Raw genomic sequence first — 57,671 nt, 5'->3', positions numbered from 1 at the left:
TGCGGCATTACGGCGGAGGGGCTGTCCAATCCCTATGAGGAGGAGGGGCTCCTGATCCGGGACATGATCCGTTCGGCGGACCAAGTGATCGTCCTGGCCGATTCGTCCAAGTTCGGGAAGCGGCTGTTCTGCCGGGTGGCGGGCTTTGATTCGGTGGATGTGCTGGTGACGAACGAGAAGCCCCCTGCTGAGATTATGGAGCAGCTGGAGAAGTATGGGGTGGACGTGATCGTCACCGGAACAGACGCAGGACATGGAGGTGTCTAAGGCATGAACAAGCTGCTTCGGCTGGGTGCCTGGTCGTATCTGGCCACAGGCTTCTCCCATGTGCTCATCGGCTCCATATTGACGGCGCTGCTCCAACATTACGGCGGAGAGTATAGCGAGGGCGGCGGGCTGGTGTTCGCCCAATTCTTCGGCTTTATGATCGGCGTCTCCACTGTCGGTCCGTCCGTGCAGCGGTTGGGGAGACGCAATGTGCTGTGTGCGGCCATGCTGGTGCTCTTCGCCGCCCAGCTCTATGCGGTGCTGCTCCCCTCCTGGGAAGTTCTCATCGCCCTCCTGTTCATCATGGGCATCGCCTTCGGCTCCATCGAATCGTCCGTCGGGGCGCTGATCCTGCTGGCCTTCAAGGAGAAGCAGGCGGCCGCCATGGGCAAGCTGGAGCTGTACTTCGGGCTGGGCGCCCTGCTCATGCCCTTCTTCTCAGGCATCTTCCTTCTCTTCGGCATCTGGCGGTATGCCTTTGTGCCGTTGGGGCTGCTGGCTCTGCTGCTGGCGGCTGCCTGGCGATTCACGGACTTCGGCTTAGGCAGCAGCGAATATCTAAGCCGCGTGCCGAAGAGCGGCCCGGCCGGGGAGGACGGCTCCGCCCCGCAGGCCTCCTCTGCATCCAGAGGCTCCCGGCGGCTGGTGCTTGCGCTCTTCGCCGCGTTCTTCTTCCTCTATGTCGGTGTGGAGGTGTGTCTGATCGAATTCGCCCCGTCCTGGATGATGGACGGATACGGCCTCTCTCCGTCGGCCTCCGCCTGGGTGGTGACACTGTTCTGGCTCACCATGTCCATCGGCCGGGCGTTCATCGGGGCCTTGGCGGAGCGCTTCAGCTACTACCGCTACCTGCTGGTCAGCCTGGCGGGAACGGTCCTCGGCACAGCCGGGCTGGCGGCTGCGCCCAGCGCATGGGCCGCCTACGCCAGCATGGCGCTGTTGGGCTTCGCCATGGCAGGTCTCTTCGCGGTGGCGCTGATCTACGCCAACTCCTTAGCGTCGGGCCGGGAGCAGGCCACCGCCAGCCTCCTCATCTCCACCGGCGGTGTCGGGGGAGCGGTTATGCCGCTCCTGCTGGGCCGGTGGATGGACCGTTTCGGATCCGCCGCCTCGATCTGGCTGATGGCGGGGGCGGCCGTCATCATGCTGACGATGGTGCTGGCTGCGCTGCTGCTTCCGAAGGCGGCCGACTCCAGTTCGGAATGCGACGGAACCATGACGGTCTGACGGACGATCGGCGGTCGATGCCACCTTGCGTCTGCCCGGTATAGACGAAGATCCAGCCTCTCTTTAAGAAGGGGCTGGAATTTTTTGTGTGGCGGGATCTTTTTTCTTTTTCCCCGGCTTCCGATACAATGGGTAGTGCGGTATGCTTATTCATGTATGCGTTTGCACAGGGAATGGGGGATGAAACCCAATGTATCGGGTTATTGTGGCGGAAGACGAAGAGGATGTCCGGGATGCCATCGTCCGTGGAGTGGACTGGGAGGCTCTCGGCTTTGAAGTGATAGACAGTGCGGAGAACGGCCAGGAGGCCTGGGACCAATTCGGCCGTCACACGCCGGATGTGCTGCTGACGGATATTAAGATGCCTTTCCTGGACGGCCTGCAGCTGGCGGACCGGGTGAAGAGCCAATATCCGTCGACGCGAGTCGTCATCTTGTCCGGATATGACGAGTTCGAATATGCGCAGAAGGCGCTGAAGCTCCAGGTGGATGAATATGTGCTGAAGCCCTTCTCCACCCAGGAGCTGCTGGGGGTTATGGGCAAGGTGAAGAACGCCCTGGACGAGGAAGCGGCGGAGAAGAAGAATGTGGACACGCTGAAGGAGCATTACCGGAGGAGCCTGCCGGTGCTCCGGGAGAACCTGCTGGCTTCGCTGATGATGCGTCAGCTAAAGAAGCGGGAGATCGAGGAGAAGGCCGCGCTGTACCAGGTCCCGCTGGAGGGCCGCCACTACCAGGCGGCAGTCATCAGCATGGATGCGCCGGGCGACAAGGGCGGGCGGCAGCCGGAGCAGGAGGGGGCGGTCTCCCTCTCGCTGAAGGACTCCGAGGATCAGGAGCTGAAGCTGTTCGCCGTGCTGAACATCGCCGAGGAGATCGCGGCGGGCCATGGCCTCGGCAAGGTGTTCCTGCACAATGGGCAGGTCGTGGTGCTGGCCATCAGCGCGGATGAGGACGGGGAGGCGGCGGCCGCCCGGATGCTGGCTGCTGCGGATGAGATCCGCCAGGCCATCGAGCGCTACCTGAAGCTGACGGTTACGGTGGGCGTAGGTCTGGTCACTCCGGATATCACCCGGGTGTCTTACTCCTATAAGGATGCCGTGCTGGCGCTGGACTACCGGGTGATCCTGGGCGGCAATCGGATCATCAGCATCGCGGATGTGGAGCGGCGCTACGTGGAGAAGGTTCGCTTCGACGAGCTGAAGGAGGAATCCCTCATCCGCTGCATCAAGCTGGGGACGGTCCCGGAGCTTGTCAGCATCGTGGATGCCCTGTTCCAGGGTCTCCTGGAGCAGCCGGTATCCGTGAAGGAGTACCAGCTGTACCTGATGGAGATTCTGACGGCAGTGCTGAAGGCGGCGAAGGATGCGGACGCGGACCTGGACGAGGTGCTCGGTGAGGATGCGGTTCCCTTCGCGGAGCTGCACCGGTTCCAGACGCTGGAGGAGGCCAAGTCGTGGCTGGTGATCCTGTGCACCCGGATTATGGGCAGCATTGCGGTGGTCCGGCAGAGCGCCTATAAGAATCTGGTGGAGGATGCGCTCGCTTATACCCGGGCCCACTATCAGGACACGGATATCTCCATCCATAAGGTGTGCAAGCAGCTGCACATCAGCACGGGCTACTTCAGCAGCATCTTCAAAAAAGAGATGAAGATGACCTTCGTGGCCTATCTCCTCCACATCCGCATGGAGGCGGCCAAGGAGCTCTTGCGCACCACGGATCTGAAGGCCTTCGAGATCGCGGAGAAGGTCGGCTATACGGAGCCCAACTACTTCAGCTTCAGCTTCAAGAAGCATGTCGGCGTGTCGCCGAAGGAATACCGGAGCAGCACCAGAGAGGGGTGACGGGCCGTGACGGGACGGTTCCGGGAGAAAGCCGGGGGGGTGTCTCCGCAAGGGGGCTTCCTCCGCAGGAAGAGAAGCATCCAGATCTACATTACCGGGCTGTACACCACCCTGATCGTCCTGGCCATGCTGGTGGTGGGCATCGTCCTCTACGACAAGTTCTCCAGCACGGCGGAGAAGGGGGCTTTTCTCAATACGGATCAGGTCGTGGACCAGGTGAACTTCAATGTGGAGTATTACCTGCGGGGCATGGCGGAGCTCTTCGAGCAGCTGGAGGAGAAGATCACGAAGAGTCCGGTGCCGGGCGGCAGCGATCTGACGGAGCAGCTGGCGGCCATCCTGAACACGCGCAAGGACCTGGTGTCGGTGACGGTGGTGAGCCGGAACGGACAGGTTCTGACGGGCTACCCCGGCACGACGCTGCGGCGGGAGACCCGGCTGACGGACCAGAAGTGGTTCACCGTGGCGCTGGAGCGGCCCAACTATCTGCATTATTCGTCTCCGCATGTGCAGAATCTGTTCCCTGGAGAGTACCGGTGGGTGGTGTCCTTAAGCCGGAGCGTGACGGTGCGCAACGGGGACGAGCGGGTGGAGGGCGTCATGCTGCTCGACGTGAACTTCTCCTCCATCGACGATCTGTGCCAGCGGGTCAGCCTGGGCAACAAGGGCTTCATCTACATTACGGACCCGGACGGGCGCCTGATCTACCACCCTCAGCAGCAGCTCATCAACCTGGGGCTGAAGGAGGAGGTCTCCACCGCTCGAACCCTGAATTACTCGTACGGCAGCTTCTATGAGACAGTGGGGGGCGAGAAGCGGCTGGTGCACGTGAAGACGGTCAAGAACATCGGTTGGAAAATCATCGGCGTCGCCTACATGGACGAGCTCGTGACCTCCACCAAGGAGGTCTCCGGGTTTATGGTGTGGCTCCTGGCGCTGGTGCTGGTCATCGTGGTGATGATGTCCGCCTACATGTCCGGCGTCATCTCCAAGCCCATCAAGCGTCTCGGCCAATCCATGAAAAACGTGGAGCGCGGCGACTTCGAAACGCCCATCCAAGTGCGCGGAGCGCTGGAGGTGGAGCAGCTGGTGCAGCGGTTCAACCTGATGGTGAGCCGGATCCGGGATCTGATGCAGCAGAACATCCGCGAGCAGGAGGCCAAGCGCAAGAGCGAGCTGGAGGTACTGCAGGCACAGATCAACCCGCATTTTCTGTACAATACGCTGAATTCGGTGGTCCGGCTGGCAGAATCCGGCAAGAACACGGACGTGGTCACCATGATCACCTCCCTGTCGCGGCTGTTCCGCATCAGCTTGAGCAAGGGCAGGAACATCATCCCTCTGGAAGACGAGCTGGAGCATATCAAGAATTATCTGATCATCCAGAACATCCGGTTCAAGAACAAGTTCGATTACGCCATCGAAGCGGCGCCGGAGACGATGAGCTGCATGTCGCTGAAGCTGATCCTCCAGCCTCTGGTGGAAAACGCCATCCAGCACGGCATCGAGATGATGCAGGACGAGGGCTTCATCCGGATCACTTCCGAGATCCGGGACGGGAAGCTGCTGCTGCAGGTCATCGATAACGGGCTCGGCATGAGTCCGGAGACGGCGGCCCGGCTGCTGGCGGCTCCGGGCGGAGGCGGCAAGGCAGCGGGCGGAGAGACCGCAGCGAACAGCAAGAGCGGCGGCTCCGGGGTCGGCGTCCGCAACGTGCACGAGCGGATCCGGCTGACCTTCGGCAGCGAGTACGGGCTGGAGTTCGAGAGTGAGCTGGAGGAAGGGACGACGGTGCGAATCTGGCTGCCGGTGTTTCATGAGCTGCTGGCGGGAGATGGGGAGGCGGGTGGCGGATGAACAGAAGGTCGACCCGGATTGCCGCTTGGACGGCGTTGGTCATGACCCTTGTGGCCGTGCTGATCGCGGCGGGGCATACCTGGAGGACGTCTCCCGGGCCGGTGAAGACGGCGGAGAAGCCGCAGATCGCCCTAGTGCTGGGCATGAGGCACGGCGACTATTGGAAGACGGTCTATCTGGGGGCCGAGGCGGCCGCCCGGGAGCGGGGGGCCAGCGTCCGCTTCCTGGGACCGGATGACGAGGAGGATATGAAGGGCCAGGTGGAAGCGATCCGGCAGGCGCTGGCCGACGGCGCCGACGCGCTGGTGCTGGCCCCCAACGATGACGCGGCCTTGGCGGAGGCCGTGGATCAGGCTTCGCAGCAGGTGCCGGTGATCACCATCGATTCGCGGGTCAAGTCCGCGAAGGTGAAGAGCCACATCGGCACCGACAATTACGCCGCCGGGACCAAGGCCGCGGGCGCGCTCTTGGATCTGCTGGGCCCGGGGCCCAAGCGGATCGGCGTCGTCGGCTTCGTGCAGGGCACGCTGAAGGCGGACCAGCGGGAGCGGGGGCTCCTGGACGGCTTGGCCGGGCGCGCGGACATCCAGGTGGCGGAGCGGGTGTACAGCTTCTCCGACCAGCAGCTTGCCGCGGAGCTGACCCGGCGGATGCTGGAGAAGCATGGGCCGCTGGACGGCCTGGTGGCGCTGAACTCCATCGCTTCTGTCGGTGCGGCCGAGACGCTGTTGAAGGCCGGCTTGACCGGCAAGGTGAAGCTGGTGGCCTTCGACAGCACCACGCGGGAGCTGGAGCTGCTGCAGGAGGGCACCATCCAGGCGACGGTCGTGCAGAACCCGTTCGGCATGGGCTATCTGGGCGTCATGCACGCCCTCGATGTCCTCTCCGGCGGCAAGGCGCCGTCCGCCTCCATGGACACGGGTTCCAAGGTGATCCGTCAGGACACCATGTTCTCGTACGAGAACCAGAAGCTGCTGTTCCCGCTGCTGAAGTAGCAAGAACCTCATAAGACGACATCTTCCTCTAAGTAGTGAGGGAGATGTCGTCTTTTATTTGGATCTTACGCCATCCCTTTCCTGCTAAGCAAAGTACTGCATGCTCATTAGCTCAGATTTGGTGCAACTCCCGTGTGTTACGACCCTCTTCCGGGTATCACCGCTCTCCAAAAGAGATGATTATATTCATGCGGACCGGACTGTTCTTATAATACAAGAACCAAAGCCGCTCTCGATCAGGAGGGGCCGTTTGGGTATGGTACACCGCGTTAAGGCAAAAGGGGGTTTCTTGGAGTAACGTTCTCAGCAATAGTGATATCGAATTTGGAGGGAGCAAATCCATGGGCAGCAGATTTATGAAAGCATTCAAGCGCCGGCTGGCAATGGCACTGTCGGCTGCACTTGTTGCCGCATCGGTGTCGATGGCACTGCCGGCTGCAGAGGTCCGGGCGACGGAAGGCGATAGCGGTACAACCGCCACCGTAACGGAAACCGTCTATACGCCGAAGCAGGACACCACTTATACGTATGATTTTAAGGAGTTCTCGACTTATACCTCTACGAACAAGATTACTACGGCGAGGTCGTCGGACGGCTTGCTGAAGCTGAACGGCGGCGGGACCATGTATTACCATGACACGACTCATGGAATGTCCGTTTTCAATGGCAATACCATCGAAATTCCGGTTGCGGGCAATGCCATCATCACCTTTCTTACATGCAAATATGGAGCCACGGGCACGATCAGCGTGTCGGGCGGCGCCAGCGGGAGTAAGGTGTCCGCGCCAAGCGTTACTTTGAAGGGTACAGTGGATGGAGAAGCCATGGTATTGAAATATGCCGGCAATCCGACGACGCTGATCTTCACGATCCAGAACAGCGGCGAAAGCTACCTGCATGGGATCAAGGTTGAGAATACGTCACAGCCCATTGAAATATCGAATTGGGCCCAGAAGAGCTTCGCCCTCCAGATCGGGGGTACCACATTGAACGTGACGGGAGCTGCCGCCAAAACGGGGAAATCCTCGGCTACAATCAGCTCCGGCAGCGTCTATTATGCGCTGAATACGAGTGCGATGGTAAGTCTGGATCTCGCCGGGAACAGCCTGAGCCCTTCTATTCTTACGAATGGAAGCCCCTCCATCGTACAGAGCTTGTCCGTCGACTCGGCCACCAACGAAATCGTAGCCGCCTTCGCGGATCAAACCACAGAGCCTGCGGAATACCGGATCAAGGTTCAGGATCAAAAGGCGTTCGTGACTCCTTCGGTCACGGATGTGTTTAACTTTGACTTGGCAGGCAATGCCATGCCTCATTCCATTGCGGCGAACACCCTTGCGGTTCCCTACACAACGGATAACGGAATACTGACCATCGCCACCGGCAGCGGTTCCAGTAAGCCTTACTGGCATGACAGCTCCCACGGCGTTGCTCTGTTCAACGGCAACTATATGGATGTGAAGGTGGCAGGGGATGCCTTAATCAGCTTCGAGGTCTGCGTATACGGTGCGGGCGGTACCCTGGAAGCATCCAATCTGGCTGCCGGCGGGACCGGTACCTTTGACTCCAACGTGATGAAATCCGCCACAGATGGCGCACTGATCACGTACACCTATAAGGGGAATGCCACAACCTTGCGCTTTACCTTAACGAGCACGGGGGAGAGCTACCTCCACGAAATCACGGTCAAGAACACGGGAACCATGGTCGGTTCCCCGGTAGCGCACGTTCAGCCGTCCATGCCGGTCGAGGTGGACAGCAATGACGCATTGTCCGTCACAGCTGAGGGACACCGGATGTACGTGAAACACACAGACACAGCAGCAAGCATCGGGACACTGACCGGTGTGGGTTACTATCTGTTCCCCAGCCGGGCGGATGCGGCTACGATTGAGGCGGATGTGACGATCCAATCCGTCGGTACCTCCGACAAGCAGGGGGTCTTCTTCGGGATGTTCGATGGGGCCAATCCGGTCTCGAAGATTGCCACACTAGGAGTCAGAGGCAACAAAACCGTCCGCAACATCTACAACAACGATGCTGCATCAGCTCCAAGCGCAGGAAGCACTAATGAAATGTATAACGTGGGAGATGTCGTCCACCTCGTATCCCAAAGAACGGCTGCGGGCTGGCATACGGAGACCAGAATCGGCTCGAAGAACACGGTTATTGATCTTGTATCTTCGAAGATTTACCTCATTTCCAATACGGCCGCAAGCGTCCGCTACGGCTTTGCCTTCGCCAATGTGGATGCGATGATCACCAATCTGGTGTTCAAAGATGCTGCCGGCAACGTGCTGTACGACCAGAAAGCGGCCTACAACCCGGTCGGCACAGCTCCTGCCGTAACCAGCGTAGAGGCGCCGGTGCTCTCGACGGACCGGACCGCTATCACGGTAAGCTGGAACGGCGACATCCCGGAAAAAGACGGGGTCTATGTGGTTGAAGTCTCCACCGATAACGGTGCGACCTACAAGACCTACGCCGACAATGTTGCGGCCAAAACCATCAAGGTAGGGGTACAGGAGAGCGGAATTTACAAATTCAAAGTATACGGCAAGTGCGGGGAACAGAGGACATCTGCGGCGGAATCCGCTTCGGTGTATGCATTGAAGCCGCTTGAAGCCCCAGTCGTCACTCTGGAGAGCGGAGACGGCGTGCTTACCGCCAGATGGAATGGTATTGCTACGGCAACCGCCTACGAGGTATATCGCAAGTCCTCGGAGGAAGCCGCGTATACCAAGCTGGCGGAAACGGCTGACCTGATCTACGTGGATCGCAGCGTCGTTAACGAGACGCCGTATTACTATTACGTCAAGGCCAAGTCGGCAGCGAACTCCAGCAATCCTTCCGTGGCGGTATTATCGGTTCCGTCCGCCGGACATAGTGGAGCGTATGTCTATGAAGGTGAAGCAGCCGATATTGTCATCACCAAGAAGTCCTATGACACAGTATTTACCGATAAGGCTACGCTTGAAGGCACGGTGGACCGGGCGGGAACCCTGCGGTTGGAGGTTAACGGAGCGGAACAGTCCCGAGCCGCCCTGGAAGCCCATGGAACCTTCCAATTCCGAGCTGCATTGACCGAAGGACGAAACGATGTCAATCTGTATTTTACCGATGAACAGGGCAAGGTCACCCGTAAAACCTTCAACTTCGTCTATCTGACCAACTACCAGATCGTCGTTGATGCGGCATATACCGGAGCAGACGGAGCGGCTATGCCTGAGAATCCGGCCATTAAGATGTATAAGTCGGTTCAGGCAGCGGTGAATTCCGTTCCTACAGCGAATACCAGTCGGGTCGTCATTCTGGTTAAGGAGGGCCAATACGTAGAACACCTGCGGATAGCTTCTCCGTACATCAGCCTTGTGGGCGAGGACCGGGATAGAGTCAACATCAACTTCTATGATCGGGTGCTGTCTCCGGAGGGAGGAAGCACAGAGGACCGGAATGCGGTCTATATTAAATCGACGGCAACCGGCTTCACGGCGGAGAACCTGACCTTCGAGAATACGTACCGCTACTTGGGTGACGGAACCAAATCCAACGAATCGGCGGACGCATTGAGAGTGGATGCGGACCGGAGTCTCTTCGTCAATGTGAAGCTGGTCGGTTACCAGGATACGTTGTACGCGGCCTCGAACCGCCAGTACTACTATAAGAGCTATATCTTGGGCAATGTGGACTTTATCTACGGCGGGGCGCAGGCCTTGTTCGAGGATTCGGATATCGTGTTCCGGTATAACGCGAAGAAGAACAGCGGATACGTAACCGCACCGAATACCGCTGCGGATAAGAGCTACGGCTACATCTTCAACAACAGCCGGATTACTGCGGAGGAAGGGGCTTTCGGCTCCAAATATATGCTGGCCCGTCCGTGGGGAGCCGCAGGTGCGGCGACTTTCATCAATACCTATATGGGTGGCATCGTCAACAAGACGGTCCCTTACGCGGATATGAGCGGCAACCTATGGGTCAATGCACGGTTCAATGAATATTACACGTACGGCGGCGGCTTTGCGATTCACAGCGGCAGACCGCAGATTTCTAAGGCGCAGGCCGAAGCCATGCTGAGCGTGTCCTCGTTGGGCTGGAATCCTTCGCAGGCAGCAGCAGACACCTCCCTTCAGGCTTATGTCGGGGATGTGTTGACCGAAGGACCCGAGAAGTTCATTGAAACGGAATATGTGAACGAAAATGCGGACCCGAATTCTACCAAGGACCGTGCGCTGCAGAAGTTCGCGCTGGAAGGGTATGCGGCTGCCCAAGGAGTAACGGGAGGCGGTCTCCTGCTGGAAACGTCCCAGCGTTACTACAAAGTAGCCACAGCAGAACAATTCCTGCAGGCGCTTGTTGCCGTCAAAGAAAGTGCGAAGGCAAGTGTCATCGAGCTTACAGCCGACATCGCCTTAGGCTCGAAAGAAATCGGAAATGCCATTACCACCTACAGCAGTGTCATCACCCCGCATACGAATCAACCGCTAACGCATCCGACGCTTCTGCAGAGCGGGGTGTCCACACTGTCGCTTAGCGGCATGAGCAACCTGACCCTCTTCTCGAAGAACGGTGCGAAGCTGACCCATACCACGGTCAAGATCAACAATTCCAGCAATATCATCATCAGGAACCTGGCGTTCGATGAGATCTGGGAATGGGATGAAGCGACGCATGGGGATTACGACCGGAATGACTGGGATTATATCACCGTCGAAGAAGGAAGCACCGGAGTCTGGATCGACCATTGTACCTTCTACAAAGCGTACGATGGTATAGTGGACGTGAAGAAAGCCGGAACTCTTCTGTCGAATGTTACGGTGTCCTGGAGCAAGTTCTTGCCGGGCAGCGAAGGCGCGTTCTTCGATGTCATGATGGATACCCTGGAGGCTAATCCCGGGCAATATCCGTATTATCAAGAGCTCTTGACGGCACATGGCATGACCAAGGAGCAGCTTCGTGCCTACTCGCGGGCTCAGAAGAAAACACACCTGATCGGTGCTTCCGATACGGAGGAAAACGCAGCCAACCTGAGACTTACCCTGGCTAACAACTATTACTACAATTCCATGGACCGGATGCCGCGTATGCGCAAGGGGGAAGCCCACGTCTACAACACCATCATGGATGCGTCGGAGCTTCTGGCTCTCCGGGCTACCATTGCGGATGAATATGCCGCATCGAAGGTAGTCAGCAACGGAGCCATCTCTACGCAGGGAGCCAAGGTTCTGGTGGAGAACTCCAGTATCAACGGCATCAGCAAGGCGCTCTTAAGCGGCAACGGCACCAGTCCGGCAGGCTACATCGGCGCACGGAATACCGTGTATATCCTGAATGGGGTACCGGCGGAATTGGCCGTAACCGACAGTGTCAATGCGGGACTGGTAATGGACATCGATGCATTCAAGCTGACCCTGCCATACCGCTATACCCTGTATGACCCCAACACCCTGGCTTCTACGGTGCTGCCGTACGCAGGAGCGGGTGCAGTGACCATGTCCTATGTCCAATGGGAGAAGACCGTTTACAACGGTCTGGAAGACCCCTCCAGCCCCAGTAACGAGGAAGTCACCGACGGTCCTGTTCCCGGCCCTGTCGTGGCAGGACCGGTCGCCTCCACTCCTGACAGTACCGCTGCCGGCAATGGTGACTTTAGCGGCGCTGTGACGGAATCGGTGAAGGACGGCGTAGTCACGGCAGTCATCGATGCAGCCAAGGTTAGGGACCTTCTGTCCAAGATCAACAAGGATCAATCGGTGCTTCAGTTCGTGGTCCATGCTTCCGGCAACGTTGTCAAAGCGGAGCTTACTCCGGAAGTGTTAAAGGCCGTGTCCGGTAAGAGCAACGCGGCCGTCCTGCAGATCGTATCGGAAGCCGGCAGCTACAGCTTGCCTGCGAATCTGATTGATGTTCAGGCCATAGCCCAACAATGGGGCGTTGCGGAACAAGACTTGAAGATCGGCGTCACGTTGGAGAAAGTGATCGGGGATAAGATGGAGGGCGTCAGAAAAGCGGCTTCCGACAAGGGTGCAAACGTACTCGGGGAGCCGGTCGAGTTCTCCGTCATCATTGAAGCCCCTAACGGCAAGAAGCAGGAATGGAGCACCTTCAGCACCTACGTCAAACGGACCCTTCATTTGCCGAAGGCTGTGAATCCGCAGTCGGCTGCAGGAGCGCTGTACAATCCGGTAACGAAGACCTTAACCCCGGTTCCGACCGTGTTCAATGGTACAGAGGCCACTCTTCTGCGCCAAGGCAACAGCATCTATACCGTCATCGAGCACGCCAAGACCTATGCCGACCTCTCGGGACATTGGGCGAAGGCAGACGTTGACATGCTGGCCAGCAAGCTGATTGTAAATGGGGTGTCCGACACTGCATTTGCACCGGATCAATCGATTACCCGCGCCGAATTTGCAGCCCTCTTGGTTCGTGCTTTGGGCTTGAACGAAGGGAAAGCGGTAGGATTCAGCGATGTTGCGGATGACGATTGGTTCTCCGGAGCCATCGGTGCGGCGAAGCAAGCGGGTCTGGTCAACGGCTTCGATGACGGAAGCTTCCGTCCGAATGCCGGCATCACCCGTGAAGAGATGGTCACCATGATCGTTCGCGCACTGAAGTTCGGCGGCCAGGAGACGAAGGGCGATCCTTCGCTGCTGGATCGCTATGCAGACCGCTCGAGCCTCTCGTCCTGGTCTAAGGAAGCCGCGGCGCAAGCTTTGTCCGCCGGCATTATCCGGGGCACCAGCGAGACCACTTTCGCACCCCAAAACAACGCGACACGCGCGGAAGCTGCAGCGATGCTGAAGCGTACGCTGCAAGCATTGAAATTTATCAACGAGTAAGAGAGCAAGCGAACAAAACCCAAAAAAGACGACATCTGCCTCGAAGTAATGGGGCAGATGTCGTCTTTGATTTTGATCAGGGGCGTTCTTGTTATACCTTGAATTTGGATACGGCGGCCAGCAGCTTCTGCGCCGTCTGCTCCGTGGCCGACATCAAGCTGGCGACCTCTGCGGATTTCTCCATGGCGTCAGATGTCCTCTCCGCAATGGTGGTCGTTCCCCGGGCTCCTTCGTTATTCGATAGAGCCACTTCATTAATGGACTGGACCAGACTTTGAATGGAAGCCAGCAGCTGCTCGGAGGTGGCGCTGAAGTCGGTGACCAGCTCCTGGAAGGCTTCCGAATCACGGTAATACTGCTCGCCGGTGTTAACCATGGTGTCGTAATCCCGGATAACGGCCGTATCGATGAAGGTCAGCGCTTTTTCCGAGCTTTGGGTCAGGCTTTCCACCGATTGGGTGACCTCTTTGGTAACCTCTTGGATCTGTGCCGCCGTTCGCGCGGAATGCTCGGCCAGCTTCCGGATTTCCCCGGCAACAACAGCGAAGCCTCTGCCGGCTTCCCCGGCACGGGCCGCCTCTATGGCGGCATTCAAGGCCAGCAGATTCGTTTGGGTGGTGATTTCTAGAATGGAGCCGGTCAGCTGTTCGATTTGGTTCACGGAGGAAGCCTGCGCCAATGCGGTGCGGGATTCGGCCTCGATCTGGGCATGGAGGGTACGGGCGGCCTCTCGAGAGCGAATGGCAGTGTCCTTCAGCCCGAGCGCGCGCCCCGAGATTTGCTCCGCCAAGCCCGAACCCTCTTGGGCTTTCACGGCGATAGAGCTGACGGCCTGTTCCAGCTCCACCGAGGTGGCATTCATCCCCATGGCCATGGCGGACGTCTCTTCCATGCCTGCGGATATTTCCTCTGTCGTGGCGGAAACATCCTCAATCTGGACGGCTAGCCCATGGATGCTTGTTGAGGATTGATCGATGTTGGCTTTGACTTGGCTTGTCTCGTCGTGTACCTGACGGAGAACGGATTGGATGGAGCGGGTCATGCCGTCCAGCGACCGCCCGAGTGCCCCGATCTCATCCTTGCGTACCTTCAGTCGCGCTGGCGCTTGACCCGTAAAATCCGCCTCGGCCAAGCGATTGACATAGCCGACTGCCGCAAGTACAGGACCGGCGATGAAGCCGGATGTCAGGAAGGCAAGCACCAGAGCCAGCAGGACGGCAGCTGCAATCATGAACATGGAATTGCGGATGGAGCGGTTCAATACTTCGAACACTTCATCCTCGGGAGCGACGACCACCACCTTCCAGCCCGTGACGGGAACGGTGGAGAAGCCAGCAAGCTTGCGGACTCCCTCGGAATCAACGTAAGGGGCATATCCCCGTTCCTTCTTCAGGACTTCCTCTGAGATGGCCTTCTTGTAAGATTCGCTGCCGCTGGCTTTTTCAAAGCTTTGTCCGATACGGGTCTTATCCGGGTGATGGATGAAGACCCCTTTGTCGGAAATCATGTACGCATAGCCGCTGGCGCCGATTTTAATGGGGCCCAGGCTGCCGTTTAAAGCTTCCGTATTGATCATGCTTCCGATTGTACCGGTGAATTCCTGCTTTTCGGTAAGGAGCGGAACCATCAAGGTCATGCTGTACCCGCCCTTATCTCCCATTGGGATCAGGTCACCGAAGGCCGGTTTTTTTTGTTGGGCGGCTATGACGAATTCGGGAGCTTGGGATACATCGATGAATTCTTTATTCCCGATCGGGAGGGACCCCTTGCGGTCTACGGCAAAGGAGGAGTAGGTATCCGGGTCGTACTGCCGGACTGCTCCGGCGAGCAGGTTGGCCTTGTCCGACGGCATGACCGCAAGGTTGGGGTTATCTTGAAGCAGCTTGTTCAAGACATTCACCTTGCTCTGCAGCCAGTGGTTGATATTCATCGCTGTCGTATGCGCCAGCAGCTCCTCCTGAAACCGGATATTGTCTGTTAGCCTGCTTTTGCTTTCTTGGATCTGGAACGAGGCCAGGCCGATAAGCGGCAAGAGGACCATGAGAAGGATCATTGCGGTAAGACGGAATCGCAGGGTACGGAAGAAGCTCATGTTGTTACGCCTCCTAATGATGTCTAAGATGTTGTCTCCTCAAGATGCATAAGACAATAATATTACCTATTCGACAATAAATGACATTGTTCCTGTAAGTTATTTCTTTAATCATGATTAGGGTAAGGTGCAAAAGGAGTGGATGAGGATCGTATAGGTCGTGGTCACATGAGAATTTCGATAGAACACAGGAGGATTTTGAATTCGAATCTTCGTGGAAATGGGACATAATAAAGCCAGACCACAAAGGGAGGTTCAAAACCAATATGAAAAAGACAGCTCTCGTATTGACCGCAGGCGCTCTGCTTGCCACTGTTGCCGCAGGCTGCGGAGACAAGAAGGAAGACACCAAGCAAGGCACCGCCGCTAGCCCGGCCGCCAGCACCGCACCTGCAGCCAGCACCGCTCCTGCTGCAGGCAAGCAAGCCAACATCGGCGTGGCCATCTATAAGTTCGACGATACCTTCATGACCGGTGTGCGGAACGCGATCTCCGATGCAGCCAAGGACAAAGCCAAGGTCGACATCGTAGACTCCCAGAACTCCCAGCCGACCCAGAACGACAAGGTTGACCTCTTCATCTCCAAGAAAGTGAACGCCATGGCCATCAACCCGGTTGACCGCGCCGCGGCAGGCGTCATCATCAACAAGGCCAAAACCGCCAACATCCCGGTTGTGTTCCTGAACCGCGAGCCGCTGCCGGACGACATGAAGAAATGGGATAAAGTATTCTATGTGGGCGCCAAAGCAGAAGAGTCCGGCACCATCTCCGGCCAGCTCTTGGTTGACCACTGGAAAGCCCACCCCGAGATGGATAAGAACAAGGACGGCGTGATGCAGTACGTCATGCTGAAGGGCGAGCCGGGTCACCAGGACGCCGAGCTGCGCACCAAGTTCTCCGTCCAGGCTATCGAAGCCGCCGGCATCAAGGTACAGAAGCTGGCTGAAGATACTGCTATGTGGGACCGTGTTAAGGGCCAAGAGAAAATGGCCGCCTTCCTGGCAGCTAACGGCGACAAGATCGAAGCCGTACTGGCCAACAATGACGACATGGCTCTGGGCGCCATCGAAGCTCTGAAAGCTGCCGGCTACTTCAAGGGTGACAAGACCATGCCGGTTGTAGGCGTAGACGCTACCGCTCCGGCGCTGAAGGCTCTGTCCGACGGCACCATGCTCGGCACCGTGCTGAACGATGCGAAGAACCAAGGTAAAGCCACATTCGCCATCGCCAACGTCCTGGCCCAAGGTCAGACCCCGACCAAAGAAAACACTGGCTATGACATCACTGACAAGCAATATGTCTGGATCAAGTACAAGAAGATCACCAAGGAAAACGCAAACGAAGCGCAATAAGCGAAGATACGACAGGAAGGCGGAGGGGATCGGGGCAGCCTGGCCCCTCCCGTCATTCCTTAGCGAGATTCGCTTCAGAAGGGGCGATGAGTGTGGAGAACAACCAATACCTACTGGAAATGAGAGAGATTACGAAGGAATTTCCGGGCGTCAAGGCCTTGAACGGCGTTACCCTGCAAGTCCGTCCGGGAACCGTCCACGCTCTCATGGGCGAGAACGGCGCCGGCAAGTCCACCTTAATGAAGTGCCTGTTCGGCATCTACACGCCGGACGGCGGCGAGATGTTCCTGAACGGCAAGAAGCTGGAGCTCAAGAATTCGAAGGATGCCCTCGAGAACGGCATATCCATGATTCACCAAGAGCTGCACCCGGTCCCTTTCCGCAACGTGGCGGAGAACGTATGGCTGGGCCGGTTTCCCATGAAGCGGTACGGCCTATTCAGTCTGGTCGATGAAAAAAAGATGTTCCGGGACACGGAAGACCTCTTCCGCAACCTGGAAATGGACATTAATCCGAAAACGCTGGTAGGCTCCTTGTCCGTCTCGAAGGTCCAATCCATCGAGATCGCCAAGGCGGTATCCTTCAATTCCAAGGTCATTGTCATGGACGAACCCACCTCCTCCCTGACGGGGAACGAAGTGGAGCAGCTGTTCAAGATCATCCGCGATTTGAAGAGCCGGGGCGTATCCATTATCTATATATCGCACAAGATGGAAGAGATTCTGACCATCTCCGACGACGTCACTATCATGCGGGACGGCACGAAGATCGGCACCTGGCCGGCCTCCGAGCTGACGACGGACATGATCATCTCCAAGATGGTCGGCCGCGATCTGACCCAACGGTATCCCCCGCGCAGCAATGTGCCCGGCGGTTCCTTGTTGAAGGTGGAGAACTTCACCTCGCCCAATCCCAAGTCCTTCAAGAACGTATCCTTCGAGCTCCGCAAGGGCGAGATTCTCGGCGTAGGCGGCCTGGTCGGCTCCCAGCGGACTGAGCTGATCGAAGCTATCTTCGGCCTTCGGGCTACCACCACCGGATCCATGGAGATCGACGGCAAGCCGGTGAAGATCCGGTCCTCGCTGGACGCGATCCGCCACAAGATGGCGCTTCTGACGGAGGAACGGCGCGTCACGGGTATTTTCCCGGTGCTGTCGATCCATGAGAATACGGTCATCTCCAACCTGAAGCGCTACGAGAAGCCCTACCTGCTGCTGGACGGCAAGAAGATGAAGGAAGACGTGGAGAAGAGCATCGAGCGTCTGCGCGTCAAGACCCCCTCCAGCAAACAATTGATCAAGAATCTGTCGGGCGGCAACCAGCAGAAGGTGCTTCTGGCCCGCTGGCTTCTGACCGAACCGGACATCCTCCTGTTGGATGAACCGACCCGCGGCATCGACGTGGGCGCCAAATATGAGATCTACACCATCATCGCCGACCTGGCGAAGCAAGGGAAGAGCATCATCATGATTTCCTCCGAAATGCCGGAGCTTCTGGGAATGTCGGACCGGATCATGGTTATGAGCGAGGGCCGGCTCACCGGCATCGTAGACGGGGGCAAGACCAACGAAGAAGAAATCATGCGGCTTGCCGCCCAGGCATGACGAAGGAGGAACAGAAGATGAACAACAGCATGAGCGCTAAGAAGAATATCAGCGTCAAAGAGATTTTGTCCCAGAATGCCATCTATATCGTTCTTATCGTGTTGATCGTGGGCATCGCCATCAAGGATCCTAACTTCCTGTCGGTGACTACGTTCCGGGATATTCTGCTGCAGAACTCCACGAAGGCGATCATCGCCCTGGGTGCCGCGTTTATCCTGATTACCGGAGGCACGGACCTGTCGTCCGGCCGCGTCGTCGGTCTGACCGCCGTCGTATCCGCCTCCATGCTGCAGGCCTCGGATTACCCGCGGCGCTTCTTCCCGAACCTGGGCGAGCTGCCGATGATCGTGCCGATCGTGCTGGCCATTCTGGTAGGCTTGATCGTCGGTCTTCTGAACGGCTGGATCGTCTCCAAGTTCAGCGTGCCGCCTTTTATCGCCACCCTGGGCACCATGGTTATCGTATACGGCGCCAACTCCCTCTACTTCGATATGAAGCCCAACGAGTCCCAGCCCATCGGCGGACTTCGCGATGACTTCAGCCATCTGGGAACCGGCTTCTTCGGCCCGGCCGGCAAGTACTCCATCCCTTACATCGTGGTGATCGCCCTGGCGGTCGCAGCGCTGGTATGGGTGATCTTCAACAAGACCCGTCTCGGCAAGAACATGTACGCCATCGGCGGCAACGTCCAAGCGGCGGCCGTATCCGGCATCAACGTCAAGCGCAACCTGACTTACATCTACGCCATCGCAGGCGCCCTGTACGGCCTGGCGGGCGTGCTCGAGGCGGCCCGTACCGGCGGCGCCACCAACAACTACGGCAACATGTATGAGCTGGACGCCATCGCGGCGTGCGTCGTAGGCGGCGTTTCCACCTCCGGCGGCATCGGGACCGTTCCGGGCGTACTGGCCGGCGTGCTGATCTTCGGCGTTATCAACTACGGTCTGACCTTCATCGGCGTCAGCCCTTACTGGCAGCTGATCATCAAGGGCCTCATCATCGTAGCGGCCGTCGCGTTCGACATCCGCAAGTACGTCCAGAAGAAGTAATCTCTCCCTATAGGCACAAAAACAGCGGTTGGGCAGACATTCTGCGCCAACCGCTGTTTTATTTCGTCCGGGCCGAGGGCTTCAAGCGGCTCTTGCGGAGGAAGCCCGCCGCCAAGACCAGGAGAGGAACCCCGTATGCAAGGGGCAGCGCCATGTAGGGCCAGATCTGGGACAGGAACTCCATGGCCCGGAAGTGGCTGCTGACGACGTAATAGCTGGAGCCGCCCAGTACAAGCGTGACCGGAATATAGAACGGGGTCTGCTTGTCGGCTCCGAAGGTGTAGGACAAGGCTTTGACCGCGCAGTACTCGCAGAGCAGGATCTGAACGAACAGCGGGATAATGAACATGGCTACCATGATCATCTCATACCGGTGCATGAACACCCCGATCTCCGCGCTCCGGGCCAGCTGCATGCAGGAGACGATATATTGGGCTACCATCTCTGGGGACAGCACGACCACCTCCAGGATGGGCCACAGCACGACGATGATGCCGCCATACACAATGCCGATGACGCCGGCCTTGGTCCATTTCTCCTTGGGTGCCACAACGGGAAGAATCAGCGCGGTCATCAAGGTAGCCATGCCCCAATCCGTATCGTTGTGCCGGCTGGTATGAAGGATCTGGAGGAAGCCGCTCTCCACCACGGGCCTGAGTTCCTTCAGATCCATCTGCTGCAGGGACCCGAGGATCATCAGAATATTGAAGACGACCATGCAGAGAATGGCCAGCAAGGATGTGCGGCCGATGACCTCCAGCCCCTTATACATCCCGTACAAGGCGACGGACAATGCGACGATGAAGAACAGGTAGGTCGGTGCCTGCGGCAAAAAATAGTCCATGATGTGGTACACGAAGGTAATCATGATCGTGGCGAAGGCCCCGGTGAAGAAGACGAAGAGCAATAGACCCAGAGCCTTGGCGGGCCACCGTCCCAGCAGGATCTCCGCCTGCTCCAGGATCGTCTTGGAGGGCATCCGCTTGATGATCATGACGGTCAAGAGCATGATCGCGGCTCCCTTCAGAGTGGAGAAGAGGGTGGCAAGCCAGATGTCCCCGTAGATCTCCCGGGCCATGACCCCTTGGGTGACGCCCAAGGCCTTGGCATAGACCATGGACATGATCATGGCCATCAGCATGCCTTCGGATATCCGGATTTTCATCAGTCGTTCTCCCCCTCCTGTTGGCCCAGTGGACGGGTGGGCAGAATCAGCAGCACCGGGTTGGTGATCTCGGCGGTAACCTCCACTGTGGCCTCTGATTCAGCGAAGACCTCCTGCCATCGGTTGCGAATGGTTTTCCATTGGCCCGGATACCGGTTCTGGAATTCCTTGCCCAAGTCCAGAAAGTCGGTTTTGTACACCTTGATCGCCTTGTTAAGCACACCCTCCAGATCTCCCTTGTATTTGGCGGCGGCTCCTTTCTCGAGAGACTTGGCAGCCGATTCGGTTCCATCGGGAGCGGTGCACCCCAACTCCACCAGATCCATTGTGACATGGAGCTTCACGCGGAACTTTACCTGCTCGCCATCGTAAGAGGGTGTCACCTTGAAGCGGTTGCCCCGCATCTCCAGGCTGACGGTATGCTTGTCTTCTCCGGGACATGGCAGGGAGATGACGCTGGATTCCATCTTCTCTATAAACCACAGAAGTCCCCGGCTTTCCCCGGGGGATAAGGTCCCCAGCATCTTCGAGTTCCGGAATACGGCGGCGCCGGATAGCTCGACCTGGTCCTCCTTGGGCTTGGGTGACGGCTTCTTCATGTCGTACTCGTGCTTCGCCTTCTTCACCAGGGCGATGACCGGATTGGAGGACCGGCTCAGATAGGCGGCCCCCACCTCCTTAATGGTGGTGCGGGGAGCCTCCGAGACGATCCGGTTGAACCGGAACAAGCGGTCGATGCTGTCTCCTGGGATCGGCTCGGCCCCCGTGTCGGTGGAGACCAGCTCGCTGGCTTGGCCGGGCGTGACGACCACCCAGGTGTTCATCCGGAGCTCATGGTTCCGGGTGAAGAAGTCGACCACCTCCCGGATCCCGTCCTTGGCCAGATCCTCGCCGATGACGATGACTCGGTTATGGGCCCAGAACACCCTGCGGGAGGTGAACCGGCCCAGGTTGCGGATCGCCTCGAAGATGGACTTCCCCTCGGCGCTCACGATCCAGACCGGCTCCCCGCTGACGCCGCCCGAGCCCTGGGTGTTTCCCCGCGCGGCCTGGGTCCGTACGATCTGGGCCGTAACCCGGACATTGCCTGACTTGGCCTTGTCCAGGCCGACGGCCATAACGAGAGCCATCTGGTTCAGCTCCAGCTTGCCGCAGCCGGCGGGCAGGAGGAGCGCCGCCGTCAGGAGGACCACAAGGGCCCGTCTCCATAGACTCATGGCTGATTCTCCTCCTTCTCTTCCTGCTTCCCGGTCCGGGAGCTCTCTCCGAAGGTATCCGGTCCCGGCATGGCGCCCTTCCTCATCCGGTTGGGGTCACCTTGGGAGAGCCACGGCCGTTTCTTCATGGTCCACCACGGCATGCGCAGAATGATATCCTTCTGCTCCGACGGGCGGAAGGGGGATAAGGGCTCCATGTAGGGCTGCCCGAAGGATTTCAAGGACAGGATATGCAGCAGCATGATAACCAGTACCCCGCCGAAGCCCAACAGTCCCATGGTGCCCGAGGCGATCAAGAGGGGGAACCGGGTGATCCGGACGGAGAACGAGATGGCATAGTTGGGTACGGAGAAGGAGGCGATCCCCGTTACAGCGACGACAATGACGGCGAAGGTGCCTACGATGCCCGCCTGTACGGCCGCTTGGCCGATAACCAGGGAACCGACGATGCTGACCGCGGAGCCGATGGGCCGCGGCATGCGGAGACCCGCCTCCCGCATCAGCTCGAAGAACAGCTCCATCAGCAGCACCTCGAACAGCACCGGGAACGGCACCACCTCCCGGCCTGCGGCAATGGTCAGCGCCAGCGCCGTCGGCATCATCTCCTGATGGAAGCTGGCGACGAGGACGTAGATGGAGGGCAGGGTCAAGCTGATGATCAGGGCGGCGAGCCGCAGCAGACGAAAGAAGGAGCCCACATAATACCGGGAATAGTAATCGTCACTCGCTTGGATGAACATCCAGAAGGTGGCCGGCACGATGAGGGTGAAGGGGGTTCCGTCCACGAAGATGGCGGCCCTTCCTTCCAGGAGGCAGGCCGCCACCTTGTCGGGCCGCTCCGTCGCTTGAGTGGTAACGAAGGGAGAGAGGGGCTCGTCATCGATCATCTCCTCGATATAGCCGCTGCCGATAACGGAATCCATATCGATGCTGTCCAGCCGTCTCTTGATCTCGTCGACCAGCCCTTCCTTCACGAGCCCTTCAATATAGGCGATATTGACGAGAGTATGGGTTTTGCGGCCTACCTTGGTCTCGTCAATGCGCAGGTTCGGGTTGTGCAGCCGTCTGCGAAGCAGAGCGGTGTTGGTCCGGATGATCTCGGTGAACCCGTCCCGGGGTCCGCGGATCACCGGCTCTGTGGAAGGCTCGTCGATGCTGCGGACCGGCCCGCCGATGGTGTTAAGCAGCAGGGCCTCCTTCGAGCCGTCCAGGAGCAGGAGCGTAAGGCCGGCGAACATGCCCTCCGAGGCCTGCTCCAAGGTTGTGATGCGCTTGAAATCGGTCGTATTCACGACGGATTCCTGCAAGATTTGAAGGCTGGACACATCCTCCTCATACCGGTGTAGAGGCTCGAGGATGCCGTTCTGGACCACCTTGCCGTCCGCCAGCCCGTCAAAATAATAGAGACAGCCCTTTTTGTCCTCCGGCTTGCGGAGGGCAAACTCCCGCTCAACCAGGTCCACGGATTGGCCCAAGAGCTTCCGGATGGATTTCCGGTTCTTCTCCAGGCTGTCGGATAGATCATGTTTGCTTTCACGCGCCTGCCCGTTCATTATGGGGTCACCTCACGCAGGGTGTGTTTCGTATAATCTGTCCGGCGGGCTGGTAAACTATGCATATTGCGGAAGAAGGATGAAGGACGGGATGAGATGGATTTCTATTCGATGTGGATCTACCGGTATGTGTTGAACGCCCCCTGGTTCGTGTGGGGCTTCGTCTGGACCATCTTTGCGCTCAATCTCCTGATGCCGCTTCTGCTCTGGCTGACCATTGCCGGCCGGCGGATTCGGATGCCCGGCTCTTCGAAGAAGCCGGGCACACAGAACGAAACCCACCCAGACCCCGGATAGGGGTTGGGTGGGTTTCGTTGTCATGAAGCGGCTGTCAGCCGGTCCGGGGAAGCGTGGGCGCTGCCGGCCTGCGCTGCCGGTGGCTGGTGAACGCCGCCTGCGGCAGGGCGATGCCCCCCAGGATCAGGGCAACCCCCAGCCATTGGAGCGGGTGCACGGTTTCGCCCAGGACGAGCCGGGACAGCAATACGGCGGTAGGCAGCTCCGCGGAGCTCAGGATGGAGCCGAGGCCGGGTCCGATCTTGGGCATGCCCGCGGCGAAGAGCAGATTCGGCAGCACCATACCGAAGAAGCCGAGCGGCACGCCGAACCTCCACAGGCCCCCGCTCAGATAGGTCCCGTCCGCTAGGAAGGCTGGAGGGAACAGCACAAAGGCCAGCAGCATGCCGCCGGTGGTCATGGCGAAAGCCCGCTGGAGCGGGTGGTGCTCCGGCTCCGTCCGGCCGCTGAAGAAGATGAACAGGGTGAAGCTGACGGCGGACAAGAGGCCGTAGAGGAGCCCGGTGCTCCATTCCAGCGCTCCGGCGCCGATGCCTCCAGCCAAGAGCGTCCCTGCGATGAGGACGGGGATGGCGGCAGCCTTGGAGCGCGAGGGCCAGCGTCGGGTAACGGCGGCCTCCAGCAGGACGCCGATCCAGCTGAACTGGAAGAGCAGGACGATGGCGACGGAGGCCGGAATCGTCTGGAGGGCGGAATAGTAGAACCAGCCGGTCAGCGTGCTGAAGGTCCCGACGGCCAAGAGCCGCAGCCAGCTCCGCCAGGGCAGCCCTCTCCGAAGCAGGAGCAGGCGCCCTGCCAGCAGCATACACCAGCCGGTAAATACCTGGCTTCCCAGCACTTCTCCTGTGGTGAATCCGTCTCCGTAAGCCAGCTTGACGATGGTGGAGAGCACGCCGAAGCTGACGGCGCCTCCTATAATGAAGAGTATCGGGCGGATGGGCATGAGGATGAACCAACTCCTTCAGAGCCGTAAGACGGCATACAGATTGTTCCATGGTACCATGGCCTGCCGGAGGCGGCAACCAGGGGGGAAGCGAAGAGGCCCCTGATGGTGCACACCCGACAAGCCGGCTCTCCATCGGGAACACGGCACGCCCGATGCGCACGCGGAGCTTCGGGTTGTTGCGGTCGTGCATTTTGCGGTTATGGTCGTCTCTTCCCATAAGGTCGGATGCCTCCTTGAACTCATTGGTACAAGCAGTAGAATGCGGATTCCGGACTCAAAGTATGCGGCCTCCTCCTGGTCCGGCAAAAAGCTATTGACGCGGAAGCGGCTTCGGTGATAGCATAGTAAAAATTTAGAGTAACCGTTAGGAGGATTAGGAGCGTGGCCTTTTATTATTTGGAACCGTCCCGGACGTTCAGTGAATTTCTGCTCATCCCCAATCTGACAACCAAGGAGAACATCCCGTCCAAGGTAAGCCTGAAGACGCCGATCACCAAGTTCAGGAAGGGGGAAGAGGATCCGGGCATCTCGCTGAACATTCCGTTCTCGTCCGCCGTCATGCAGGCCGTATCCGACCACCACATGGCCGTCGCGCTGGCGCGATGCGGCGGCATCTCGTTCATCTTCGGCTCCCAGACGGTAGAGGATCAAGCCCGGATGGTGCGCAAGGCCAAGAGCTACAAGGCCGGCTTCGTCGTCAGCCGCTCGAACCTGACCCCGGAGCATACGCTGGAGGACGTGCTGGCGCTGAAGCAGGAGACGGGACATTCCACGGTAGCGGTCACCCATGACGGCTCCCCCAACGGCAAGCTGCTGGGTATCGTCACGAGCCGGGACTACCGCGTCAGCCGCGATGCCCTGACCAAGAAGGTAGGAGAGTTCATGACCCCGTTCTCCCACCTGATCTATGGGAAGCTGGGCATCACGCTGGGAGAGGCCAACGACCTGATCTGGGACCACAAGCTGAACTGCCTGCCTGTCGTGGACGAGCAGCAGGTGCTGCAATATCTGGTGTTCCGCAAGGACTACGACGAGCACAAGGAGAATCCTCTGGAGCTCTTGGACGCCAATAAGAGCTACATCGTCGGCGCGGGCATCAATACGAAGGATTACGAAGAGCGGGTGCCGGCTCTGGTGGAAGCGGGCGCGGACTGCCTCGTCATCGACTCCTCCGACGGTTATACCGAGTACCAGAAGGAGACCATCGAGTTCATCAAGGCCAACTTCAGCATCCCGGTAGGCGCCGGCAACGTGGTGGACCGGGAAGGGTTCCTGTACCTGGTGAACGCCGGAGCTGACTTCATCAAGGTGGGAATCGGCGGAGGCTCCATCTGCATTACCCGGGAGCAAAAAGGCATCGGCCGCGGACAAGCCTCGGCCTTGATCGAGGTAGCGGCGGCTCGGGACGAATACTTCGCCGAGACCGGCATCTACGTGCCGATCTGCTCCGACGGCGGCATCGTGCATGACTACCATATCACCCTGGCCTTGGCCATGGGCGCGGACTTCGTCATGATGGGCCGCTATTTCGCCCGGTTCGACGAGAGCCCGACGAAGAAGCTGAAGATCGGCAACAACTTCGTGAAGGAGTTCTGGGGCGAAGGCTCCAACCGGGCCCGCAACTGGCAGCGGTACGATACCGGCGGCAAGGCGGGGCTCGTGTTCGAGGAAGGCGTGGATTCCTACGTTCCTTATGCGGGTAGCCTGAGGGAGAACCTGGAGAAGACCCTCCACAAGATCAAGTCTACCATGTGCAACTGCGGCTCCCTGTCGATCGGAGAGCTCCAGCAGAAGGCGCGGATCACCCTGGTATCCGCTACCAGCCTGGTGGAGGGCGGCGCCCATGACGTCATCCTGAAGGAGAACAGCCTGTCAGGCGATTGATGATCGGATGCAATCCCAACAAGAAGAAGCCCGGAGAATGCTCTCCGGGCTCTATTTTTTGATCAGCCAAAGGCACTATTGCCGCTGGTTGCTTGGATCAACGCCCAAATCCGAGATCAAGGGCAAATCTGCCGCTTGTTACCCCATAGAAGGGAACCAGGGTACTTTCACCCTCCCATCAACGGTATAAATGCCGTTCATCAAGTCGGATGATGGGGAACACGATGAACCGAACGGCAAATCTGCCGTTGATCGGATGGAAGGGATACGGCCGTTTGCAGAGCTACCATAACAGGTGGATCAACCCTGCGATCGGGAACAGGCCGAGCAGGAAGATCTCGAACCAGTAGAGCCGGTTCTCCATGTGGCGGTGGCTCAGCTTATGGTAGGACTTCATGGTGCTGCGCAGGCTGTGGATCTTGCTCTGGAGCACGTCGAACCGGTCGTTGATCTCCATGTACTCGGAGAAGGCGTCGTAGAGCCGCCTCCCGTTCAGGGTCAGGTTCAGCTCCTCCGCCAGGGACCGGTCGAAGATGCGGATGTTGTGGATGCTCTCATACTCGAACTTCAGGAACTTGGAGACGACGCTCATCAGGGAACGCTTGTTCATGCGGAGCTTGCCCCGGTTCAGGTCGTTCAGGTAGCGTTCGGATTCGTCGATGCTGGACTCCACGTCCAGCTCGATCTTGTTCATGGCGGACGACTTGGCCAGCAGGATGGAGATCAGCGGGATGAAGGACTCCTCGTACCGGTACACGGCGCCGCTCTCGGGAAAAGGGCGGATCTCCTCCGGATTCTGCACCAGGATCGTATGGCTCTCGGAAAACCGGGCCACCATCTCGTAATCGATGCCCTCCGTCAGTCCGGCGATGAATTCGAGGAACACGCTGACGTCCGCCTCCTCGAAGTTGACGAACGTGATGCAGCCGAACTCGAACAGATAAGCCTGGAGGGGGCCGCTTTGGCGCTTCAGGATCTCCTCCAGCTGGGGACCCTGCAGGACGATATATTCCTTCCAGCTGCTGGCCCGCTGGAGCTGGAAGAAGCTCGCCACCTTCTCGAGAGGAATGGAAGGACTGATCTTGGAGCTGCGGAAGCGAAGAACGGTTCCGGGGGTCATTTGATCAGCTCCACCAGCATCAGAATCACTTCGGCTACGATCAGGATGACGATGATCCATTCGACGAACAGACCGCGGATGGAGTGGCTGATGGTGGAGAAGCCGTCCATCATGTTGTACAGGATCTCGGTCTTGCTCTTCAGGATCTGGTACCTGTCGGAGAGCTCGAAGAACTCCGTCATCTTATCGTAGAATTCGCCGGCCACGCTGTTGGCCCAGGTGATGTCCGGCTTATCCAGGATCATGATGTACGCGATGGTGTTGTATTCGTGGCGCACGATCCGGGCGGTGGTACGGGCCAGCTCCTTGTCGCTGATCCGGAGATTGCCCTTCTCCAGCCGCTCGATCATGGTCTCCAGACGGTCCAGAATCCGGCCCAGCTGCTCCTCGGTCTTCTCCAGGGCCACCGACTTGGCGATGACGATGGAGATGAGCTCCGGATAGAAGATCTCGTATTCCGGCACCACCACATATTCGTCGGTCAGCTCCGTGCCCTCGGTGGCGGTTGCGCCGACGTGCAGGGAATAGTCATCCGTATAGGTGTCCAGATTGCGCATGTCGATGTCCGACTCGAAGGTGCGGACGTATTGCAGGAAGACAGTGACTTCCTCGGGACCGGTATGGTTGATGAAGACCACGCTGCCGAAGGAGAAGACGAGCACCTTCTGCGTGTCGCCCACCGGCTTCTTCAGAATGTTCTTCAGGATGTCCCCCTGCAGGACCAGCGGCTCCTCCCAGGTGTATTTTTTGGGGATTCCGCAGTCGCTGGCGATTTTGTTCAGGTCGATCTCGTTGCTGACGGCATAAGCTTTGAAGCTCATGGTTTCCATATGTGCATCACCCTTCTAAGGAATTATACCAATAATCGGCGCCCGGGTAATGCTCCGGAAGGTGCTTTTTACATTGTCCTATTATGTAGAATTTGTAAACCGGGCCAAGCCATACCCTCTGGCGTGAAAAAGCCCGGCGCCATCCTGGTCGGATCAGCGTTCCGGGCTTGACTCTTGTATGAGGATGCTTACAGTTCCAGCTCCCGAAGGAAATCTTGGTCCAGCTGGTCGGCCAGTCGCTGGCTGATCCGGCTGTTCAGGGCGGCGATGACGGTAGTATGAATGGATTCGGGCAGCTCCCGGCGAATGGCTTCGAACTGGTTGTGGATGATGATGTCCATCACCCGCGGCGCCAGATGCTCCTCGGCCTCATTATGGAATCGTTCGGACGAGCTGAAGGTGGTCTCGCGTACCGCCTGTCCGTTGCAGTACAGAATCTCACGGGCGACGGATTTCTGGACGATCAGGTTGCCTCGGGCCGTCAGGAATACCTCCGTCAGGGTCGACGGGTAGATGATGCCGCAGAAATTCGGGTCATTCAGGTGCGTGTTCTCATCGGTCTTCTTCTCATGTTGGGCGATCTTCTTGCAGTAGACCTTCTTCACTTCGTCGAACTTCCGCAGGCGGAACAGCGTCTCCTTGAAGCCGAGTGCTTCCAGCTTGGTCTTGTTGATATACGTGCGCAGGGCCGCAGTCAGGAAGGAGGATACGGCACGGCTGTCACCCTGGGACAAGTCAACGGCTTTATTCAGCAGCTCACGATCGATCTCAACCTCGGGATGCGGGAGACTGGTGAGAAAGTCCATGGTGGGGCCCTCCAGATATACATAGTATAGTGCTTTCCCTCCCATTATAAAGTGAACACGCCTTCATTCCCCGGGCGAAAAATGATAATCTCATGAATTTTATCTTCAGCCTCTATTGCATAGGGGGAGGGGGTATGTTATGATACATTCATCAGCTAGATATACCCTACAGGGGTATCCTACAAAAAGATCCGGGTTCCGTTCTCTAAACCGCGGATATTGATCATAGAGGGAGGCGAACTCCATGGAATCGAAACAAACGACGATGCAGATTACGGGTATGACCTGCGCCGCCTGCGCCACTCGGATCGAGAGGGGCTTAAGCAAGCTGGAAGGGGTGGAACGCGCCCACGTGAACCTGGCCTTGGAGCGGGCGACCGTGAACTATGATCCCGGACAGTTGAAGCCGGAGGAGCTGGAGGCCAAGGTGGTGAACCTGGGCTACGGTGTGGCGAAGGAGTCCGTAGACCTGACTATCGGAGGCATGACCTGTGCGGCCTGCGCCGCCCGGATCGAGAAGGGCCTCTCCCGGATGCCCGGCGTGTCCAAGGCCAGCGTGAATCTGGCGCTGGAGACGGCCCGGGTGGAATGGAGCGGCGGCGGGCTGGCGGCGGCCGATCTGATCCAGAAGGTGGAGCAGCTGGGGTATACGGCGGCCGTGAAGCAGGAAGCGGGAGCCGATGCGGGCGACCACCGGAAGAAGGATATCGCTCGTCAGAAGGCTACCTTCTGGGCCTCCGCCATCCTGTCCCTGCCGCTTCTGTGGTCCATGGTCGGCCACTTTTCTTGGCTGTCGTTCCTGTGGGTGCCGGAGGCGTTCATGAACCCTTGGGTTCAGCTGGCCCTCTCCTCCCTGGTTCAATTCTGGATCGGCCGACAATTCTATGTGGGCGCCTACAAGGCGCTTCGCAACGGCAGCGCCAACATGGACGTTCTGGTGGCGCTGGGCACGTCGGCGGCTTATTTTTTCAGCGTGTACCTGGTCTTGCAGTGGTGGTCGGAGGGCGGGCACCATATGCCCGGGCTGTACTTCGAGACCAGCGCGGTGCTGATCACCCTGATCCTGCTCGGCAAGCTGTTCGAGGCTCTGGCCAAGGGCCGCACCTCCGAGGCAATCAAGACCTTAATGGGGCTGCAGGCGAAGACGGCGACGGTCATCCGCGATGGCGCAGAGCTGCAGGTGCCGGTGGAGCAGGTGCTGCAGGGCGACGTGATCCTGGTGAAGCCGGGCGAGAAGATCCCCGTGGACGCTGTGGTGCTGGAGGGCCGCTCGTCCGTGGACGAATCCATGCTGACAGGGGAGAGCATCCCGGTGGATAAGGAGCCGGGCACCACCGTCATCGGGGCCACCCTGAACAAGAACGGCTCCCTCCGGATTCAAGCGGTCAAGGTGGGCAAGGATACCGCTCTGGCCCAAATCATCAAGGTGGTGGAGGAGGCCCAGGGCTCCAAGGCGCCCATCCAGCGGGTCGCCGACCTGATCTCCGGCGTGTTCGTTCCCATCGTGGTGGGTCTTGCCGTCGCCACCTTCCTGATCTGGTACTTCATCGGGGTGCCCGGCGATTTCGCCGAAGCCCTAGAGAAGGCGATTGCGGTTCTGGTCATCGCCTGCCCCTGCGCCCTGGGGCTGGCAACCCCCACCTCCATCATGGCCGGCTCAGGCCGGGCGGCGGAGGCGGGCATTCTCTTCAAGGGCGGCGAGCACCTGGAGCTTACGGGCCGGATCGACACCGTCGTGCTCGATAAAACCGGCACCGTGACCTACGGCAAGCCGGTGCTGACGGACGTCATCCTGGCCGAAGGCGCCAAGGTGGCCGGGGAGGAGGAGCTGCTCCGGCTGGTGGGGGCGGCGGAGAAGCCGTCCGAGCACCCGATGGCCGACGCCATCGTCCGCGGGATTGCAGACCGGGGCTTGGCTCTTCCGGATGCCGAAGCGTTCGAGGCCATCCCCGGCTACGGCATCCGGGCCCGGGTGGACGACCGGGAGCTCCTGGTCGGCACCCGCCGGCTGCTGACCGGCCAAGGCGTGGCAATGGCGGCGGCGGAGCCGGAGATGGAGCGTCTCGAGCGGGAGGGCAAGACCTCCATGCTGGTGGCGGTGGACGGTGTGTGGGCCGGTATCGTGGCTGTGGCCGATACGATGAAGGAGACGTCCCCCCAGGCTGTGGAACGTCTGCACCGGCTCGGCATCGAGACGGTGATGATCACCGGCGACAACCGCCGGACGGCTGAGGCTATCGCCAAGCAGGCGGGCATCCGCCGGGTGCTGGCCGAGGTGCTGCCGGAGGGCAAGGCCGCCGAGGTCCGCAAGCTGCAGCAGGAGGGCAAGCGGGTCGCCATGGTGGGCGACGGCATCAATGACGCTCCTGCGCTGGCTACGGCCGACATCGGCATGGCGGTGGGCACCGGCACCGACGTGGCCCTGGAGGCGGCGGACATCACGCTGCTTCGCGGAGACCTGAACGGCATCGCCGACGCCATCTACATGAGCCGCCGGACCATGGGGAACATTAAGCAGAATTTATTCTGGGCCCTGGCCTACAATACCCTGGGCATTCCGATCGCAGCGGCTGGGTTCCTGGCTCCATGGCTGGCCGGTGCGGCGATGGCACTGAGCTCCGTCTCGGTCGTGATGAACGCGCTGCGGCTGCAGCGGATCAAGCTCTGAGACGGCGCATATAGTGAGGGAAGGGACTGTCCAAGAGGAGAGAGGGAAGGGAGCTAGGGAAGCATGGAGAGCATGAACGGAGAGCACGAACGGAAGGATCTGCCTGAGCAGGATGAGGCGGCCGAGAACTGCTGTCATACGGGGGGCGAGCGCAAGAGCCACCATTCCGAGAAGATGAAAGCCAATCTGATTACCCGGCTGAACCGGATCGAGGGCCAGATCCGGGGTGTGAAGGGTATGGTGGAGAAGGACGTCTACTGCGACGATATTTTGAACCAGCTGGCTGCCATCCAGTCGGCGCTGAACGGCGTCGGTAAGCAGCTGTTGGAGGGCCACCTGAAGTCCTGCGTGGTGGAGCGCATCATGGAAGGCGATCACGAAGTCATCGACGAGCTGTTGATCACCGTCAACAAGCTGATGAAATAATTCATTCTATTACGAATCCTAAGGAGAGATGAACCATGGCACAAGCCACATTGAAAGTCGAAGGAATGTCCTGCGGTCACTGCGTGAAATCGGTAGAGGGTGCCCTAAAGCAAGCCGGAGCCTCCGGCACCGTGGACCTGAACGCCAAGACGGTCACCGTCCAGTACGACGAGAGCAAGCTGAACCTGGACGCCATCAAGGCGGCCATCGAAGATCAAGGCTACGATGTGGTGTAAGCAAGGAGCTGTAGGGCAGGCCGATCCGGGTAATCCGGGTCGAGCCTGTCTTTATTGTTGGTGGCCTTGAGCCGGCCGGGAGCGCGGGGGCAGGTGGGGCCGTCGAAGCCACTGCCCGCCAATTGACGGGGAGTCGCATTTCAGCAAGAAAAAGGGGAGCCCCCAAGCCCGTTAAGGCTTCTCGGCTCCCTTCAATTTAATCGGCAGGATTCGGCTTCAACCGGTTATAGCCCCGCTCGCCGTAAGGCTGCAGCTTCTCCAGCCACACCTTCTCCAGCTGCTTGACGGCCCAGGAAACATCCGAGATGTCGTCGGCGGCTTTTTCCTCGAGGACATCGTAGGTGAAGGCGGCAGCGCCGTATTCCTTCCACTCCTTCTGAAGCGGCAGAATGTGGAAGCGTCCCAAGTCCAGCTGGCTCTGGATCATCAGCCACTTGTTCTTCAGGTTCGGATATCCGGCCACGTAGATCTTGCCGTTCACTTGGTTGGTGATCCGGATGACGCCCAGGTAAGTCTTGATCTCCTTGTATTGTTCCTGGAGCTCCTTGCGTCTTGATTTATCCATGCGTATTCCCTCCTAGTGCTGCGTCGTGTGGCAGGCTCCCGCCAGCTATCAATATCCAAGCTCCTTCAAAATCCGGGACAAGGTGGACAGGCGCTCCCCGATGAGCTCGCCGTCCTCGCTTAGCGCTTGGCTGAACAGCCGAATATCCTCCTGGATCCGGTCGTTATCCGTACATACGGCCAGGGTCATGGCGTCTCCCTGCAGGCCAATCCGGTCGATGACCGGTTGCTCCGGGTCGTAGAGGTCCTTGTATCGGTAAGCCTCCCGGAAGTGCTGCAGGCCGCGGCCCACCAGGATGGCCAGATCCAGTACCCGATGGAGGGGCAGCTCCTCGGATTGCCGGGACCACTTCTCTCCGGTATAGCGCCAGACCTTGGCGGATATATCCACCCGGCCGCGGTCGTTCCATTGGGCCAAGCCCAAGGACAGGCCTTTTGCGTCGGAATGATGAGCATAGCGTCCGTCCACGTTCTCGTAATTCTCGGACACGAGGACGGGCTTATGTTTAAGGGTTGTGGGAATTTTCATGGAGGTTCCTCCTTTGGCGGTGCGAATATTTACTAAATTACTAATTTACTAAATTACTACCCAATGAAGATTAGAATACCTTACCCATCCGCTTCTGTCAATCCTGCACGAGTCCAAGGAGCGTCAAAGGTGGGGGGGAGTCAAGCCAGCCAAGTCATTCATGGCACCAAGCCCAAGTAGCCCAAGCAGCCCAAGCAGCCCAAGCAGCCCAGGTAACCCAAGTAACCCAAGTAACCCAAGGTAGCCCAAGTAACCCAAGGTAACCCAAGTAGCCAAGTAGCAGTGAAGTCACCCACGGCCCCTGGAAACGCACATCTTTGTGAAATAAAGCACATACTGTGAAGAAGGTCATAGTCCGCGCTTTTGGCGGCGTGCTACGTTCATCCTATCGATAGAAATGGCTTGTGGCCTCGCAGGGAGGGACCGAACGATGAGAGAGCTCTTGGATAAGCTGTATGAGACGAATGCATTGACGAAGGAAGAGATCATAGAGGTTCTCCGCCATCTGGACGAGGGAGAGAACAAGAAGCTGCTGTTCGATTACGCCCACCGCACCCGTCTGGCCCATTACGGACCCCGCGTGTTCATGCGTGGGTTGGTGGAGTTCTCCAACTACTGCAAGCAGGACTGCATGTACTGCGGCATCCGGGCCTCCAACCGGAATGCGGACCGGTACCGGCTGACCCCGGAGGAGATTCTGGAATGCTGCAAGGAAGGCTATGAGCTGGACTACCGGACCTTCGTGCTCCAGAGCGGCGAAGACTACTGGTACACCGAAGAGCGGCTCATGGAGATCCTTCACCTGATCAAGAGCACCTATCCTGATGTGGCCGTGACCTTATCCATCGGGGAGCGCAGCCGCGCCACCTACGAGAAGCTGTACGCCGCAGGGGCGGACCGCTTCCTGCTTCGCCATGAGACCGCATCCCGGGAGCTGTACGAGAGCCTTCATCCTAAAATGTCCTTCGACAACCGGATGGAATGCCTCCGCATTCTGAAGGAGATCGGCTACCAGGTGGGCGCCGGCTTCATGGTAGGTCTGCCGGGACAGACGCTGGAGCATCTGGCCGAGGATCTCGACTTCCTGCACCGCTTCCAGCCGGACATGATCGGTATCGGGCCGTTCATCCCGCATAATGATACGCCGCTTAAGGGCTCCAAGGGGGGCAGGGTGGAGGCCACGCTGGTGATGGTCGCCATGGCCCGATTGCTGGTGCCCAAGGCGAACCTGCCAGCTACCACGGCTATGGGCAGCCTGGACCCCCAAGGCCGCGAACGCGCCATCAAGGCGGGAGCCAATGTGGTGATGCCGAACCTGTCGCCGACCTCCGTGCGGGAGAAGTATGCCCTCTACGAGAACAAGATCTGCACGGGCGATGAGGCCGCCCACTGCCGGAACTGCATCGAGATGCGCATCAAGGTCAGCGGCTTCGACGTGGACATGGGCCGCGGAGACAGTCTGAACTGGACGGAGCCGTCCGTCGGATAAGCCGCGGGTTCACTCATCCTTATAAGTGGAGCAATGAGACCGCTTGGGCCATAAGCCCGGGCGGTTTTTTGGTCTTTCCGCGGCACCTGGGCCGAAAAGCGGGATTTTCCCCCGGAACCTGACAAAAATCCGGTCTAGGAACCAAGCCGAAGCGAATAGATATGGTAGTATCCGGTTGGCCGGGAAGAATGGAAACGAGGGGGTGGACCCGCCGCTTGCCGGCTCAAGGGCGGGACTCTTATTGGACACCGAACCGATTCCTTATGCAATGCTGCTGCTGCTGGTACCGGTGCTGGTCATGCTGAACGGATTTTTCGTCGCGGCTGAATTTGCCATCGTCAAGGTCCGAATATCCCGGCTGGACGCCATGATCCAAGAGGGGCACCTGCGGGCCAGATTCGCCCGGAGCGTGGTGGGGAACCTGAACGCCTATCTGTCTGCATGCCAGTTGGGGATCACCCTGACCTCCCTGGCGCTGGGGTGGGTCGGTGAGCCGGCGGTATCCGCCGTGCTGGCGCCGCTCCTGCACCGGCTGGGCGCTTCCGATGGGGCGGTGCACACCGTCTCCCTGCTGCTGGGCTTCTTCTTGATTACGGTGCTGCATATTACGGTCGGGGAGCAGTTCCCGAAGACGTATGCCATCCGCAAGGCGGAGCCGATCACGCTGTGGTTCGCGGGACCGCTGATGGCGTTCTTCAAGCTGATGGGGCCGCTGATCTGGATGCTGGACGGCTTGTCCAACGCCCTTCTGCGCAGAGCGGGCATCCGCCCGGAGGAGGAGCGGGATCCGGTCCACAGCGAGGAGGAGCTCCGGTCGCTCATGAAGGAGAGCCGCAACAGCGGCCTCTTGGATCAGACGGAATTCACGATGGTGGATAATATCTTCGACTTCTCCGAGACGAGCGCGAGGGAGATCATGATCCCCCGCACGGAGATGGTGTGCCTCTATGCCGGCCTGACGTATCAGGAAAATATGGCGATCGCCATCGGCGAGATGCTGACCCGGTATCCGGTCTGCGACCCGGATAAGGACAGCATCATCGGCTTCGTCCATATTAAGGATCTGCTGAAGACGGACACGGACCGGCAGGATATCCGCACGCTGATCCGTCCGCTGCTGAGCGTTCCGGAATCCATGCCGATCAGCGCACTGCTCCGGCTCATGCAGAAGAACCGGGCTCATCTGGTTCTCTTGATCGATGAATACGGAGGCACGTCGGGACTGGTTACCGTGGAAGACATTTTAGAAGAGATTGTGGGGGAGATTCAAGACGAATTCGACGAGGAGCGCCCCGCTATCGAGCTACGGGAGGGGGAAACCTACTCCGTAGACGGCTTGATGCTCATCGAGGAAGTGAACGAGGAGCTGGGGCTGGATATCCGTTCCCAGGACTACGATACCATCGGAGGATGGCTGTATGCGCAGGTCGAAATTCCGCCCCGTCGCCATCAGTCCGTACGGCTGAACGGCTACGAGTTCGTGGTCGAGGATGTGGACCACCTCCGGATCTCCAGGATCATGATCCGCCCGTTGAGTGCGGGAGAATACGGGGACGAGGGGGATATGGTGTCATAAGCGGCTGTGACGGCCGCATATACTGAGGAGACAAGCACAAAACCGGCTGCTCGGTAAACGCCGGCAGCAAGGAGGCGGTCTCTACGATGCGGCTGCACCGAAAAATGGCGGCGGTGTTCTTCGGCAGCCTCATGGTGGCCATCGGCATCAATCTATGTTTCGTTCCGAATGAGCTTATGGACGGCGGCTTGGTGGGCGTCGCCCTGATCCTGAATTATATCTGGAAGGTGAAGGTGGGTCTGGCGCTGGTGGTTCTGAGCATTCCCATCTTCGTCTGGGCGTGGAACCGGAACAGGAGCTTCTTTTTTCACAGCCTTCACGGCATGCTGATCTCCTCAGTCCTGATCGATGTGGTGGCCATCTTCTACCGGCAGGTGCTGGTTCCGGAATTTGGGCCCATGCCCCTGCATCCTTTGGCCGGCGCCATCGGAGGTGGGCTGCTGGTGGGCACGGGCATCGGGTTGATGCTGCGTTATCAAGTCAGCACCGGGGGGACGGATCTGCTGGCCCAGTTTCTGTCCGAGCTCTTAGCGATGAATGTCGGCATCATCATCCTCTGGATGGATGTGGCGGTGCTCTTCATCGGAGCCCTGCTGCTGTCGGGGGAAACCCTGCTGCTCTCCGTCATCGCCGTGCTGGCGGTGGCGGTGGCCACCAGCTGCATGGTGCAGCAAACCGAAGAGGCGGACGCCCGGTAAGGGCTCCGCCTTCTTGCGATGCTGCGGTATTCGGACCCAGCCGCCTCGATGAAGGCCTGTCATCCCTTCTTGCTGTACATCCGGAGATCGCCAAGCTGGATCAGCACTTTGCCGAAGCGGCCTCCCTGCTGATAGCGGACCGCGCCGCCGGGATAGGTGCGGTTCAGATAATCCGTCACCACCCGGCGGGTGTCCTCCTCCGCCGGCAGCTTCCGCATCCGAAGCTGAGCCAGCATTTCTTCGGCGGCATCCTCGACGGAGCATTCGACCGTCTTCATTTCCCGGGTGACGAGGGAGGCGTAGGAATACCCCCTCAGATAAAGCAGCTGCAGCAGGTAGACCATCTCCGAATGGCCGTGGCTGGGAATCCGGTCCGTTACGAGCGGAAGGATCTCCTCCAGCAGACTATTCTCGTGCGGTCCGGCAGACAGGCTGATGTAGACGTACCGGCGGGCGCAGCGGATCAGGCTCTCCACGCTCTGCCAATCCGTCACGGCCGGGCACATGGAGGCGAAGACCAGGTCGAACCGGTTATGCCACCCTAGGGCGGCCGGGTCCAGCGCTTCGAAGGTTTCCCGTACCAGCGTGACACTCCCGGCCGTAAGCCCGGCCGCATGGGCTTGCATCAGATCGCCGAGCGGAGCGCAGGGCTCCACCGCTGTGACAATGGCGCCCCGTTCGGCGAAGGGGATGGAGAATCCGCCGGAGGCCGCCCCTACGTCCAGAACGGAGGAGCCCTCCCAGGCCATGCCCTGATCCTCCAGCCATCCCATGATCCGCTCCCGTCTTTTCACGCCTTCCTCGCTGAAGGCGGTACGGTCGAATTCCACCGCTTTGGGGGCAAAGGCTTCATAGGGATCGAAGCCGGTTCGCTTCATTCGGTTGGCGAAGGTCGACGGGTCGTCCCTCCAGGCATCTTCCCATACTTGGGCGTTCAATAGCTGCTGTTTATCCATGTGCAGATCCTCTCCATTCTTCTTCCGTTAAGTCCGTATTGATGGCTACGGCGGCCTGGCTTCCGGACGCTGCGGCTGCAATCAGCTGGGAGGACGCGCCGGTGGCCGACTCGCCGGCCGCATACAAGCCGGGCAGCGAGCTTCTCCCCCACGCATCGGTCCGGATTCCGCCGCCATCCGTCATCTCGCAGCCGAGTCCTTGAACGATCCGGTTCTGCGGAAGCCAATGGGGCGTGATGAAGCCGCCGGTTCGGGCCAGGCTGGAGCCATCGGCAAAGTCCACTCGTATCAGCTTCCCTCCGGAGCCCCGGAAGGCAGCCACCGGCTGCTCGATCAGCCGGATCCCCCGGTCGGCCAGGAGCTTCCGCTGGTCTTGCTCGAGCACGCGGAAGCCGTTGGTGCATACGGTCAGATCGCGGCTCCACTGATAGAGCAGCTTCGCCATGTGGAACAGCCGCGGCGTTCCCGATACCAGGATCAGGGGCTGATCGCGGAGCTCCCAGCCGTCGCAGTACGGGCATTGGAACAGACTCTTGCCATAAAGCTCCTTCAAGCCGGGAATATCGGGGAGGGCCTCCTTCAGGCCGGTGGCCATCAGAAGCTTGCGAACCCGGAGCGGTGCCCCGTCCGAGGTGGTGACGTTGAAGCCTGCTCCCCCACCCGCCAAGGAGACGGTTCGTACCTCCGCAGGGCGATGCACCACGGAGGGATACCGAAGCACTTCCTCGTAGGCGATGCGCCGGAACTCGGACGGGGTGACTCCGTCCCGGGTAAGGAAGCCGTGGGAGGCATGGGTTACGGCGTTTCGGGGCCGGGCGTCGTCGATCAGCACTACGGTCCGTCTGGCTCTGCCCAGCACCAGAGCCGCATTCAGCCCGGCCGGACCTCCGCCGATAATGGCGCATTCAAAGTCGTAGCTCATAGAGCTTCCCCACTTTCGTGTAAAGTGTATATTGCAGATATAATGGATTCATTATATCCATAATAATGGTATAACAAAGGACGGCTTGTCACACCGTCTTTATCGCTTCTGCCAAATCGGAAATTTTCTTCTCCCGCAAGTACATCTCCATCTGCCGTTCCGCCTCCAGAACAACCTTCTGGATGACACAGTCGTCCCCATGGTTCAGACTGCATTCGAACACCGAAGCGGTACCTTCGATAGCATGGATGATGTCGAGAAAGGAAATATCCTCCCGGTTCTTCTTCAGCCGGTACCCGCCGTTGGCGCCGGATACGGATTGAATGAGTCCGGCCTTCACCAGCTTGGCCAGCATCTTGGACAAGTAGGTGGGGGAGACGCCGAGCTTCTCGGCGAGCGGATGGACGCTGACCGGCTTGCCGGGAGCGGCGGCCGTCAGGTAGAGCATGGCATGCAGGGCGTAATCGGTCGCTTGGGAATATTTCATGTTAGGGCGGCTTCTTTCTATTGTGGACTTTATGAATCCATAATAGCTTTGATGCCGGAGATAGTCAAGGGCTCTGAATTTATCCTACGTTTCTCATAGCCAAAAAATACCCGGAGAAAGCATCTCCGGGCATCATGGTGCTGCTATCGGGCGCGTTGTACGGCCCTCGGTCAGGCTTCTGCTGCCGGGCGCTCCGCCGGCTTGCTGCCTCGCAGCCGCTTGGCGGTATAATAGCCCGCCAGCGACAGGGAGCAGACGGCCAGGATCGTCTCCATGGCCTGGAAGCCCACGGCATCCAGCAGGATGCCCGTCGCCACCAGCACCACCTGGAAGAGCAGGCGATCCAGCATCCCCCGCAGGGAGAAGAAGCGGCCGTGCATCTCCGGGGCCACTTCCTTCTGGAACAGGGTGGTGGTGATGGGGAAGAAGATGCCGGCGGCCAGGCCGAAGGCACCGAAGGCCACCACGGACAACAATTTCACGGAGGCCAGGATCAGCGCAGCATGGGCCGAGGCGAAGATGAACGTGCAGCCGAGCAGCACGGCCATTCTGCGGCGCTCGGAGCCGAACCGCTTGACCAGGAAGGAGCCCAGCAGGAAGCACAGGCCCTCCGCCGTGTACAGCCAGGCCTTGATGGAGGTGTCGGCCTGGATCTCGCTGACCTTCAGGATGACCAGATTGAAGCCTCCCAGGAACAGGGCGGGAACGAAGGTCAGGAGCAGGGCCGCCAGCACGTTGGGAGACTGCTTCAGCATGGGCCACAGCTCCATAAAGCCGCCGCGGGGCCGCTGCTTGGGGGCCTTCGGCCCGGTTGTTGCGCCGGACGGGAGGGAGGCAGCGGATGCTTTTGCCGAGTCTGCTTCCACGGCCTCTGCAGCCGGCTTCTCGTCCAGACGGAGCAGCAGGGTGATCAGGAACAGGACCGTGTAGGAGATGATGGTGCACAGATACATCATGTTCAAGCTCATGTACAGCAGGAGCAGTCCGCCGAAGGCTGTGCCGAGGACACGGGTCAAGGTGCTGACGGTCATGTACAGGCTGTTCACCTGCAGCAGCTCCTTAGCGGGCACCACCATGGGAATGATGGCCTGCCAAGCCGGGAAGAAGAAGGTGGCCGACGTGCCCAGCAGGAGCAGGTATACCACCATCCACCAGACGTTCCCCGTGGCGATGGCACCGAACATGAACAGGACGCTGACGATCCGCAGCAGACCCGACAGATTGATGATGGTCTTCTTGCGGGAGGCGTCGATCAGGCGGCCGGCATAGGGACCCAGGAACAGCCCCACATAGGTGTTGCACAGGATGATGAGCGACTTCAAGGTGTCCGACTGCACCGTATGCTGCAAAAATTCCAGGTTCCCGATGATGCCGACCCACATGCCCAGCCCGGCGACGGCCTCTCCGGCCATAATGAGCCATACGTTGCGGTTGCGCCACATGGTTGCTTACACTCCTGACGGTTGCGCGTTGGAGGACCTCCAACGGTCAAATTTATTTGACCATTATCATACCTGTGCCGGGAAGGAGCCGTCAACGGAAAGATTGGCTGGGAAAGGAAAGCACAGGGGGAGGCTTCGGCTGTAGGGAGGCTGTGTTGGGGGGGAGGGATGGTGCTGTGTAGAGGGTGGTACTGTCCCCCCACCACCGTTCCCTTCTCCACGCTCCGCGGATAAGTAAAAAGCCTCCTTCGGCTTCAAGCCGAAAGAGGCGATACGCGTGCTTCGCTTACTTGGACTTCTTCTTGGCGGCGGAACGGCCCAGCTTTTCGTCATGGGGCTCGGTGGTGTCCTTCTCGTCCGGAGCCTTGTCCTTGTTCTTCGGATCGGTCATGGCACGGCACCCTCCTTTCGCGCAATCGGTATGCTCCTGACGGAGCATGGATAATATGCGCTGGTGGCGGACGAGCTATACCCGCATCGCAGCAGTCCCGGCTGCAACGACGGCTGCACCATCCTGAACCAGACCGGCTATATCCGCCCGGGGCAGGCCGCTACAGCCGTCCCTCCCACTCTCCGTAGAAGCGCTCCAGATACTCCTCCATGAAGGCATGCCGGGCTTCGGCTCTTCGCCGACCCTCGGCAGTGTTCATCAGGTCCTTCAGCTTCAACAGCTTCTCATAAAAATGATTCACCGCCGTATCCTTCCCGCTCCGGTACTCCTCCGCGGTCATCTGCTCCCGCGGCTTGACCTCCGGATCGTGGGCGGGGCGGCCCTTAGCCCCCGAGTAGACGAAGACCCGGGCGATGCCCATGGCGCCGATGGCGTCCAGCCGGTCCGCATCCTGGACCACCCGGCCCTCGGGCGTCCGCATGGGAGGCCGTCCGCCACCCTTGAAGGACATGGTGGAGACGATCTCCAGCACATGCTCCCGGTCGGCGTCCGCCACTCCTGCTTCCGCCATCCAGCGGCTGATCTCGGCCAAGCCTTGGGCTTCGTCGCCGCAGATCTTCTCGTCGGCCAGATCATGAAGCAGCGCAGCCAGCACGCAGACGAACCCGTCCGCCTGCTCCACCTCCGCCAGGGAGCGGGCCGAATCCGCCACCCGCTTGATATGCCACCAATCATGGCCGGTGGTCTCGCCTTCCAGCCGCTCCCTCGCGTAACGCTCCGCTTCCGCGAGGATCCGCTCTGCGGCTTCGGCGGGGGTTCGTATCGCCGCTGGTTTTTGCCCGTGCTGCTTCTCTGGTTCCGTCATTCTCTCAACATCCCTTCTCTTCCTGGACTTTCCATTCCGTGAACGTACTGTACCACCCCCGCACAGCGGTGTCCAGCCAATTGTAGCCAATTGTCGCCAATCCGTCACAGCCCGGCAGGATGAGAGATTTCCCTGCGGCAACACTAGGGAAAGGAATGGAATCCCCATGATGGAGGCGGCGCGTAATGCACAGACGAATGAATCTGCTGATGTTCTCGGGTGAATACGACAAGGCGATGGCCGGGTTGATCCTAGCCAATACGGCCAAGGAGCTGGATGTGGAGGTGACCATGTTCTTCGCGTTCTGGGGCTTGTTCCTGGTGCGCGATCCGGAGAAGCTGAGCCTCGAGGACAAGTCGCTGTATGAGCGGATGTTTGCTCTCCTGACTCCCCGCGGGCCGGAGCAGCTTCCGATGTCGCGGATGAACTTCGCCGGCTTCGGCAAGCACATGCTGGAGGAGATGTTGAAGGACGACGAGGCGCCCCGGCTCATCCATTTCCTGAAGGGGGCGCGGAAGAAGAATATTAAGTTCTACGCCTGCAAGCTCTCCGTAGAGGTCATGGGCTTCAAGCAGGAGGAGTTCCTGCCGGAGGTGGAGATCATCGACGCCAAATCTTACCTGAACGACGCCCTCGATTCGGACATGCAGCTCTTCATCTAAGAGGAGGGGAATCCGGGACGGATTCCGGCTCCTCCCCCAGACGGAGAAGGTCATGCCGCCAAGATGATGACTCGAGTCACTACCTGCCTAAGGGGAAGAGGCGTATAGTGAAGTCAGATTGTTACCAATATCTGACGGAGACGGGTGGAACGGACATGATGCAGGGAATGTTTCGGAATGCGGCGTACCGCAAGCTGTTTGTGGCTAATGTAACCTCGCAGCTGGGCAGTACCGTGGGCAATATGGCGTTTGCGTTTTATTTGTTGGACCGGTTTGCGGAGAAGCCGTTCTACGCCACACTGGCGGAGCTTATGTATTCGGCGCCTACGCTTCTGGTCTTCTTCATCGTAGGCGTCCTGGCGGACCGGATGGACCGCAAGCGGATCTGTGCCTGGAGCGACTGGATCCGGATGCTTCTGACGATGGGCCTCTTCGGAGTGCTGTTTACGGACGTGATGCCTCTGGTGTTCGGGGTGCTGTTCCTGCGGAGCGCCGTGGGCAAATTCTTTGAGCCGGCTGAGGCGGGGCTGGTGCAGGGCGTGCTGGATCCGGAGCAGTACACCCAGGCGGCGGGGCTGAACCAGATGATCTTCGGCGTGTTCATGCTGTTCGGCATGGGCTTGGGTGCTCTGGCCTACCGGTATGTCGGCATCGAAGGAGCCGTCCTGCTGGACGCCGCCAGCTTCCTCGTCTCAGGGCTGTTGATCACCGCCTGCCGGATCCGCGAGGAGGTTCGTCTTCCCAATGGGCGGACCCGGTTGGCGGAGCTTAAGCTGTCCATGGTGGTGAAGGACTTCCGCGACGGGCTGGCGTACATTTTCCGCAACAAGCTGCTGTTGGCGCTGATTCTGGGCTTCGGCATTTTCGGCTTTGTGAACGGCGCTTTTGCGGTTCTTCCGATGTTCACCATGAAGTATAAGCTGTCCCCGGACCATTACGAGCAGTTCAGCTCCTTCTTCGCCATCAGCCTGGGCATCGGGGTGCTGGCGGGAAGCATTCTCGGTAACCTCGTCGTGCAAAAATGGGGCTACGTCCGCGTCATTGTCGCAGGCCTGCTGGGAGAGGTCGTGGTCGGAACGGTGCTGGCGTTCACGCCGAACGTATGGGTGTATCTGTCGGCCACCCTGCTGCTGGGCTTCCTCATCGCGCCGGTCAATGTGGCCCTCGGGGGCTGGCTGCCCCACATTATCGATCCCGCCTATCAGGGCCGGGTCAACTCCTGGATCGGACCGGTCATGATGCTGTCCCAGTCTATGGCGCTGGGGCTGGTGGCGATGTTTTATCCCCGGTGGATGTCGCTGGAGGCGGTTTACTTGGGGGTAGGAGGATGTATTCTGGTGGCGGCGCTGCTGTACGCGGCTACCCTGCCCAAGCTGTCGGCCGAGCATGAGACCGGCAAGGCCGTTCCGGCGGTGGAGCTGGCCACACCTGCGGCTGCAGGAGTTCCCGTTGAAGGGAAAGGGGAGCGCGCATGGGAGGCATAAGCTGGATCGACGTGGACGAGGATAGCTTCAACTATCGGGTGTTGGAGGCGGACCGTCCGGTTCTGGTGGAGTTCTGGGCCCCTTGGTGCGAACCCTGCCAGCGGATGATGCCGATCCTGGAGGAGCTGGCGGCGGAGGCGGGGGACCGGGCCGTGGTGGCGCGGGTGAATGCGGACGACAACCGGGAGCTCCTGTTCCGTCTGAAGGTCCGGGGCATCCCCAGCATGAAGCTGTTCCGGGACGGCAGGGAGACCGCTCACTTGGCGGGCTACCGGCCCAAGGAGGAGCTGCTGCGGCTATTGCTGAGGGAGCCCGAGGAATGACAAGGGACTGACCAGACACCGCCTGCCGTACCGTGAAAAAACCCGTTGCAGCCGAAAGCGCCTTCCTTCATAATAATACCTATATGGGTATGGGAGGCGATGCCGGTGAAATTCGATGATGACGTGAAGAAACGGTTGAAGCGGATTGAAGGCCAAGTCCGGGGAGTACTCAAGATGATGGAGGAGGACGAGGCTTGCAAGGATGTGGTCAGCCAGTTGGCCGCTGTCCGGAGCGCCGTCGACAAGACCATCGCCTACGTCGTCGCGACCAATCTGGAGAAGAACATCCTGGAGGAGAAGGCCGGGAAGAACTCCAGCAAGCTGGTGAAGGACGCCGTCGAGCTGTTCATCAAGAGCAAATAGCAGGCAAGGCCGGGCTTCGCAAGCCCGGCCTTTTTTTATTCCGGCCTCTTGAGTATGGATGACCTGCCACTCCTGCCATGGTCCTGCCTCACGGAGCGCCGATTCATGAATACCAAAGATAATGCAAATACTGTTAGGATAATCCCAAGGTATCGAAATCCCTCGAAGCTGAACGTACCTCTCATTACGATACCGATCAGCAATGAAGAAAGAATGGTTCCCAGGTATCTTGATGTATTAAATAATCCAGAGGCTACCCCAATGATTTCTTTTGGAGAAATTTGGAACAAGGCCGCTTGCATGCCGACACTGTTTAATCCGTTGCTGATGCCGAATAACGCTAAAGTTACACATACACTGATAACCGGTGAGGTTTGGTTCCATGTAACGATCCATATTGACCCCAATGTCATCAGCATTCCGGACAAGAGCAATGCTGGCCGGGGCCCTGAATGATCGATCCATCGTCCTGCCAATGGAGAAGCAGCGAGCGAGCACAAGCCCAAGCTTAGCATGAGAAGCCCTGTATGGAACTCGCTAACCTGTCGTACCATTTGCAAGTAGGACGGAAGCCCGAAAAAGAGCGAGTAAAAAAGTGCGTTAACAAGCATGAATTGGACATTAACCCAAGTCATTGCAGGATATTTGGCAAAGGATCGCAAAGGAAGAAAGGGTGCCCCCGCTTTTAACTCGTGTCTTACGAAAGCGCCCAACGTCACGAGGCCTACCAGCCCTACAATGACATATCTTAATGAGACATGACCTGTTGATTCGGCTGACATTAATCCAACGAGCAGGGAAACCAGACCCACTGTGAAGAGCAGGATCCCTGATGCATCAATCCAATCCAACCATTTACGAAAGGACATGTTGCGTGTAACGGATGTTGGTGACTCGTCCTTAGGAATAGTCCTCCATGCTAACAGAAAGCTCGCCAATACGAACGGAATATTGATGAGAAAGATAGCATGCCAATCCCACCAGTGAATCAAGACTCCGCCAATGAAGGGTCCCAATGCGGCAGCCCCGGATAGAAATATGGACAATACAGACAAGGCAGTCGCTTGTTTCTCCGTGATATAAATTCGTACAATAGCCATTCCAACCGCAACCATCATACTTGTTCCGAAGGATTGCACTATGCGGAACGCGATGAGCCACCCAAAGTTTGGTGATAGTGGAGCGAGTAATGATGCTATGAAGGCTACAACAAGCCCGGTAATAAAAATCTTCCGGCGGCCGAATAAATCGCTGGCCCTTCCCATGATAGGTTGGGCGATAGCACTGGCGATGTAGAAAGAAGAAATGATCCATGAAATTCCTGTAAAATCAAGTCGGTACACATCTTGAAGCCGTGCAATGGCCACCGAAACCATCGAAGAATTTAATGGGTTCAAGAGTATTCCCAGTCCGACAGAAATGATCAACCGCTTGTTGCTGACACTCATTGTAAATCCCCTCCCAATACGACATGCTTTCATCGTATTTGAAAAGGGTCATTTATTCCAACGCATTTCATGTTATAATTTCATGCATTGGAGGGAATGAGAGGAGCGATATGGAACTTCTTCAACTGCAATATTTTCTCGCGGTAGCTCGGTTGGAACATGTGACCGAAGCTGCACAAAGTCTGCACGTGACTCAATCGTCTCTAAGCAGAACGATTCAACGCTTGGAGGAGGATCTGGGGGTCTCTCTTTTCGATCGAACCGGGAGGAAGCTGCGATTGAATGAGTTCGGAAGCAGGTTCCTTCGCCGTGCAGAAAGGGCATTGTTTGAATTGGAACAAGGGAAGCAAGAGATTAGCGATTTATTAAGCCCTGAACAGGGGACACTCGAATTGGCGGTGACCACCGCAAGTCCGTTGCCACATATCCTTCGTGAATTTCGGAAAAAGCGGCCCAATATCCAATTTCATGTGCAAATGCTCAACTCGCAGGAAATGGTGATGCTTCTTCAAAGAGGAGAGGTCGATCTCTGCTTGTCTTCAGCTCCTGTTCAAGGGGATGATATTGAATGTCAAATCGTATTCATCGACCCCATCCTTGTAGCTGTACCAAAGGGGCATCGGTTGGCAAACCGAGATAGCGTCTCCTTGACGGAACTAAAGGAGGAATGGTTTGTCGGTGTAAAAAGAGGCTACGGCGTTCGCGATTTAGTGGACTCTGTATGCCAATCGGTAGGATTTGCGCCTAAATACGTGTATGAGGGAGACGAGCCTGCAAGGTTAAGCACACTTGTTGAAGCAGAAATTGGCATAGCCTTCATACCAAGTACGGCAAAGCAATCATGGGAACATATCAAATATCTTCAGGTCGAGAATCACGAATTGGTACGGGAGATTGCTTTGCTGTGGCACAGGAGCCGATACATTTCGCGGGCTGCCCTGGAATTCCGTGAGGTCGTTGCAGACTATTTTGGGACGTTATCCAAGCAGACAATGCAATCAGGAGAGAAATAAAAGCTTCAGCGTCTTATGACCCGGCCGGTATCCGAGGCCGGGTTTCTGCATTTATTGCATCCACTTTAATATGATGAAGCAGCAGTAAGGGCGATAACGAAAGAGAGCGGGTCCGATTCGATTGGCAAGGGATGGGGGCCATCCCTTACAATGGAGCCAGTAGGAGGGATGGACATGGAAACGAGGATGCCTGTCGAGCGGATCGACCGGCGGATGATCCGGGTATGGAGGCTGACCGCCTGGCTGGCAGGAGGAGGGCTGCTGTTGGCGGCCGCTGGGCTGCTGGCGGCTTGGTACATGTGGTCGTGGCCGTGGTGGCTTGGGGCTGTGGCGGCTCTTGCCGGAGTCTTGGAGATCGGACTGGCCGGCTACGTCCGCCCGCCCTATATGTGGAGAACCTGGAGATATGAAATACGCGAGGACGAGATTGATCTCCTCCGCGGCTTCTGGACCGTACGGAGAACGGTGATCCCCATGGTGCGCGTCCAGCATGTGGACCTGAAGATGGGACCCGTCATGAGACGGTACGGGCTGGCCGGAATCACGTTCTCCACAGCTGCGGGAAGTCACGAGATTCCGGGGCTGGATGCGGGTACGGCGGATGAAGTCCGCCAGAGAATCAGCGGCTTGGCGAGGCTTGCGCATGAAGATATCTGACGGCAAGCGCCAGCACAAGCTGATGATCGTTCTGAGCTCCCTCCGCCATCTGAAGGAGCTGCTTATTCCGCTTCTGGTGCTGTTCGTCTCACATGGGTTCCAGCGGGAGGGATCGGACCGGGACCTCTATTGGAGGCTGGCGGTAGGAGCGGCTCTGGTGGTAGGCGCCTTCGTCTGGGGCTTCCTCCGGTGGTGGTGGTTCCGGTACCAGGTGGAGGACGGGGCGCTCCGGATTGAAGCGGGCGTCCTGGTGAAGAAGCAGATGAGCATCCCGCTCGGCCGTGTCCAGACGCTGGACACCTCGGAGGGCATCCTGCACCGGGTCTTCGGGCTGGTGCAGGTTCAAGTCCAGACGGCCGGAGGGACCAAGCCGGAGGCCGTCTTCACCGCGCTCTCGCGCAGCGAGGCCCAATGGCTGGAGCGGGCGCTCCGAGGGGAAGCGGCCGTCGGCGGCGCAGAGGTAGGGGCGGTAGGCGGGGGCGGAGAGGCTGCGCTTACCGCAGGCGTCGCCTACGCCGGTGACGCGCCGGCGGCGTACGGCAGCTGCGGCGAAGGCCCGGCAGCCGCGCTTCCGGCGGGGCCGCCTCCCGCAGCGTACGCCGGAAGCGCCACGCCGCCTGGCGCTGCCAGGCCCGCGGCCTCGGCGCATGCTGCGGAGCCGCCTGCGGCCGCTGAGGCTGCCGCCTCGGGGGCACCCCCGGACACGGCCGCCCCGGGCGCAAGCGCGCCTCTCCCGCTCGGCGGGAGCCGCACAGCAGTCGCCCCGGCCACAGCGCCGGAGCAGGAGCCGGTCTACCGTCTGCCGGCGGGCCGGCTGTTCCTGGCGGGGCTCACCGTCAACAACCTGGGCGTCGGCATCTCCCTGCTGTTCGCAGGCCTGTCCCAGGCAGATGACGTGTTCCCCGGCTTCCGGCCGTTCCGGCTGCTGGCGGAGCTGTCCGGACCGAGGGTGTTCCTACTGCTGGCTGCAGCGGTGCTGTTCTTCTCCTGGCTGCTGGCCGTGGGCAGCTCCATCGTCCGCTTCGCCGGCTTCACGGTCAGCCTGCATGGAGGGGATCTCCGGATCACCCGGGGGCTACTGGAACGGAACAAGGTGACGCTTCCGGTGCGGAGGATCCAGGCGGTCCGGATCACCCGGGAGCTGATCTGGCGCCCGTTCCGGCTGGCCGCCGTCCATGTCGTATGCGCCGGCTACGGCAACCGGCAGGGGGAGAGCACCCTCCTGTTCCCGCTCATGCGGGAGGAGGAGCTGGAGCCCTTCCTGCGGGAGCTCTGCCCGGAATTCGCGGCTGCTCCGGATCAGATCCCCTTCCGCTCTCTGCCGGGCAAGGCGCTGTGGGGCTACATGCTCCCGCTGCCTCTCATACTGGCTGCCGCGTCTGGGGCCGCCTGGTGGCTGCTGCCCTACGGGGAGTGGGGCTTCTTGGCCGCAGCGCTGGCCGCGGCGGGAGGCTACCGTTCCTACCGCAAGGCCGGATATGCCGTAGAGGGGGGCAGGTTGTCCTTGCGCCACGGGTATCTGACGGACAGCGTCCTGATCGTGCCGGCACGCCGGATCCAATACTTGACCGTCGCCCAGAACCCGCTGCAGCGCAGAAGCGGGCTGGCCGCTCTCCGGCTGTCCCTGGCGGCAGGTCCCCTGGGGTCGCACTACCGCATGAAGGGGCTGTCCTACAGCACGGCGATAGAGCTGCTGCACGGAGCAGGACGGAACGGGATTCCGGCAGATCCGAAGCCTGGCGTCCGGACGGATTTGTAATACAACCGTAATATTCGGTTCATCTTCCTTTAACGTTCGGCGCCTATACTAAATCTCGACCCCCTTTTTGATAATATAACGTTTAGGACCTGGCTCTTGGAGCGCAGGTCCTCTTTTTTTGCATCGCAACCAAAGGCACGATTGCCTCTGATCGCCACGATAAAAAACAAAGTTCGAGATCAAAGGCAAAAATGCCGCTTGTTACCCCGTTGAGTTCCAAAGAGGATCCTTATCCCCTAATCAAAGGCAAAAATGCCTTTCATCGTGTCGATGTACGTGAAAATAATGAATGAAGGGCAAATAGGCCGTTGATCTAACGGAAGGGTACGGAACGAGATACGGGTGAGCCGGTGTAAAGGCCAAGTAAAAGAGGCCCCTATAGAGGCTAGCCGCAACCCGCCGCGGTTGGCAGCCACTCCAGAGCGCCTACGGGCGCTGGCTTGCAGCACTTCCTAACCGGTCCAGCCGGTGGCTATGTCGTGGGTAGAATCAATCTCCCCCGCCACCGCCATCTCCGCCGCCGCAATCCCCGCCGCCACCGTCGAAGCCGCCGCCGCTGTCCGAGCAGCCGCCACCGTCGTCCCCTCCGTGGTGATGCCCGCCACCGTGGTGATGATGGCTTCCACCGCCGTCGTGGTGGCGATTGCGATGGCCGTCGTCGTCATCCGTCCACATGAACGGCATGACATCCCCGCTGGACGAATCGCTGCCCCGCCGTCTGGCCCCGTTCTTGCGGACGCTTCTCCGGTCCAGGCTGGTCGAGATCAGAATCAGCATACAAGCCGCAACAACAAATAGAAGAAATAGTCCCAATTCAGGTTCCTCCCCAATATGAAAACCTTTATATCTTAAGGTATTCCCCATCAATTGGAAATTTCCTTCCCCACCTGAAATTCGAGCTCCCGTCATCGGGTTCCTCACCAGACACGCCGTCAACCGTTTCGGGCATTCGTTATTGAGAATCCCCTGCGAACAGCCAGCGAACGCGCAAAAAAATGGGGCCTGTACCAGCAGGCCCCATCCCGTTATTCAATCGATTGCATGACGATACCCGTTCGGATACGAAAACACCTGGTCACACATTGCATTAAATTGTTGCACAAAAGGATCCAGAGAGCGCCCCATCCACTGCTCCTGGGACAGCTTGTTCACCTGGTTGATGAAGTCGCGGTTGGCCGAGATGAAGACATCCTTCACATCGGGCTTCAGCTCCCGCACCTTCAGGGCCACCGTCTGCTTGAACGGGTGGGACAGGTCCTCGTGGTCCCGCACCGTGCCCCAGCTGTTGGTGCCGCTGGCGATCCAGTCGGGGTCGGGCACCGTGTTCGAGCCTGTCCGGTTATCGTAGAATCCGTCCTGGGTGCCCGTATTGTTGGTCTCATAACGGCTGGCTTGGCCTCCGGAGGTCCCGGTGGCCGTATGGTCGGTCATCAGCGCCACGTACGCGTTGCTGTCCGTCACCAGGACATAGCCCTGAGCCACTCCGGGTACGTCCGAGACGGCGGCAGACAGCTTCTCGTCATAAGCCAGCTTGGTATTCCGGTGCATGAGCAGCCCGTTCAGCTCGGAGCCATACGCGCGGGGCCCGTCGTCCGCGGCGGATTCCGCGCTCTTGCTGCTGTAATTCGTCTCGTTGCGTTTATCCCCCGGATTGATCTCATAGCAGCCGGAGACGACTGTCAACCCCAGGGCCGTCAACCCGAGCATGCCTCTTGCCCAGTTGGTCCGTTTCCCCATCATATTCACCCTCCAGAGAAGTCGGATATAGGCGTAGGTTTCTATTATATGAAGGGATTTATGCGAACGATTCACTGGGAAGCTCATGCAACTTGTGCAACAGAGAAAGAGTTTAAATGGGACGTAAAATGAAGAAAATGGCTTAATTTAGAACGTTTTGTGAACTTTATCTAATGCGTTGACAAAAATCTGTAACAAATTTATAGTTAGAAAGTGACTTAAGCGATTGACATATTACGAGCAAAAGTGGTAATAAGCATTTGGGCATTTTTAATTAGTTCTCTTTAAGGAATAATTTGTTTTATTGCACAGCTTGTTTCATGGCAACGATGCACCATGTTTTGGGGGTAGGGGTTACGCATTAAGCGGAATCCGGAGGGCAAGCCTCACGGGGATGTCCGGACCCGCCCGGTCTAGTCGGCTACACTTGCTGAGATTTCTAACAATAGAGAGAAATGAGGTAGATCCGTAATGAGTCGGTGGAAAGGTTTTCGTCGTCTGGCTTCCATGTCGGCCTTGATGGCGCTGCTGCTGGCCGGCTGCGGTGACCCTTCGATTTCCGCGCTGGATCCGAAGGGGCCGAGGGCCGAAGAGCAGCTGAACGTCATTATGATCAGCTTGGGGGTCATGATTCTTGTCATCGCCGTGGTTCTGGCCATCTACGTGTACGTGCTGGTCCGTTACCGCAAGCGTGAAGGGGATAACTCCATCCCGAAGCAGGTGGAAGGCAGCCATATCCTCGAAGTGATCTGGACCGCCATTCCGATTCTGCTGCTGGTCGTCATCGCGGTGCCTACCGTGTACTACACCTTCCAGCATTCGAAGGATTATACCAATGATCCCGACGCCGTCGTCGTCGAAGTAACCGCACATCAGTTCTGGTGGGAATTCGATTATCCGAAGCTCGGCATCAAGACCTCCCAGGATCTCGTGATTCCGGTAGGCAAGAAGATCGCCTTCAAACTGACCTCCGCGGACGTGAACCACTCCTTCTGGGTGCCGTCCTTGGGCGGGAAGATCGATACCAACCCGGGCATGACCAACATCTGGTCCCTTGAGGCCAGCGAAGAGGGCGTGTTCCAGGGCAAATGCGCGGAGCTGTGCGGCGCCTCACACGCTTTGATGGACTTCAAGGTGGTGGCGGTATCCGAAGCCGAATTCGCGCAGTGGACCGCGAAGATGACCGGGGCAACCCAGGTTTCTGCAAACGCCGCCAAAGGCCAGCAGATCTTCAAGGACAACTGTCTCGCCTGCCACGCGGTATCCCCGGACGGCGGCGGCTTGGGTCCGAACCTGAACGGCCTGGCCAACAAGGAACGGATCGCCGGCATTCTGGAGCACAACGACCAGAAGCTGAAGGAATGGATCACCAACGGCCAAACCGTGAAGCCGGGCAACAAGATGCCGGAATTCAAGGATAAGCTGAACGACACCCAACTGAATGACCTGGTTCAATATCTCAACACCCTGAAATAAGACAGACTATAGAGAAGGAGGGTACGACCGTGGCTCATCCCCATACGGTTAAGCGGCGTACAGGCATCATGGATTGGCTTACCACCGTTGACCATAAAAAAATCGGCATTCTCTATCTGCTTGCCGGCGGCTTCTTCTTCCTGATCGGGGGCTTCGAGGCGCTTCTGATCCGGATCCAGCTGATGTTCCCGGAGCAGACCATCTACGTCGGCGGCACCTTCAACGAGCTGATCACGATGCATGGCACCACCATGATCTTCTTCGCGGCCATGCCGCTTCTGCTCGGCTTCATGAACGCCATCATGCCGCTGCAGATCGGCGCGCGGGACGTTGCGTTCCCGTTCGTGAACGCATTGGGCTTCTGGCTGTTCTTCTTCGGCGGCCTGCTGCTCAACATCAGCTGGCTGCTGGGCGGCGCTCCGGATGCAGGCTGGACGGCCTACGCGCCCCTCTCCGATCCGAACCATAGCGGCATGGGCGTCGACTTCTACGTCGTCGGCCTGCAGATTTCCGGTATCGGTACGCTGATCGGGGGCATCAACTTCCTCGTCACCATCATCAACATGAGAGCGCCGGGCATGACCTTCATGCGCATGCCGCTCTTCACCTGGACGACCTTCGTCACGTCGGCACTCATTCTTTTTGCCTTCCCGGCGATTACGGTCGGCTTGGTCGAGCTTATGTTCGACCGCCTGTTCGGCGGCAACTTCTTCAACCCGGACAAAGGCGGCAACGTGGTCCTCTGGCAGCACTTGTTCTGGATCTTCGGGCACCCCGAAGTTTACATCCTGATCGTACCGGCCTTCGGCATCATCTCCGAAGTTGTGGCCACCTTCGCCCGCAAGCGTCTGTTCGGCTACAGCTCCATGGTGTTCGCCACCGTGCTGATCGGCTTCCTGGGCTTCATGGTCTGGGCGCACCATATGTTCTCCGTCGGCATGGGTCCGGTGGCCAACGCCATCTTCGGTATCGCCACCATGGCGATCGCGGTCCCGACCGGCGTCAAGATCTTCAACTGGCTGTTCACCCTGTGGGGCGGACAAATCCGGTTCACCACGGCGAATCTGTGGGCGCTGGCTTTTATCCCGACGTTCGTTATGGGCGGTACCACCGGCGTGATGCTGGCCTCCCCGGACGCGGACTTCCAGCTGCATGACACCTACTTCGTCGTCGCGCACTTCCACTATGTTATCGTAGGCGGTCTGGTGCTGGGCTTGTTCGCAGGCTTCTACTACTGGTGGCCGAAGATGTTCGGCCGCATGCTGAACGAAACCTTGGGCAAGTGGCACTTCTGGACCTTCTTCATCGGCTTCCATCTGACGTTCTTCGTGCAGCACTTCCTGGGCCTCATGGGGATGCCGCGGCGCGTCTACACCTATCTCGAGAATAACGGCTGGAACGATCTGAACCTGATCTCCACCATCGGAGCCTTCGGCATGACGATCGGCACCATCCTGTTCGTAGCCAACATCATCATCACCCTGCGCAAGCCGAAAACCGCTCCCGCCGATCCGTGGGACGGCCGTACCCTGGAGTGGGCGATTCCGTCCCCGGCTCCGGAGTACAACTTCAAGCAGCTTCCGCTGATCCGCGGCCTCGATGCCGTATGGAAAGAAAAGATGGACGGCAACGGCCAAGTGCCCGCCGCCGAGCCTCTGGGCTCCATCCACATGCCTTCCGGCTCCATCGTTCCGCTCGTCATGTCCTTCGGCCTCTTCGTCGCCGGCCTGGGCTTCATGTACGGCAACCCGAAGGTGGAGATTGCGAACGGCGTTCTGGACTTCCTGTTCCACAACTACATCATCTCGGGCATCGGCCTGGTTATTACGCTCGGCGGGATGTTCGTCCGCTCCGTCTATGACGACCACGGCTGGCATATCGAGAAGGAAGAGCTTGAAGACAAAGGGGTGAAGGCATAATGAGCAACGTACACGCCCATCATACGGACGGAGTGCTTCCGCACGATCCGGAAAAAGCGACGCTCGAGGGACGCAACAAGATTCTTGGCTTCTGGCTGTTCCTTGGCGGCGAAACCGTACTGTTCGGTACGCTCTTCGCCACCTTCATCGCCCTGCGCAACCAGGTGCCGGACGGTCCGACCGCCAAGGAGCTGTTCGACCTCTCCATGGTCGGCATCGCCACCTTCATCCTGTTGACCTCCTCCTTGACGAGCGTCATGGCCATGATGTCCATGCACCGCCACAAGCTGGGCGCCACGCTGGGCTGGCTCGGCGTGACCATCGCCCTGGGGGGCGCGTTCCTGGGCCTCGAGATTTACGAGTTCATCCATTATGTCCATGAAGGGCACACCTTCACGTCCAGCGCTTTTGCCACCTCGTTCTATACGCTGGTCGGCTTCCACGGCGCACACGTCGCGTTCGGGGTGCTCTGGATCGGACTGTTGATCTTCCAAGGCTTGGAGAAGGGCCTAACGGTCGTAACGGCTCCGAAGTTCTTCGTGGCCTCGCTGTACTGGCACTTTATCGACGTAGTCTGGGTGTTCATCTTCACCGTGGTTTATCTGATGGGAAAGGTGGGCTAACACGATGAGCGCAGAGAACCAGCACACTTCCTCCACAGGCCCCAAGGTGCGCCACAAGCTGGAGGGCCCCAAGAATCACTATCTGACCTTCGCCGGCTCCATTCTTCTGACCATGCTGGCCTTCGCGGCCGTGCTGTACGGAGGAATGACCAAGGCCTTCCTGGTACCGTTCCTGATCGTCATGGCGGTGGTTCAGGTCGTGCTGCAGCTGGCGTACTGGATGCATATGAAGGACCGCGGCCACGTCTATGCGATCATCGGCCTCTGCTTCGGAAGCATCATCGCGCTGACGGCGGTCGCCGCAGGCGTCTATTGGATCTGGTGGTAACAAATAAAGAGGCGGATTAAGATCATCTTAACCCGCTTCTTTTTTCCATTATGCAAGGCATGGAGGTACGGAAAATGGATCACACGCAGCATATGCATGCGGGCGCGCCCGGACTGCTCGACCTGTGGAATCCGTGGATTCTGCTCCTGACGCTGGGCATCGCGTTCGCCTATCTCTATATCACGGGGTCTGCCGGCTCCGCCTGGAAGGATTACACCAGGGTATCGGGGAAGATGAAGTTCTACTTCCTCTCCGGCCTGCTGGTGTTCTGGGGGGCGGAGGGTACGCCCATCAGCTTCTACGGCCACATGGATCTGTTCAGCGCCCATATGCTGCAGCAATCCATGCTGTACCTGATCATGCCGCCGCTCCTGTACCTGGGGCTTCCCGCATGGCTGGTGCGTCCGGTGCTGGGAGGCAAGTGGGCCCGCCGTCTGGTATACCCGTTCACCCAGCCCTTGATTGCCATCGTCAGCTTCAATATGATCTTCTCGATCTACCACATTCCGATGGTGTTCAACCACGTGTATGATGTGCCGGTGCTGCATACGGGCTATCACTTGGTGCTCCTTGCCGCGGCGTTCCAGATGTGGTTCCCCGTCTTCAGCCCGCTGCCGGAGTGGAACCGACTGTCGAATCTGCAGCGTATGGCGTACATCTTCGCCAACGGCGTGCTGCTGACGCCGGCGTGCGCGCTGATCATCTTCGCGAAGGATCTGGTGTATGACGCCTATCTGGACGCTCCGGTGCTGATCGGATGGCTCCACGGGCTGGACGACCAGCAGATGGGCGGCGTAGTCATGAAGATCATTCAGGAAATTGTTTACGGCTTCGTATTGGCATACAGCTTCATGAAATGGTATCGTATGGAGAGAAGGGAAGAGGACTACCCCGGCGATCCCAACGCCCCGTCTGCCGTCGCGGCGCGGGCTGCGGCCAACGGGGGGCTCAACCGCGCTTGAGACACCGGGTGCTCCGGTGCCCGCAGGCCGGGCGGCTTCCCATTTTCCAACAGAAACGGACGGGATTTTCACTATGGATCACTTGCTGCCAACCATTTGCACGATCTGTATCGTCATAAGCGCCGTATTCGTCGGCTTCGGCTGGGCCGCCATCGTCAAGGGCCGGCAGGAGCAGCATCAGAAGCTGATGCTGACCGGCGCGATCTTCGCGCTGATATTCTTCCTCTTGTATGTGGCCCGGACCATCTTTGTCGGCAACACCTCGTTCTCCGAGGAAGCGCCGGTGTGGGTGCGGGATGCGTACTTCGTGTTCTTGATCTTCCACATTGTGCTGGCCACCGTGTCCGGCGTGTTCGGGCTGGTGACGCTGGCGCAGGCGTTCAAGAAGAACTTCGCCAAGCACAAGAAGATCGGCCGCTGGACCGCCGTCATGTGGCTGTGCACGGCACCGACCGGCGTCATGGTGTACGTGCTCCTGTACCTGATGTACCCGGGCGGGGACACCAAGCCGGTGATCGACGCGATCTTCGGCGGATAAACGGTTGGGAATGGAAGAGACCGGCGATGATGCCGGTCTTTTTTTTGTATAAGAAAACCCCCAGTTCGACTGGGGGTTCAGGAAGCTTATAGCTATGAGTAGTCAATCCTTTGAACTCGATGATAAAATTTTAGCCGGTCTGCCAACCGCTAAAAAGTATCGAAGGAGAACAAAGGATGGA

48 protein-coding genes (1 of these 48 running past the window's edge) are annotated in these 57,671 nt (G+C 58.9%); 30 read left to right on the top strand and 18 right to left on the bottom strand.

Annotation, left to right across the window (positions count from 1 at the left end):
* The 6 genes from ACSEXW_RS24955 to ACSEXW_RS24930 form a co-directional block, all read left to right on the top strand.
* Window positions 1–267: the 3' portion of a DeoR/GlpR family DNA-binding transcription regulator gene (locus ACSEXW_RS24955; protein WP_438448909.1), read on the top strand. 516 nt of this gene lie to the left of the window's left edge; only the last 267 of its 783 coding nucleotides appear in the window; its start codon lies off the left edge, out of view; the stop codon is at window positions 265–267.
* Window positions 268–270: 3 nt separating this feature from the next.
* Window positions 271–1,494: an MFS transporter gene (locus ACSEXW_RS24950; protein ID WP_438448908.1), complete on the top strand. Its 1,224-nt coding sequence runs from the start codon at window positions 271–273 to the stop codon at window positions 1,492–1,494.
* 190 nt (window positions 1,495–1,684) lie between these two features.
* Window positions 1,685–3,340, top strand: a complete 1,656-nt coding sequence (locus ACSEXW_RS24945; RefSeq protein WP_438448907.1) for a response regulator — start codon at window positions 1,685–1,687, stop codon at window positions 3,338–3,340.
* A gap of 6 nt (window positions 3,341–3,346) precedes the next feature.
* Complete coding sequence (locus ACSEXW_RS24940; protein WP_438448906.1) at window positions 3,347–5,197, top strand: sensor histidine kinase family protein; 1,851 nt, start codon at window positions 3,347–3,349, stop codon at window positions 5,195–5,197.
* Entirely contained in the window at window positions 5,194–6,192 is a 999-nt protein-coding gene (locus ACSEXW_RS24935; RefSeq protein WP_438448905.1) for a substrate-binding domain-containing protein, read from the top strand. The genes ACSEXW_RS24940 and ACSEXW_RS24935 overlap by 4 nt, the downstream gene beginning before the upstream one ends.
* A 341-nt stretch (window positions 6,193–6,533) precedes the next feature.
* A complete protein-coding gene (locus ACSEXW_RS24930; protein WP_438448904.1) occupies window positions 6,534–13,034 on the top strand; it encodes a pectinesterase family protein in 6,501 nt (2,166 codons plus the stop codon).
* A 91-nt stretch (window positions 13,035–13,125) separates the two neighbouring features.
* Here the strand turns inward: ACSEXW_RS24930 and ACSEXW_RS24925 are convergent, their stop codons facing one another.
* The gene (locus tag ACSEXW_RS24925) at window positions 13,126–15,126 is read right to left on the bottom strand and encodes a methyl-accepting chemotaxis protein (RefSeq protein ID WP_438448903.1); all 2,001 of its coding nucleotides are present in this window, start codon (window positions 15,124–15,126) and stop codon (window positions 13,126–13,128) included.
* Between the two features lie 266 nt (window positions 15,127–15,392).
* Here ACSEXW_RS24925 and ACSEXW_RS24920 point away from each other — a divergent pair, with 266 nt between their 5' ends.
* The 3 genes from ACSEXW_RS24920 to mglC all read left to right on the top strand — a co-directional run bounded on the left by ACSEXW_RS24920 (window position 15,393) and on the right by mglC (window position 19,131).
* Entirely contained in the window at window positions 15,393–16,478 is a 1,086-nt protein-coding gene (locus ACSEXW_RS24920) for a galactose ABC transporter substrate-binding protein (protein ID WP_438448902.1), read from the top strand.
* 119 nt (window positions 16,479–16,597) lie between these two features.
* A complete protein-coding gene (locus ACSEXW_RS24915) occupies window positions 16,598–18,082 on the top strand; it encodes a sugar ABC transporter ATP-binding protein (protein WP_438448921.1) in 1,485 nt (494 codons plus the stop codon).
* Window positions 18,083–18,099: 17 nt separating this feature from the next.
* Window positions 18,100–19,131: a galactose/methyl galactoside ABC transporter permease MglC gene (mglC, locus tag ACSEXW_RS24910; RefSeq protein ID WP_438448901.1), complete on the top strand. Its 1,032-nt coding sequence runs from the start codon at window positions 18,100–18,102 to the stop codon at window positions 19,129–19,131.
* 58 nt (window positions 19,132–19,189) lie between these two features.
* Here mglC and ACSEXW_RS24905 read toward each other — a convergent pair whose 3' ends face one another.
* Genes ACSEXW_RS24905 through ACSEXW_RS24895 form a run of 3 tightly spaced genes read right to left on the bottom strand, consistent with a single transcriptional unit; the run spans window position 19,190 to window position 23,066 of the window.
* Window positions 19,190–20,296: a GerAB/ArcD/ProY family transporter gene (locus tag ACSEXW_RS24905; protein ID WP_438448900.1), complete on the bottom strand. Its 1,107-nt coding sequence runs from the start codon at window positions 20,294–20,296 to the stop codon at window positions 19,190–19,192.
* Window positions 20,296–21,513 (bottom strand): Ger(x)C family spore germination protein, encoded by a 1,218-nt coding sequence (locus ACSEXW_RS24900; RefSeq protein WP_438448899.1) that lies wholly within the window; start codon window positions 21,511–21,513, stop codon window positions 20,296–20,298. The genes ACSEXW_RS24905 and ACSEXW_RS24900 overlap by 1 nt, the downstream gene beginning before the upstream one ends.
* Complete coding sequence (locus ACSEXW_RS24895; RefSeq protein WP_438448898.1) at window positions 21,510–23,066, bottom strand: spore germination protein; 1,557 nt, start codon at window positions 23,064–23,066, stop codon at window positions 21,510–21,512. Before ACSEXW_RS24895 ends, ACSEXW_RS24900 begins: the two co-directional genes overlap by 4 nt.
* Before the next feature lie 96 nt (window positions 23,067–23,162).
* On the opposite strand from ACSEXW_RS24895, the gene ACSEXW_RS24890 reads away from it, so the two are divergent.
* Complete coding sequence (locus tag ACSEXW_RS24890; RefSeq protein WP_438448897.1) at window positions 23,163–23,363, top strand: hypothetical protein; 201 nt, start codon at window positions 23,163–23,165, stop codon at window positions 23,361–23,363.
* Between the two features lie 34 nt (window positions 23,364–23,397).
* Here ACSEXW_RS24890 and ACSEXW_RS24885 read toward each other — a convergent pair whose 3' ends face one another.
* Window positions 23,398–24,306, bottom strand: coding sequence for an EamA family transporter (locus tag ACSEXW_RS24885; protein WP_438448896.1), 909 nt, complete (start codon window positions 24,304–24,306; stop codon window positions 23,398–23,400).
* 384 nt (window positions 24,307–24,690) lie between these two features.
* Between ACSEXW_RS24885 and ACSEXW_RS24880 the strand changes: the two genes are divergently transcribed.
* On the top strand, window positions 24,691–26,193 hold the full coding sequence (locus tag ACSEXW_RS24880) for an IMP dehydrogenase (protein ID WP_438448895.1): 1,503 nt from the start codon (window positions 24,691–24,693) through the stop codon (window positions 26,191–26,193).
* Window positions 26,194–26,476: 283 nt separating this feature from the next.
* Here the strand turns inward: ACSEXW_RS24880 and ACSEXW_RS24875 are convergent, their stop codons facing one another.
* From ACSEXW_RS24875 to ACSEXW_RS24865, 3 genes are all read right to left on the bottom strand, one after another.
* Window positions 26,477–27,313: an RMD1 family protein gene (locus ACSEXW_RS24875; RefSeq protein WP_438448894.1), complete on the bottom strand. Its 837-nt coding sequence runs from the start codon at window positions 27,311–27,313 to the stop codon at window positions 26,477–26,479.
* Window positions 27,310–28,143 (bottom strand): RMD1 family protein, encoded by an 834-nt coding sequence (locus tag ACSEXW_RS24870; RefSeq protein ID WP_438448893.1) that lies wholly within the window; start codon window positions 28,141–28,143, stop codon window positions 27,310–27,312. Before ACSEXW_RS24870 ends, ACSEXW_RS24875 begins: the two co-directional genes overlap by 4 nt.
* 188 nt (window positions 28,144–28,331) lie before the next feature.
* Window positions 28,332–28,949 carry a hypothetical protein gene (locus tag ACSEXW_RS24865; RefSeq protein ID WP_438448892.1) on the bottom strand — a complete coding sequence of 206 codons (618 nt, stop codon included), beginning with the start codon at window positions 28,947–28,949 and terminating at the stop codon, window positions 28,332–28,334.
* Window positions 28,950–29,193: 244 nt separating this feature from the next.
* Between ACSEXW_RS24865 and ACSEXW_RS24860 the strand changes: the two genes are divergently transcribed.
* The 3 genes from ACSEXW_RS24860 to ACSEXW_RS24850 all read left to right on the top strand — a co-directional run bounded on the left by ACSEXW_RS24860 (window position 29,194) and on the right by ACSEXW_RS24850 (window position 32,279).
* Complete coding sequence (locus ACSEXW_RS24860) at window positions 29,194–31,617, top strand: heavy metal translocating P-type ATPase (RefSeq protein WP_438448891.1); 2,424 nt, start codon at window positions 29,194–29,196, stop codon at window positions 31,615–31,617.
* A 72-nt stretch (window positions 31,618–31,689) separates the two neighbouring features.
* Window positions 31,690–32,043, top strand: a complete 354-nt coding sequence (locus ACSEXW_RS24855) for a metal-sensitive transcriptional regulator (RefSeq protein WP_438448920.1) — start codon at window positions 31,690–31,692, stop codon at window positions 32,041–32,043.
* Between the two features lie 35 nt (window positions 32,044–32,078).
* Window positions 32,079–32,279, top strand: a complete 201-nt coding sequence (locus tag ACSEXW_RS24850; protein WP_438448890.1) for a cation transporter — start codon at window positions 32,079–32,081, stop codon at window positions 32,277–32,279.
* A gap of 196 nt (window positions 32,280–32,475) precedes the next feature.
* Here the strand turns inward: ACSEXW_RS24850 and ACSEXW_RS24845 are convergent, their stop codons facing one another.
* On the bottom strand, window positions 32,476–32,844 hold the full coding sequence (locus ACSEXW_RS24845) for a GIY-YIG nuclease family protein (protein WP_438448889.1): 369 nt from the start codon (window positions 32,842–32,844) through the stop codon (window positions 32,476–32,478).
* A 48-nt stretch (window positions 32,845–32,892) separates the two neighbouring features.
* On the bottom strand, window positions 32,893–33,372 hold the full coding sequence (locus ACSEXW_RS24840; protein WP_438448888.1) for a DUF6530 family protein: 480 nt from the start codon (window positions 33,370–33,372) through the stop codon (window positions 32,893–32,895).
* 430 nt (window positions 33,373–33,802) lie between these two features.
* Here ACSEXW_RS24840 and hydE point away from each other — a divergent pair, with 430 nt between their 5' ends.
* The 3 genes from hydE (at window position 33,803) to ACSEXW_RS24825 (ending at window position 37,135) form a co-directional block, all read left to right on the top strand.
* Window positions 33,803–34,861 (top strand): [FeFe] hydrogenase H-cluster radical SAM maturase HydE, encoded by a 1,059-nt coding sequence (gene hydE / locus ACSEXW_RS24835; RefSeq protein WP_438448887.1) that lies wholly within the window; start codon window positions 33,803–33,805, stop codon window positions 34,859–34,861.
* 241 nt (window positions 34,862–35,102) lie between these two features.
* Window positions 35,103–36,437, top strand: coding sequence for a hemolysin family protein (locus ACSEXW_RS24830; RefSeq protein WP_438448886.1), 1,335 nt, complete (start codon window positions 35,103–35,105; stop codon window positions 36,435–36,437).
* Between the two features lie 86 nt (window positions 36,438–36,523).
* On the top strand, window positions 36,524–37,135 hold the full coding sequence (locus ACSEXW_RS24825) for a YitT family protein (protein ID WP_438448885.1): 612 nt from the start codon (window positions 36,524–36,526) through the stop codon (window positions 37,133–37,135).
* A gap of 59 nt (window positions 37,136–37,194) precedes the next feature.
* Here ACSEXW_RS24825 and ACSEXW_RS24820 read toward each other — a convergent pair whose 3' ends face one another.
* The 5 genes from ACSEXW_RS24820 to ACSEXW_RS24800 form a co-directional block, all read right to left on the bottom strand.
* Window positions 37,195–38,091, bottom strand: coding sequence for a class I SAM-dependent methyltransferase (locus ACSEXW_RS24820; RefSeq protein ID WP_438448884.1), 897 nt, complete (start codon window positions 38,089–38,091; stop codon window positions 37,195–37,197).
* Window positions 38,084–39,013, bottom strand: coding sequence for an NAD(P)/FAD-dependent oxidoreductase (locus ACSEXW_RS24815; RefSeq protein ID WP_438448883.1), 930 nt, complete (start codon window positions 39,011–39,013; stop codon window positions 38,084–38,086). The genes ACSEXW_RS24820 and ACSEXW_RS24815 overlap by 8 nt, the downstream gene beginning before the upstream one ends.
* Window positions 39,014–39,101: 88 nt before the next feature.
* Complete coding sequence (locus ACSEXW_RS24810; RefSeq protein WP_438448882.1) at window positions 39,102–39,500, bottom strand: RrF2 family transcriptional regulator; 399 nt, start codon at window positions 39,498–39,500, stop codon at window positions 39,102–39,104.
* Between the two features lie 170 nt (window positions 39,501–39,670).
* Entirely contained in the window at window positions 39,671–40,942 is a 1,272-nt protein-coding gene (locus ACSEXW_RS24805) for an MFS transporter (protein WP_438448881.1), read from the bottom strand.
* Between the two features lie 551 nt (window positions 40,943–41,493).
* Entirely contained in the window at window positions 41,494–42,198 is a 705-nt protein-coding gene (locus ACSEXW_RS24800) for an HD domain-containing protein (RefSeq protein ID WP_438448880.1), read from the bottom strand.
* 185 nt (window positions 42,199–42,383) lie between these two features.
* Between ACSEXW_RS24800 and ACSEXW_RS24795 the strand changes: the two genes are divergently transcribed.
* The 4 genes from ACSEXW_RS24795 (at window position 42,384) to ACSEXW_RS24780 (ending at window position 45,030) form a co-directional block, all read left to right on the top strand.
* On the top strand, window positions 42,384–42,860 hold the full coding sequence (locus ACSEXW_RS24795; protein WP_438448879.1) for a DsrE/DsrF/DrsH-like family protein: 477 nt from the start codon (window positions 42,384–42,386) through the stop codon (window positions 42,858–42,860).
* A 155-nt stretch (window positions 42,861–43,015) separates the two neighbouring features.
* Window positions 43,016–44,344 (top strand): MFS transporter, encoded by a 1,329-nt coding sequence (locus tag ACSEXW_RS24790; RefSeq protein WP_438448878.1) that lies wholly within the window; start codon window positions 43,016–43,018, stop codon window positions 44,342–44,344.
* Complete coding sequence (locus tag ACSEXW_RS24785; protein WP_438448877.1) at window positions 44,332–44,667, top strand: thioredoxin family protein; 336 nt, start codon at window positions 44,332–44,334, stop codon at window positions 44,665–44,667. The genes ACSEXW_RS24790 and ACSEXW_RS24785 overlap by 13 nt, the downstream gene beginning before the upstream one ends.
* Before the next feature lie 99 nt (window positions 44,668–44,766).
* Window positions 44,767–45,030, top strand: a complete 264-nt coding sequence (locus tag ACSEXW_RS24780; protein ID WP_438448876.1) for a metal-sensing transcriptional repressor — start codon at window positions 44,767–44,769, stop codon at window positions 45,028–45,030.
* A gap of 35 nt (window positions 45,031–45,065) precedes the next feature.
* Here ACSEXW_RS24780 and ACSEXW_RS24775 read toward each other — a convergent pair whose 3' ends face one another.
* Entirely contained in the window at window positions 45,066–46,478 is a 1,413-nt protein-coding gene (locus tag ACSEXW_RS24775; protein WP_438448875.1) for an MFS transporter, read from the bottom strand.
* A 110-nt stretch (window positions 46,479–46,588) separates the two neighbouring features.
* Here ACSEXW_RS24775 and ACSEXW_RS24770 point away from each other — a divergent pair, with 110 nt between their 5' ends.
* The 3 genes from ACSEXW_RS24770 (at window position 46,589) to ACSEXW_RS24760 (ending at window position 49,907) form a co-directional block, all read left to right on the top strand.
* Complete coding sequence (locus tag ACSEXW_RS24770) at window positions 46,589–47,491, top strand: LysR family transcriptional regulator (protein WP_438448874.1); 903 nt, start codon at window positions 46,589–46,591, stop codon at window positions 47,489–47,491.
* 174 nt (window positions 47,492–47,665) lie between these two features.
* On the top strand, window positions 47,666–48,148 hold the full coding sequence (locus ACSEXW_RS24765; RefSeq protein WP_438448873.1) for a PH domain-containing protein: 483 nt from the start codon (window positions 47,666–47,668) through the stop codon (window positions 48,146–48,148).
* Window positions 48,135–49,907, top strand: a complete 1,773-nt coding sequence (locus tag ACSEXW_RS24760) for a PH domain-containing protein (RefSeq protein ID WP_438448872.1) — start codon at window positions 48,135–48,137, stop codon at window positions 49,905–49,907. Before ACSEXW_RS24765 ends, ACSEXW_RS24760 begins: the two co-directional genes overlap by 14 nt.
* A gap of 452 nt (window positions 49,908–50,359) precedes the next feature.
* Here the strand turns inward: ACSEXW_RS24760 and ACSEXW_RS24755 are convergent, their stop codons facing one another.
* Window positions 50,360–50,572, bottom strand: coding sequence for a hypothetical protein (locus ACSEXW_RS24755; protein WP_438448871.1), 213 nt, complete (start codon window positions 50,570–50,572; stop codon window positions 50,360–50,362).
* Between the two features lie 364 nt (window positions 50,573–50,936).
* On the bottom strand, window positions 50,937–51,647 hold the full coding sequence (locus ACSEXW_RS24750; RefSeq protein WP_438448870.1) for a YhcN/YlaJ family sporulation lipoprotein: 711 nt from the start codon (window positions 51,645–51,647) through the stop codon (window positions 50,937–50,939).
* A 468-nt stretch (window positions 51,648–52,115) separates the two neighbouring features.
* Here ACSEXW_RS24750 and coxB point away from each other — a divergent pair, with 468 nt between their 5' ends.
* The 6 genes from coxB (at window position 52,116) to ACSEXW_RS24720 (ending at window position 57,490) form a co-directional block, all read left to right on the top strand.
* On the top strand, window positions 52,116–53,120 hold the full coding sequence (gene coxB, locus ACSEXW_RS24745; RefSeq protein WP_438448869.1) for a cytochrome c oxidase subunit II: 1,005 nt from the start codon (window positions 52,116–52,118) through the stop codon (window positions 53,118–53,120).
* A 68-nt stretch (window positions 53,121–53,188) separates the two neighbouring features.
* Window positions 53,189–55,039: a cytochrome c oxidase subunit I gene (ctaD, locus tag ACSEXW_RS24740; protein WP_438448919.1), complete on the top strand. Its 1,851-nt coding sequence runs from the start codon at window positions 53,189–53,191 to the stop codon at window positions 55,037–55,039.
* A complete protein-coding gene (locus tag ACSEXW_RS24735; RefSeq protein WP_438448868.1) occupies window positions 55,039–55,662 on the top strand; it encodes a cytochrome (ubi)quinol oxidase subunit III in 624 nt (207 codons plus the stop codon). The genes ctaD and ACSEXW_RS24735 overlap by 1 nt, the downstream gene beginning before the upstream one ends.
* Before the next feature lie 4 nt (window positions 55,663–55,666).
* Window positions 55,667–55,990: a cytochrome C oxidase subunit IV family protein gene (locus ACSEXW_RS24730; RefSeq protein ID WP_438448867.1), complete on the top strand. Its 324-nt coding sequence runs from the start codon at window positions 55,667–55,669 to the stop codon at window positions 55,988–55,990.
* 74 nt (window positions 55,991–56,064) lie between these two features.
* Window positions 56,065–56,952, top strand: a complete 888-nt coding sequence (locus ACSEXW_RS24725; protein ID WP_438448866.1) for a cytochrome c oxidase assembly protein — start codon at window positions 56,065–56,067, stop codon at window positions 56,950–56,952.
* Window positions 56,953–57,025: 73 nt separating this feature from the next.
* Complete coding sequence (locus ACSEXW_RS24720) at window positions 57,026–57,490, top strand: DUF420 domain-containing protein (protein WP_438448865.1); 465 nt, start codon at window positions 57,026–57,028, stop codon at window positions 57,488–57,490.
* Window positions 57,491–57,671: the final 181 nt, after the last annotated feature.

This window comes from Oryzibacillus soli (genome assembly GCF_051594765.1).
Classification (GTDB): Bacteria; Bacillota; Bacilli; order Paenibacillales; family NBRC-103111; genus Paenibacillus_AR.
Note: the sequence above shows the minus strand (reverse complement) of the source record. Positions and strands in the feature narration are given on the sequence as shown.

Excerpts from the sequence above, each read along its gene's own strand:
- ACSEXW_RS24820 (WP_438448884.1), bottom strand. The coding sequence starts at position 38,091 with ATGGATAAACAGCAGCTATTGAACGCCCAAGTATGGGAAGATGCCTGG.
- ACSEXW_RS24950 (WP_438448908.1), top strand. The coding sequence starts at position 271 with ATGAACAAGCTGCTTCGGCTGGGTGCCTGGTCGTATCTGGCCACAGGC.
- ACSEXW_RS24925 (WP_438448903.1), bottom strand. The coding sequence starts at position 15,126 with ATGAGCTTCTTCCGTACCCTGCGATTCCGTCTTACCGCAATGATCCTT.
- ACSEXW_RS24805 (WP_438448881.1), bottom strand. The coding sequence starts at position 40,942 with ATGTGGCGCAACCGCAACGTATGGCTCATTATGGCCGGAGAGGCCGTC.
- ACSEXW_RS24815 (WP_438448883.1), bottom strand. The coding sequence starts at position 39,013 with ATGAGCTACGACTTTGAATGCGCCATTATCGGCGGAGGTCCGGCCGGG.
- ACSEXW_RS24775 (WP_438448875.1), bottom strand. The coding sequence starts at position 46,478 with ATGAGTGTCAGCAACAAGCGGTTGATCATTTCTGTCGGACTGGGAATA.
- ACSEXW_RS24845 (WP_438448889.1), bottom strand. The coding sequence starts at position 32,844 with ATGGATAAATCAAGACGCAAGGAGCTCCAGGAACAATACAAGGAGATC.
- ACSEXW_RS24900 (WP_438448899.1), bottom strand. The coding sequence starts at position 21,513 with ATGAGTCTATGGAGACGGGCCCTTGTGGTCCTCCTGACGGCGGCGCTC.
- ACSEXW_RS24795 (WP_438448879.1), top strand. The coding sequence starts at position 42,384 with ATGCACAGACGAATGAATCTGCTGATGTTCTCGGGTGAATACGACAAG.
- ACSEXW_RS24720 (WP_438448865.1), top strand. The coding sequence starts at position 57,026 with ATGGATCACTTGCTGCCAACCATTTGCACGATCTGTATCGTCATAAGC.
- ACSEXW_RS24865 (WP_438448892.1), bottom strand. The coding sequence starts at position 28,949 with ATGGACTTTCTCACCAGTCTCCCGCATCCCGAGGTTGAGATCGATCGT.
- ACSEXW_RS24780 (WP_438448876.1), top strand. The coding sequence starts at position 44,767 with ATGCCGGTGAAATTCGATGATGACGTGAAGAAACGGTTGAAGCGGATT.
- ACSEXW_RS24875 (WP_438448894.1), bottom strand. The coding sequence starts at position 27,313 with ATGACCCCCGGAACCGTTCTTCGCTTCCGCAGCTCCAAGATCAGTCCT.
- ACSEXW_RS24825 (WP_438448885.1), top strand. The coding sequence starts at position 36,524 with ATGCGGCTGCACCGAAAAATGGCGGCGGTGTTCTTCGGCAGCCTCATG.
- ACSEXW_RS24790 (WP_438448878.1), top strand. The coding sequence starts at position 43,016 with ATGATGCAGGGAATGTTTCGGAATGCGGCGTACCGCAAGCTGTTTGTG.
- ACSEXW_RS24850 (WP_438448890.1), top strand. The coding sequence starts at position 32,079 with ATGGCACAAGCCACATTGAAAGTCGAAGGAATGTCCTGCGGTCACTGC.
- ACSEXW_RS24855 (WP_438448920.1), top strand. The coding sequence starts at position 31,690 with ATGAACGGAGAGCACGAACGGAAGGATCTGCCTGAGCAGGATGAGGCG.
- ACSEXW_RS24810 (WP_438448882.1), bottom strand. The coding sequence starts at position 39,500 with ATGAAATATTCCCAAGCGACCGATTACGCCCTGCATGCCATGCTCTAC.
- ACSEXW_RS24930 (WP_438448904.1), top strand. The coding sequence starts at position 6,534 with ATGGGCAGCAGATTTATGAAAGCATTCAAGCGCCGGCTGGCAATGGCA.
- mglC (WP_438448901.1), top strand. The coding sequence starts at position 18,100 with ATGAACAACAGCATGAGCGCTAAGAAGAATATCAGCGTCAAAGAGATT.
- ACSEXW_RS24750 (WP_438448870.1), bottom strand. The coding sequence starts at position 51,647 with ATGATGGGGAAACGGACCAACTGGGCAAGAGGCATGCTCGGGTTGACG.
- ACSEXW_RS24885 (WP_438448896.1), bottom strand. The coding sequence starts at position 24,306 with ATGCCCATCCGCCCGATACTCTTCATTATAGGAGGCGCCGTCAGCTTC.
- ACSEXW_RS24770 (WP_438448874.1), top strand. The coding sequence starts at position 46,589 with ATGGAACTTCTTCAACTGCAATATTTTCTCGCGGTAGCTCGGTTGGAA.
- ACSEXW_RS24870 (WP_438448893.1), bottom strand. The coding sequence starts at position 28,143 with ATGGAAACCATGAGCTTCAAAGCTTATGCCGTCAGCAACGAGATCGAC.
- hydE (WP_438448887.1), top strand. The coding sequence starts at position 33,803 with ATGAGAGAGCTCTTGGATAAGCTGTATGAGACGAATGCATTGACGAAG.
- ctaD (WP_438448919.1), top strand. The coding sequence starts at position 53,189 with ATGGATTGGCTTACCACCGTTGACCATAAAAAAATCGGCATTCTCTAT.
- ACSEXW_RS24860 (WP_438448891.1), top strand. The coding sequence starts at position 29,194 with ATGGAATCGAAACAAACGACGATGCAGATTACGGGTATGACCTGCGCC.
- ACSEXW_RS24905 (WP_438448900.1), bottom strand. The coding sequence starts at position 20,296 with ATGAAAATCCGGATATCCGAAGGCATGCTGATGGCCATGATCATGTCC.
- ACSEXW_RS24895 (WP_438448898.1), bottom strand. The coding sequence starts at position 23,066 with ATGAACGGGCAGGCGCGTGAAAGCAAACATGATCTATCCGACAGCCTG.
- coxB (WP_438448869.1), top strand. The coding sequence starts at position 52,116 with ATGAGTCGGTGGAAAGGTTTTCGTCGTCTGGCTTCCATGTCGGCCTTG.
- ACSEXW_RS24890 (WP_438448897.1), top strand. The coding sequence starts at position 23,163 with ATGGATTTCTATTCGATGTGGATCTACCGGTATGTGTTGAACGCCCCC.
- ACSEXW_RS24735 (WP_438448868.1), top strand. The coding sequence starts at position 55,039 with ATGAGCAACGTACACGCCCATCATACGGACGGAGTGCTTCCGCACGAT.
- ACSEXW_RS24935 (WP_438448905.1), top strand. The coding sequence starts at position 5,194 with ATGAACAGAAGGTCGACCCGGATTGCCGCTTGGACGGCGTTGGTCATG.
- ACSEXW_RS24730 (WP_438448867.1), top strand. The coding sequence starts at position 55,667 with ATGAGCGCAGAGAACCAGCACACTTCCTCCACAGGCCCCAAGGTGCGC.
- ACSEXW_RS24785 (WP_438448877.1), top strand. The coding sequence starts at position 44,332 with ATGGGAGGCATAAGCTGGATCGACGTGGACGAGGATAGCTTCAACTAT.
- ACSEXW_RS24765 (WP_438448873.1), top strand. The coding sequence starts at position 47,666 with ATGGAAACGAGGATGCCTGTCGAGCGGATCGACCGGCGGATGATCCGG.
- ACSEXW_RS24945 (WP_438448907.1), top strand. The coding sequence starts at position 1,685 with ATGTATCGGGTTATTGTGGCGGAAGACGAAGAGGATGTCCGGGATGCC.
- ACSEXW_RS24755 (WP_438448871.1), bottom strand. The coding sequence starts at position 50,572 with ATGACGACGACGGCCATCGCAATCGCCACCACGACGGCGGTGGAAGCC.
- ACSEXW_RS24920 (WP_438448902.1), top strand. The coding sequence starts at position 15,393 with ATGAAAAAGACAGCTCTCGTATTGACCGCAGGCGCTCTGCTTGCCACT.
- ACSEXW_RS24915 (WP_438448921.1), top strand. The coding sequence starts at position 16,598 with ATGAGAGAGATTACGAAGGAATTTCCGGGCGTCAAGGCCTTGAACGGC.
- ACSEXW_RS24760 (WP_438448872.1), top strand. The coding sequence starts at position 48,135 with ATGAAGATATCTGACGGCAAGCGCCAGCACAAGCTGATGATCGTTCTG.
- ACSEXW_RS24840 (WP_438448888.1), bottom strand. The coding sequence starts at position 33,372 with ATGAAAATTCCCACAACCCTTAAACATAAGCCCGTCCTCGTGTCCGAG.
- ACSEXW_RS24800 (WP_438448880.1), bottom strand. The coding sequence starts at position 42,198 with ATGACGGAACCAGAGAAGCAGCACGGGCAAAAACCAGCGGCGATACGA.
- ACSEXW_RS24725 (WP_438448866.1), top strand. The coding sequence starts at position 56,065 with ATGGATCACACGCAGCATATGCATGCGGGCGCGCCCGGACTGCTCGAC.